Source organism: Haloplanus ruber (assembly GCF_024494725.1).
GTDB classification, from domain to species: domain Archaea; phylum Halobacteriota; class Halobacteria; order Halobacteriales; family Haloferacaceae; genus Haloplanus; species Haloplanus ruber.
Genome location: NZ_JANHDK010000001.1, coordinates 498,148 through 552,591, shown reverse-complemented (window position 1 = coordinate 552,591; position 54,444 = coordinate 498,148). Strand labels below are relative to the sequence as shown.

Genomic DNA, 54,444 nt, shown 5'->3' with positions numbered 1-54,444 from the left:
TCTGGGCGGCGACGATCTCGCTCGTCTGGAACGTGCCGGCGAAGATGATCACCGACGCCGCCGTGACGACTAGCGGAATCTCGTACGCGAGATTCTGTGCGATAGAACGCAGCGCGCCCAACAGCGAGTACTTGTTGTTCGAGGCGTAGCCGGCCATGACGAGGCTAAGCGACGCGATGGAGGCGGCGGCGAACGCGAAGACGATCCCCGTCTCGGGGTCGGCCAACTGCAGACCGCTCCCGAGGGGGATCACCGCGAAGCCGAGCAGCGCCGAGAACGGCAGGATGATCGGCGCGAGGTCCCAGGCCGGGCGGTCGACACCCTCCGGTACGATCAGCTCCTTCGAGAGCAGACGCACCGCGTCGGCGACGATGATCAGCAGGCCGAACGGGCCGATCCGGTTGACTGCGATCCGGTCGGTGAACGCGGCCGTGATCTTCCGTTTGGCCCACGGGCCGGCCAGCGCCGTCATGCCGAGCATGATGTTGGCGATGAGAAAGGCACCGAGTAGCCCGCCGACCACGTCACCGAGGGTCCCCGAGAGACCGAGCACACCGGAAATCGTCTCGGGGAGTGTCGCTATGGGACCACCAGCCGACGCGTTGGCTGTCGCGTTCGCCGTCGCGTTCGCGGTCCCGGTCGGCGTCCCCGACTGGAGGAAGACCCCGTCCATCAGCGATCCACCTCGCCGAGCACGATATCGAGGCTACCGAGCGACGCGATCAGGTCGGGGATGTACTCCCCGTTCGACATCTCCGGAAGCGTCTGGAGGTTCGAGAAACACGGGCTCCGGATCTTGAACCGGGCGGGCTTCTCGGTCCCGTCCGCTCGGACGTAGATGCCGAGTTCGCCTTTCGCGCCCTCGACGGCACGGTAGATTTCGGTGTCGTCGTCCGGCCGGATGGTCCGCGGGACGTTCGACTGAATCGTCCGCTCGTCCTCGGGCCAGTCTTCCAGCAGGTCGACGCACTGTTCGATGATCTTCGCGGACTCCTCCACCTCACGCAGGCGGACGAGCAGGCGGCTGTAGTTGTCACAGCCGTCCTCAACGGCGACGTTCCAGTCGAGTTCGTCGTAGTAGCCGTACGGATCGTCACGCCGCAGGTCGTAATCGACGCCCGACCCGCGAGCGACCGGCCCCGTGGCCCCGTAGCTCTTGGCCACCTCCGGTGGCAGGACGCCCGTGTCGACGGTGCGGACCTGCAGGATCTCGTTGGCCGAGATCATGTCGTGGTACTCCTCGAGGGCCTCCGGCAGGTCGTCGAGGAAGTCCCGGATCATCTCGAAGAAGTCCTCGCGAGGCTCGGGCAGGTCCCAGACGACCCCACCGAGCCGGAAGTAATTGAACATGAGCCGCTGGCCCGTGAGCTCTTCGAGGATGTTCTGGACCTTCTCGCGGTCCCGGACGGCGTACATGAAGATGGCGGTGAAGTCGCCGTAGACGTCCAGCGCGAAGGTGCCGACCGCGAGCATGTGGGCCGCGATCCGACAGAGTTCGGCCCCCATCGTCCGGATGACCTGTGCGTACTCGGGCACCTCGATGTCCGCGAGGTCCTCGGCGACGCGGGCGTAGGCCCACTCGTTCAGCAGGCCGGCGGAGATGTAGTCCCACCGGTCCGGATAGGGCATGATCTGGTAGCGGTAGGTGCCCTGCTGGCAGATCTGCTCCTCACACCGATGGAGATAGCCGATGTCCGACTCCACGTCGACCACCTGTTCGCCGTCGAGCACGGTCTTGAGGTGGAGCACGCCGTGGGTCGCCGGATGGTGCGGGCCGATGTTGAGGAACATCGTATCGTCCTCGTCGCCCTCGTGGTCCTCCTGGAGCGGGTTGGCGTGCTCTCGCAGGGGGACGACCTGTGGCCGATCCTGGTCGTAGTCCCGAGAGAGCGGGTGACCCTGCCACGTCTCGGGCAGGAGGATGCGACGGAGGTCCGGGTGGTCGTCGTAGTCGATGCCGACCAGATCGTAGGCCTCGCGTTCGTGCCACTCGGCGGTGCGATAGACCGGTTCCGCGGACTCGCTGACGGGGTTGTCGGTCGGCGTCGGGACGACGACGCTCACCTCGTCGGTGGGGTCGTCGTACTTCTTGAGGTGGTAGATGGACTCGTAGCGGTCCTCGTACTCCTGTGCGGTGACACAGGAGAGGTGATCGAACCCGGCCTCGTCGCGGAGACGAAAGAGGGTGTCCTGTACCTGGTCGGGACGGACGACGAATCCCGGCGCGTTGAGGTGGTCGTCTCGGTCGAGGACCAGATCACCCAGCAGAGCCTCGATTTCCTCGGCCGTCGTCACGCCCGTATCGACCGTGTCCGGGGTTGATTCTTCCAGACTCATGGCGAGTCAGCCCAGTTGTACCGCATGACGAGGTCGTCCTCGTCGATTTCGTCGGCGAGTTTGTCGACCACTTCGTCCTGGTCGAGGTCGCTGAACTGTTCGAGTTCGTAGGGCTTGACCGTCACCGGCGAACTCTCGCCGTTGGCGATCCGCTCCTGGAGTTTGGCGACGCCGTAGATCAGCGCCTCCGGCCGGGGCGGACAGCCGGGGACGTGGATGTCGACCGGAATGACTTCCTCGGCCCCCTTGACGACGTTGTACCCCTCCTGGAACGGTCCCCCGGAGATGGTACACGACCCCATGCCGACGACGAACTTGGGTTCGGGCATCTGGTCGTAGACGCGCTTCATCCGCGGGGCGAACTTCGAGACGATGGTCCCCGGGACGATGATCACGTCCGCCTGTCGCGGTGACGCGCGCGGCACACCGGCCCCGAAGCGGTCAAGGTCGTGTTTGACCGCGTAGGTGTGCATCATCTCGATGCTACAGCAGGCGATACCGAACTGTAGCATGAACATCGAGGAGCCCCGGACCCACTCCATGAACCGGTCGAACTTCGTGAGGATGAACGGCGACGAGCCGAACGCCTCCCGAAGCTTCGAGTTGAATCGGTTGTCAGTTCCCGACGCCCCGATGCGGGCGTCGCGGGTGTCGCTTCCTACCTGGCTCGTGTCGGTGACGAATCGTTCTTGTTCGCTACTCATGATTGTCTCTCGGTCTTACGGCGGGACGCACGCGGACTCTTGATCCATTCGACCGCACCGTTGCGCCAGGCCCAGCCAAGCCCGACGACGAGGACGCCGATAAACACCAGCATCGGTGCGAGAACCTGGCCGAGCGTGGCGCCCTGTTCCAGCGCGGACCGATAGATCAGCGTCCACGGGAAGATCAGGACGGTTTCCACGTCGAAGACGAGGAACAGCAGCGCGACCATGTAGTACTGGATGTTGAACTGGACGTGCGCCGTGCCCGTCGGCACCTCGCCGCTCTCGTATACTACGGTCTTTCCCTGTTCGGACACGCTCGGCCGCAGGAGTGCCGACACCACCATCATGGCGATGGGGATGCCGACGCCCATGACTCCGAGCGCACCGATTGCTATCCACTGATTCATACCTTGATTCCTGTCATCTCGGGGGTTAGGAGTGCTCCCCCATAAGCGTTGATTTATGCCGTCCGGTGTTGTCAGTCGGTTTTACGGCCGTATACGGGCGTTTCACGCCCTGTCGCGGCGGCCGCGTCGGCCTATTCGTGGCGATTCCGGAACCCGTCGATCCCCCGGTCGTGGAGGCCCCGCGAAACCTCGGCCACGCCCGACCGCAGGTCGTCGTGTTCGGTTTCGAGGCGTTCGATCAGGTCCGCGTGTTCGCGCGCGAGGATCTGAACCGCCGACAGCGCCGCGTTGTAGGACTTCCCGGCGTCGACGGCGACGATGGGCGCGCCCGTCGGCATCCCGATCACCGAATCCACCGACTTCTCCTGGACCGGCACGCCGATCACCGGCAGCGGGTACGCGATGGACGCGGTCATGTTCGGCAGGTCCGCGGACTTCCCGCCCGCGCCCGCGATGATCACGTCGAGACCGCGGTCGGCGGCCGTCTCGCCGTAGGCGTACATCAGGTCCGGTGTGCGGTGTGCGGAGACGACGTAGCTCTCGAAGGTAAAGCGGGCCTCTGGCGGGTCGTCGTAGTTGGTCTGCTCTGCGAATCCCAGTTCCTGCAGGGCATCGTAGGCCCCGGCCATGGTGTCGAGATCGGAGTCTGACCCCATGATAATCCCGACTTCGGGGGTCGTCTCGGAGTCGCGGTCGGCCGCGGCCTGTGCGTGCAGATCGTCGATGAGGTCGTCGATTCCGGTCATCGGAAGGTGAGGTCGTCGCGCAGTTCGCGTGCCGATGCGAGCAGATCGTCACGGGTCGTGTCGCCGCCCTCGTCGGTGAGTGTCACGTGGCCCATCTTTCGGAGCGGCCGCACCTGATCTTTGCCGTACCAGTGCAGGTGCGCCGCCTCGTGGGAGAGGACCGCCTCGACGTCCGCGAGTTCGGCGGGGCGCTCCTCGTCGGTGGTGCCGAGGACGTTCGCGCTCACGGTCGGGGCCCGCTGTCGGGTCGACCCCAGCGGCCACCCGAGCACCGCGCGGGCGTGCTGTTCGAACTGCGAGGTGACCGCGCCCTCGATGCTCCAGTGTCCGGAGTTGTGCGGGCGGGGCGCGATTTCGTTGACCAGGATCTCGCCGTCCGTCTCGAACAGTTCGATCCCGAACACGCCGCGACCGTCGAGGGCGTCGAGAACGTCGCGAGCGACGGCTTGGGCGCGCTCTTTCACCGCGTCGCTCGTGCGCGCGGGGACGACCGTCTCCCGCAGAATCTCCGCCTCGTGGACGTTCTCGCCGACGGGGAAGGTCCGCACCTCGCCGTCGCCCTGGACGCCGATCACGGAAACCTCGCGCTCGAAGTCGACGAGGGTCTCGGCGAGGGCGGCCGGGTTCTCGGCCGTTCCAACGGCCTCGCGGAGCGCATTCTCGGCGTCGTCGGCCGCGTGAACCGGGACGTTGCCGCGGCCGTCGTAGCCACCCTCACGGGCCTTCAGCATGACGCCGCCGAACTCCTCGACGGCAGCCTCCAGATCGGCCACAGAGTCGACCCGGCGGTAGGCGGGGACGGGGATGCCCGCCGCGCTCAGCATCTCCTTTTCGGCGAACTTGTCCTGAATCGTCCGTAGTGTCTCGGGCGCCGGCTGGACCGGGACGCCGGCCTCAGCGCTCGCGCTCGCCAGGTGATCCGGGTCAGCGAGTTCGATTTCGTAGGTCAGAGCGTCCGTCCGCTCGGCCAGTCGGCCAATCGCCTCGGGGTCGTCGAAGTCGCCGACGATCTGATCGCGCGCGACGGGCGCGGCCGGGCAGTCCGGCGTCGGATCGAGGACGACAGTCTCGACGCCGAGGGGCGCGGCCGCCTCGGCGAGCATCCGGCCGAGCTGGCCGCCGCCGACGACGCCCAGCGTCGGGCCTGGAACGGTGATCGACATGGCTAGCCGTGGTTCCGAGCCGCGCTTAAACGTTGTCACACCGGACGCGTGTCGGGTCGTCCCCGCTGCTCTCGGGTCGGTCGTCCCGAACGTTCCACCACTCCCGTCAGTCGTGTCTGAAACACCGCTTCCCGGTGAACGCCATCGCCATGTCGTGGTCGTCCGCGGCGGCGATCACGTCCTCGTCGTTGACCGAGCCACCGGGCTGGATCACGGCTTCGACCCCTGCCTCGGCGGCCTCCTCCACGCCGTCGGGGAACGGGAAGAAGGCGTCCGAAGCCATCACCGCGCCCTCGGCGTCCTTTCCCTCGGCGTGTTCGTCGGCCTTCATCGCCGCCAAGCGCACGGCGTCGACTCGGCTGACCTGCCCCATGCCGATGCCGACCGTCTCGGTCCCCGACGCAAAGAGAATCCCATTCGACTTGACGTGTTTCAGCGTGCGCCACGCGAACAGCATGGTCTCGACTTCCTCGTCGGTCGGGTCGCGGTCGGTGACCACCTCCAGATCCTCGCGGGTCGGTGCCCAGTCGTCGCGTTCCTGCACCAGTCGCCCACCGGTCAGTGGCTTTTCGGACAGCGCCGCCGTCCGGTCGCCGAGCGACCCCACGTCGAGCACTCGGAGATTCTCCGTTGCGGTCAGGACATCGAGAGCGCCGTCGGTGTAGCCGGGAGCGACGACGACTTCCTTGAACGACTCGACGATGGCGTCGGCGGTGGCGGCGTCACAGGGGCGGTTGAGTGCGACGATGCCGCCGAAGGCGCTCATGGCGTCCGTCGAAAGCGCGTCGTCGTAGGCCGCCGCGAGCGAGTCGGCGGTCGCACACCCCGCGGGGTTGGTGTGTTTGATGACCGCCGCCGCGGGGTCGTCGAACTCCCGGATCAGATCGAGGGCGGCGTCGGCGTCGTTGTAGTTGTTGTACGACAGCGCCTTGGCGCCCTCGTTCAACTGCGGGGCGCCGACGACGCTGGCCTCGTCGCTCGCGACGTCGGCGTAGAGGGCGGCGTCCTGATGCGGGTTCTCGCCGTAGCGCAGGGTTCGCCGTCGGTCGTCGGAGACGACACGGCGGGCCGGGAACTGCCCCGCCTCGTCGCCCTCGACGGTGACGCCGTCGTCGTCGTCGACAGTGACACGGCCCTCGGCGAACCACTCGACTGCGCGGGGGTAGGCCTTGAACTCCGCCTCGTGGAGAACTCGTCGTTTCAGGGCGTCGGCGTCGTCGCCCTCGTGGACCGGCACCGCCTCCTGGGTGACGATCGGGCCGGCGTCGAGTTCCGCGGTGGCGACGTGGACGGTACACCCGGTCGTGCGGACGCCCGCCGCGAGCGCCTGTTCGTGGGCGTCCTCGCCGCGGAAGGCGGGGAGAAGCGACGGGTGGACGTTGAGCGTCGTCGGCAGGTCGTCGAGCAGGTCCTCCGAGAGGACGCGCATGTAGCCGTCCATACAGACGAGGTCGAACTCGTAGTCGTCGAGGCGGGCGCGAAGCCGCGACTCGTGGTCCGCCCGCGACTCGTCGTCGCCGCGCTCGACCACCTCGGTCGGGATTCCCCGGTCGGCGGCCGACGACAGGACCGGCGCCGAGCCGTCGTCGGTGCAAACGACGGCCACCTCGCTATCGCCGGGCGCCAGATCCGCGATGTGCATCAGGTTCCGTCCGCGATTACCCGCGAGACCCGCGATTCGGAGCATAGTCGTGGGAGGCCCGCGCGTGGGAAAAACAGTTGCGACTCCTCAGGCAGGGGACCGGTACGCTTTTGCGTCACCCACGGGCAGTGCCGAACATGACCGATCTGCCACGGAGCGACCCGCTCGCGGCCGTCTCGCCCCTCGACGGGCGCTACGCGGGATACACCGAACCTCTCGTGCCGTACGCGAGCGAGTCGGCACTCATGCGGGCGCGGGTGCGCGTCGAAGTCGAGTATCTGCTCGCACTCGCCGACCTCGGCGCGACCCCTCTCGCCGTCGACGACGGAACCCGGGAGACGCTCCGGGACTGTTACGAGTCGTTCGACGCCGCGGACGCCCGATTGATCAAGCGCCTTGAGACCGAGGGTGCCGAGGGGTACGCCGCGACCAACCACGACGTGAAGGCCGTGGAGTATTTCCTCCGGACCCGCACCGACGAGTCGCTGCACCCCTGGATTCACTTCGGGCTGACCAGCGAAGACGTGAACAACCTCGCGAACCGACTGCTGGTGAAGCCGGCCATCGAGACGGTGCTGCTCCCCGCACTCGCAGACGTGCGCGAGGAGTTGACGACGATGGCTCACGACTACGGCGACACACCGATGCTCGCCCGAACCCATGGCCAGCCCGCGACGCCGACCACCTTCGGCAAGGAGATGGCGGTGTACGCCGCCCGTCTCGGGCAGACGGTGGGCCGCGTGCGAGCGGCGGCCGACGACCTCTCGGGCAAACTGGCCGGCGCCTCCGGCACCTACGCCGCCCACGTCGCTGCCTACCCGGACGTCGACTGGCAGGGGTTCGCCCGCGACTTTGTCACCAGCCTTGGCCTAGACCACACGCCGCTCGCGACGCAGGTCAACCCCTGTGACGACCTCGCGGCGCTGTTCGACGCGCTCCGCGGCGTCAACGACGTCCTTCTCGACCTGGATCGGGACGCGTGGCTCTACGTCTCCGACCGATATCTCGGTCAGGAGGCCGTCGCGGGCGAGACGGGGTCGTCGACGATGCCACATAAGGTGAACCCTATCGACTTCGAGAACAGCGAAGGAAACCTCTCGAAGGCCAACGCGGACCTGACCTTCCTCGCTGACTACGTGACCACCTCCCGCCTCCAGCGCGACCTCTCTGACTCGACGGTCAAGCGCAACGTGGGCGCGGCGCTCGCTCACTGTCTCATCGGCTACCGCAAGGCCGAGACCGGACTCGGGAAGGTCGTTCCGAACGAACAGGTGATGGCCGAGGAACTGGCGGCGACCCCCGAGATTATCGGCGAGGCAGTCCAGACGATTCTCCGGCGCGAGGGCGACACCGCGGCCTACGAACGGGTGAAGGAGTTGACCCGCGGCGAGCGCGTGACACTCGCGGACTTCCGGACACTGTTCGACGACCTCGAGGTCGAGGAGTCGGTCCGAGCGGAACTGCGGGCGCTCACACCCGCGGGGTACACGGGGCTGGCGGCGTCGCTCGCCGAGGAGTAGCCGCCCCGGTCACCGAGGCCCCAAGACTTATGTTAAATCTGACGTGATTTTTCGTCGGTATGCCCGAGTGCCAGAACTGTGGCGCCTTCGTCACTCGTGATTACGCCCGGGTGTTCACGCCGAACGGGGTCGAGGAACCACGCGTCTGTCCCCGCTGTGAGGATATGGTCCGTGACGGCGCCGACGTTCGCGACGCCCGCTCTCCCCGCAACTCCTAGTCCCCGGAGTGGAAGGGGCGGGAGTCGAACCACGCGAAGCCACGCGCCGACCGGATGGTCGACAACCCCGTCGACCGCCCTCGGCGGACGGCGACGGCGTGTGCTCTACCACTGAGCCACCCTTCCACGCTGGCGTACGCCGACGAGTCACTAATACGCACCGACACGGACGCCGCCGGTCGCATCCTCACGCCGCTCCGTCGGCAGTGCCGGACGGCAGCGTGAGGGTGACGACGCTCCCCTCGGTGTCGTCCCCGTCGAACGACACCTCGCCGCCCGCAGCGGTGACGATCCAGTGGACCAGCCAGAAGCCGAGGCCGCTTCCGTGTTCGAGGGGCGTCTCGCTCCCTCGCCGCAACACCGCCCGCTCGGCGTCGGGAATCCCGGAGCCGTTGTCCTTCACCCGGACGTGCGTGGCCTCGCCGGCGGCTTCCACGCACAAGCAGACCCACGGCTGTTCGGCGTCGTTGTGTTCGACGGCGTTTTGGAGTAGGTTCTCGACGGCGATGACGAGGAGTTTTGCGCTCGGAACGACTGCCGTCGTCGACGACGGGATGTCCGATTCGACGACGACATCGGGACGACACTGGCGCAGGCGGTCCAGTGCCGGTTCGAGGTGGTCCCGAAGGACGACCCGCTCGGTCGTGTCGCCGATGTCGTCGGCCGTCTCGACTAGCAGTCGGACCTGTGATCCCAGTTCGATCAGATCCTCGGCCGTCGCGCTGATCCGCTCGCTGGCGGCGATGACGTCCGGGTCGTCGTAGGTCCGAAGCTCCCTGGCCCACCCCGAGATGATGTTCATCCGGTTGCGGAGGTTGTGCCGCAACACCCGGTTGGCTATCGTCAGACGCTTCTCGTACCGGTGACGGTCCGTCACGTCCCGATACCGGAGGACGTAGCCGACCACACGGTCGTGAGAGTCCAACAGGGTCGAGCAGGTCACGTCGTAGACGTGTTGCTGTCGGTCGACGACGGCCGTCAGAGTCGTCCCGTCGAGCGCCGTGGGTGTCGCCACGTCGCTCCCTTCGGGGAGGTGGTCTTGCAGCGGTCGGCCCTCAACTGGGTCGTCGAGCAACCGCGCCACGGTTGGATTGAACATGACGATCCGTTCGTCCTCGTCGAGGACGACGAACCCGTCATCGGCGTCCTCGACAATCCGTCGTCTCGCGACCGGGACGCGTTCCAGCAGGTCGAACCGAAACAGCGCCAGCCCGAAACAGGGGCCCGTGATCACGAACGCGAACGGCGTAAAGTCGACCGGCGGGAGCGACCCCCACTGCAGTCCGAGCGAGAATGTCGCGTTCGCGACCAGCGGCGGAATCGCACCCACCACCAGTAATCCAGCCTGGGTGCGATACAGCGTCGACCGGAGCGTCGCAAGCGTGAGCACGCCGAACCCGACCGGCGTCACGACGTAGGAGTACGCGATGTGGAGCAGATAGCCCGGGCCGAACGTCAGATCGAGGGCGTGGAGCGTGCCAGCGGTGACGAGCGACGCCTCGTGCCAGACGAGGCTATGAGACGGGTTCGTGAGCGTCAACAGGCCGAAAAGCGCCGGCTCGAGGAGGAGAACCGCCAGCACCGGGCGGGTGAGCCAGGCGTCACGGTTGGCGTACTGAACCGCGAAGAGAAACCAGAGCGTCGGCACCGGCCCACCGACGGCCAAAGCAACACGCTGCCAGGCAAGTTGCGCGTCGAGGGTCGTGAACCCGAGTTGAACCGCGTAGACGAGTGTCCACGCACCGAGCGCCGCGATGAGGGTGAGAAACGCCTTAGCTCCGGGTTCGGGTCGGTGTCGCCATCCTACGGCGGCGATGACGAAAAATAGCGCCGCCGCGGCGATGCCGACGACGGTGTACAGCGTCGGATCCCAAGCCACGTTCAGAGAAACACGGGACGAGGGGATAAGCTTGCCGTGGCGATTACTGGAAGCCGATGCGACCGCCGCTTCCGCGCTCGGCGAAGCTCTCCCCGCCGCCGCCTTTGAACTGCTCTTCGATGCGCTCGTAGTAGTCCATGATCTCGTCGGTGATCGTCGGGCGGACGTTCTCCATTGCCTGTCGGAAGTGGCGCATGTCCACGTCCTCGGCTTCGTCGTCCTCGCGGAGCGCGACCATCGCCGCCTCGCGGGCGATACTCTCCAGGTCCGAGCCGACGTAGCCGTCGGTGATCTCCGCGACTTCGCGCAGGCTCACGTCGGGGGCGAGCGGCGAGTCCTGGGTGTGGATCTTCAGGATCTGCTCACGACCCTCCTGTTCAGGTTCGCCGATGAACACGAGGCGGTCGAACCGCCCCGAGCGGAGGAGCGCGGGGTCGATCATATCGGGTCGGTTGGTCGCGCCGATGACCATCACGTTGCCCATCTCCTCTAACCCGTCGAGTTCCGTCAGGAGTTGGTTGACGACACGCTCGGAGACGTTGTTGCCGACCTCGTTGCCCCGGGAGGGCGCCAGCGAGTCGAGTTCGTCGAAGAAGATGACCGTCGGCGCCACCTGCCGGGCCTTCCGGAAGGTCTGCCGGATCGCCTTCTCGCTTTCCCCGACCCACTTCGAGAGGAGTTGCGGGCCGCGCACGCTGATGAAGTTGGCGTTGGTCTCGTTGGCGACGGCCTTCGCCATCAGCGTCTTGCCCGTCCCCGGTGGCCCGTACAGGAGGACGCCCTTCGGGGGTTCGATCCCCATGCGGTCGAACTTCTCGGGCGAGGAGAGCGGCCACTCGACAGCCTCCTTGACGTTCTGTTTGGGCTCCTCTAACCCTCCCACGTCGTCCCACGTGATCTTCGGGAGTTCGACCAGCACCTCCCGCATCGCAGACGGTTCGACTTCGTTGAGTGCGCCGCCGAAGTCGTCGTCCTTGACGATCATGCGGTCGATGAGGCTCGGCGGAATGTCCTCCTCGTCTAAGTCAATCTCGGGGAGGTAGCGCCGCAGCGCCTTCATCGCGGCTTCCTTTGTGAGGCTCTCGATGTCGGCACCGACGAAGCCGTGGGTCTCGTCGGCGAGGTGATCGAGGCTCACGTCGTCCGAGAGCGGCATCCCGCGGGTGTGGATCTGGAGGATCTCCTTGCGCCCCGCTTCGTCGGGGACGCCGATCTCGATCTCGCGGTCGAACCGGCCGGGGCGACGGAGCGCGGGGTCGACGCTGTCGACGCGGTTGGTCGCCGCGATGACGATGACCTGGCCTCGCGTCTCCAGTCCGTCCATCATCGTCAGCAACTGCGCCACCACGCGGCGTTCGACCTCGCCGGTCACGTCCTCACGTTTCGGCGCGATGGAGTCGAGTTCGTCGATGAAGATGATCGACGGCGACTCGTCTTTGGCGTCCTCGAAGATTTCGCGCAACTGCTGTTCGGACTCACCGTAGTATTTCGAGATGATCTCCGGGCCCGCGATGGAGAAGAAACTCGCGGACGTCTCGTTGGCGACGGCCTTGGCGAGGAGGGTCTTCCCCGTCCCCGGCGGGCCGTGCAGAAGGACACCCTGCGGGGGTTCGATCCCCAACTTCTTGAAGATCTGCGGGTGTTTCATCGGGAGTTCGACCATCTCCCGGACCCGCTGGATCTCGCTTTGCAGGCCGCCGATGTCCTCGTACGTGATGCCGCCGCCGGTCTTCTCGAACCCCGAAATCGGCTCCTCGCGGAGTTCGACCTCGGTGTCCTCGGTGACCAAACAGACGCCGTCCGGCTCGGTTTCGACGGCGATCAGCGGGATGGCCTGCCCTGGCGACCGCATGAATGGGTGGTTCGTACTCGACATGACGGGGACGATGTCGCGTTCGACCACCGGTCGCTTGAGAATCTGCCGTTTGACCATCCCGGCGGCGTCCGAGCCGAACTGGACGCTCGCCTCCTCCGGCGGCGCGAGGACGAGTTTCTCGGCTTTCGTCGCCTCGGCCTTGCGGATGGTGACGCGTTCGCCGATCCCCACATCGGCGTTCTGGCGCGTGAACCCGTCGATCCGGACGGTGTCCGTGTTCCAGTCCTGTCTGTCGGCACGCCACACCTTCGCGGCCGTTGTCTCGGCCCCTTCGATTTCGATGATATCACCCGGCGACAGCTTCAGGTGAAGCAACGTATCGGGGTCCAGTCTGGCGATACCGCGTCCCGAGTCGTTCGGGTACGCTTTCGCCACTTCGAGTTGCACTTCGTTCATGATGTACCCGCGAGGATGGTCGTGACTGAGCGATGATGCGGGATAAGTTTGTTGTTACCCGGGGTCTCGGGCGCCGATTTCACGGCAGACTGTGACATATTGTAGCATACGTCGTGACGGTACAAACCCTTGCCGATCCCGGAACGGTCGCAAGCCGTTTGACCGTCGAACCCGAGCGAGCGGATATGCACACGCTCGCGTTCGACGGCCGTATGGGGGCGAGCGGCGACATGCTCCTCGGAGCCTTGATCGCCGCCGGCGCCGATCCGGCCGCGCTCGACCCCGTCGAGGCGGAACTCGGCATCCGCTATCGCGTGGGGTCGACGACGAAAGCCGGCATCGACGCGACGGCTGTCGACGTGTTCCTCGACGAGGGGAACGGTAGCCCGGAGCAAGAGGATCGGACTGATCACGACCACGACCACGACGCTCACAGCCACGACCACAGCCACGCACACACACACGCCGAGGGGGCCGGTCCCGCTCGCACGTATCCCGAAGTCGTCACTGTCGTCGAGGCGATGCACCTCCCGTCCGCCGTCGAGCGCGACGCTCTCGCGGTCTTTCGCCGCCTCGGCGAGGCGGAGGCAGCGGTCCACGGCACCGACCTCGACAACACCCACTTCCACGAGGTGGGGACCGACGACGCCATCGCGGACGTGGTGGGTGTCTGCCTCCTCGTCGCCGACCTCGGCGTCGAGCGAATCGTGACGACGCCCGTCGCGGTCGGCGGCGGGACCGTCTCCATGAGCCACGGCGTCTACCCGGTTCCGGTGCCCGCGGTGACGGAACTCGTCGCCGACGCCGACTGGACGATTCGCGGTGGTCCCGTCGACCGCGAACTCCTCACGCCGACCGGGGCGGCGATTCTCACGGAACTCGCCGACGGCGTTGAGCGACTCCCCGACCTCGCCGTCGACTCTCTGGGGTACGGTGCTGGGGATGCAGACGTGCCCGACCACCCGAACGTCCTCCGGGCACTCGTGGGCGATGGGGGCGGCGGCCTCCGCCAGGAGTCGATCACCGTCCTCGAAACCAGCCTCGACGACGCCACGCCGGAGGTTCTCGGCGGGCTTCAGGAGACACTCACCGAGGTGGGTGCCCTCGATGTGTCGATCCTGCCGGCGACGATGAAGAAGTCGCGACCGGGCCACCTGGTCAAGGTGGTCGTCGACCCGGCGGACGCCGAGCGGGTGGCCCGCCGCCTCGCCGAGGAGACGGGGACGCTCGGCGTCCGTGAGGGGAGCGCCGGGCACCGCTGGGTCGCCGACCGGACGTTCGAGACGGCGACCCTGCAGGTGGACGGCGACGCATACGACGTGGGTGTGAAGGTGGCGACCGACGCCGACGGGACCGTCTACGACGTGAGCGCCGAGTACGACGACGCGCTCGCGGTCGCCGGCACGGCCGATCTCCCGGTCCGCACCGTGTTGCGGCGGGCCGAAGCGGCGATCCGGGAGCGGTGAGCGACACCGGTTCGCGCCGCGTCGAGCACTCCGCACAGAACACGTGCCACTTCGGACACCGGGTGGTGGGCGGCCGGCCTCGCCCGCGCCGATGCCTTCGGTGCGACCGGTGCTGACGATGGGACAGGCAGGGTGACTGATCGACCCCGAGAGAGGCGGTAGCGCGTCTAGCCGCGGTGTTCGTCCAGCGCCTCCTCGACGGTCAAGTCGCCGACGGCGACCCGGCGGGCGAGCGCGTCGTCGATGGTCCGGTCGTCGGTCGAGATGCGGCGGGAGCGATCCTTGATCCGCTGGAGTTCGCCGGCCGTGGGTTCGATCTCTCGGGAGTCGACCCGTTCGCCCTCCAAGCGAGCGATGTTGACCGCGGCGAGGACGTCGCCCATCCCCCGAGCGCCGGTCCCGAGGTAGGGGGTCGTCCCCGTCTCGTCGACGAGTTCCACCGTCACCTCGTCGAGGTCGTCGACGAGTCGGGCGCCTTGGATGCGAGCGCCGTCGCCGATCCGGACCAGCGGATCGACCGCGTCCGCGACCTCCCGGCGGATCACGCTCACGGCGTCCGAGAGGGGGACGTGGAAGGCGGCGACGACCGTCTCGCCGGCGAGGACGGCGATGCCCGGACGGGTGCCGGGATCGACCCCGACGACCGTTCGGCCCTCGCCGCCGCGCAAGAGCGCGAGTGCCTCGTCGACGGCGCGTCTGGCCTCCTCGGCCGTCGCGGTGACGTGCTCGGCGTCGTCGCCGAGGTCGACCGTGTCGTCCGGCGCCGTGACGACGACCGACGCCGCGTCGGGGAGGTCGGCGTCGGGTTCGACCGTGGTGAACGCCACGCCGCGCTCCCGGAGGAGGTCGACGACCTCGTGGTACAGTTCGAAGTCCGCGGTGGCGACGACGATCACAACCGACCTTCGACGCCGCGGTGGTAAAACGTGTCGCGGTCCCACCCGCGCCGCGGTGTCGAGGGTTTATGCCACGGAACGACCCATGGGGAGTGTGTCCGAGTCAGCGCCAGCGCCAGTTCCGACCGGCTGCCCCCCGCTCGATGACCTCCTGGGCGGCGGCTTCGAGCGCGGCACCGTCACCCAGTTGTACGGGCCGCCGGCCGCCGGCAAGACGAACCTCTCGCTGTCGGCGGCCGTCCAGGCCGCTGCCACCGGCGGGACCGCGGTGTACATCGACACCGAGGGACTGTCGGTCGAGCGGTTCCGACAGCTCGCGGCGGGCGTGGCCGAGGACGACGCGGACCTGGAGGCGATCACCTCCCGCATCGTCGTCACCGAGGTCCACGACTTCGCCGAACAGGAGGAAGCCGTCCGCGACGCCGCCGACTTCGCACCGCGCGCGGAGTTGGTCGTCCTCGACAGCGCAACGGGATTTTACCGGCTCGAGCGCCGCGACGACGACAAGGGCGAGACGCTCCGGCGAGTGGGCCGGCAGGTGACCCACCTGCTGTCGCTCGCGAGAAAACACAACCTCGCTGTCGTCGTCACCAATCAGGTGTTCACCGACCCCGAGGCCGACCGAACGCGGGCGCTCGGCGGGCACACGCTCAACCACTGGACGGGGACGGTCGTCCGCCTAGATCGGTTCCGCGGCGGCAACCGTCGGGCGACGCTGGAGAAACACCGGTCGAAGCCCGCCGGCGAAACCGCAACCTTCCGCATCACCGGCGACGGACTGGCCGCGGGCGAGGAAAGCCTATAGCTCGCCGAGTTTCCGGAGCAACTGGCCGCGGTACTGCTCGTCGGCCCGGAGTCCCTTGAGTTCGAGGACGTTGCGCTCGAGCGTGTCGGCGGCGACGTGGAAGGCGTGGTCGGCGCCGTACCCCTCGCCGGAGCCGGCGATCTGCCCGTGATTGGTCCGCAGGCGGATCTGACACTGAATCAGCGGCGTCCCGCGGAGTTTCTCCTTGTGCTCGTGGAAGCGCACGTGCGCGTGGTGGACCTGCATCTTCTGGTACTTGTCCGCCACGTCGGTGATGCCCTCGACAATCTCCTCGCGGGTGATGGTGTCGAGCAGAGCGACGTTGGTGATCTGGACGTCCATCTGTCCCTCCTCGGTGAAGGTGAGCGCACGAAGCACGTCGGTCTTGGTGAGCACGCCCGCCACGGTCTCGTCGTCCGCCTCGGTCGGCGTGACCACCAGGCCGGACACGTCGTTGTCGAGCATCGTCCGCACGGCGTCTTCGACGGTTTCGTCGGCGGTCGTCGTCAGCACCGGACTGGTCATCAGGTCGTAGACGGGCAGATCGAGCATCCGGTCGAGGTCACCGCGGCGGTCACCGCGACCCTGCCGGTCGGCGTCGCGAACGACGAAATCGACGATGTCGTGCGTGGTCAACACGCCGGCGAGCGAGTTCTCGTCGTCGACGACGGGCAGGCGCGAGATGCCGTGTTCGCGCAGTCGGTTGATTGCTTGGCCGACGTGGGCCTTCTCGCCGATGGTCATCACGTCGTCGGTCTGAATCTGCTCGACGGTCAGCGCGTCGAGGCTGTCGAGGACCGCCTCCAGAATGGCGTCGGCCGTGATGATTCCCCAAAGCTTCTCGCCCTCGTAGACGGGCGCCACCTTGGTACCCCCCTCGACGAGCACCCGGGCGACCTCCCGGACGTCCTCCGTGCGGTCGACCTGCGGCGCGGACTTCATCAGCACGTCGGCTTTGGTGTCGTCCTCGATCCGGGAGCGGACCAAGTCGCGTTCGCCGATGACGCCGGCGTACTCGCCGTCCCGAGTGACGATGAGTCCCTTGGGGTTCTCGCGCTCGAAGATCGAACGGACCTTCCCTAGGCGTTCGCCCGCGTCGACTTCGATGTATTCGGGAGTGGCAATATCGGAGATATCCATAGCTACACGTGGATCATCCGGTGGCTTGAAAGTTGTTTCTTTAGTGTGAAACCCTGACAGACGGTGTCGTCACTCACGATGTCACTCGTATCGAGGCTATGAGGTCGTTCCCTACGCAACTAGTGTGTGGGCGACGGCGACCCGCCGGACTCGGCCATCCGCCAGACAGTGAGCGCACCCGTCACGCCGAGGCCGACCGCAAGAGCAAACAGGACGCCGTAGGTGCCGGTGGTGGCGACCAGTTCCCCGGCCAACACAGGTGCGAGAAACGACCCCAGCCACCCGGCAACACTCGCGAGTGAGACGGCCGTCCCGGCGGCGCTGGGCTCGACGAACTCCTGGATCGACTGGTACATGAGTCCGATCTGAAGTTGGATGAACACGCCGGCGAGAACCAGCATCGCGACCAGCGCCGCAATCGTCGTGCTGTAGAACATGGCGACCGCCAACACGGTTGCCCCGACGAACGAGGTGGCGAACACGGGCCGCCGTCGTCGGGCCAACAGTCGATCCGAGAGCCACCCGCCGGTGGGTCGAGCGAGGACCCCGACCGCGGGAAACAGCGCGACGAACGCCCCACTCTCCGCCAGCGAAACACCGAACCGACCCGTGATGTACGTCGGCATCCACGAGTTGAACACCATATACAGCGAGTAGCCGAGAATCGTCACGGCGACGACCATCCACACGTTCCGATTCCTTAGCACGCGCTTGAACCCGCTCACCGATATCGGGGCCGTCGACGCCCGGGACCGCGAGAACCGTCCGACCACGGCGTAGAGTGCGAGCGACAACAGCAGCGCCGCGCCGCCGAAGACGGGGAACACCCCCGGCCAGTCGATGACCCCGGCGAGCCGTGGCGCACCGAGTTGCCCGAGCGCGTATCCGGCAGGGTAGCCCGAGATGATCACTGACGTCGCCGTCGCTCGCCTGTCCGGCGGGAACGTGCTCGACGCGGTGTTGATACTGACCACCCACAGGACGAACATCCCGATACCGGCGAACAGCCGTGACGCGATCAACAGCGGCACGATTCTCTCGCTTGCGGCGAACCAGTCGCCGAGACTGCCGACGAAGAGGACGGCCGCGGCGGCCGGAACCGCCGCGCGCGTGTCGATACGGTCGAGATAGAGGCCGACGGGAATCCCGATCACCGTCGCGGTGACCTGTGGCATCGAGACGAGCGCAGCGGCCGTGGTCTCGGTGACACCGAGGTCGGCCATCACCACCGTGAGGAGACTGGCCGGAGTGATCAGATACGCACCGACGGCCAGGAGCAGCAACCAGGCAACCACGAGAGTCGTGACCCGCCAGACCGACCCCTCGGCGAGGCCACCGTCACCGACCAGTCCATCCAACACAGGACTACTTGCCCGAGTCCGAGAATAATCCTACCGGTTACCGCATGGGCACGGCACGTTCGTCGCTGTGCGTTGCTCAGAAGAGGGTATTGCACACTGGCGGCCTCCGGCGATGCAACTCGCCGGTAGAAAACGAAAGTGGGTTGGGGCGGAATTGAACCGCCGGCCTCCTCCATGTCAAGGAGGTGTCATAACCGGACTAGACCACCAACCCGGACAGTGCGTGCGTTTCGTCGCATCACTACGTACCGGTGGCCGGTAATTGAACCTTTCGGAACGCCAGCCGGCGGGGCGATTTCGAGGGAATTATACGCCGGCGTCGGGGCCGGCGCGGATCGACCGACTCACTCCGTGAGATTGCCTCTGTAGCTCCCTTCCGCCGGCAACCGCCGGACGATAGGTTTATGAAGATGTATAGATTTGTTCATCGTAACCCGAACTAATACACTGGTGTTCATCCATGCAGGACTATATTGAGCGCGTCACCGACGGCGAGGATCTGAGCGGCGAGGAGGCACGGGACGCAGCCCGGGCCGTCTTTGAGGAAGCGACGGACGCCCAAATCGGGGCGCTACTCGCGGCTCTCAGGGCGAAAGGCGAGACAGAAACGGAGATTGCGGGGTTCGCGAACGGGATGCGCGACGCCGCCCGGACCATCTCCCCCGACCGGTCGCCGCTGGTCGACACCTGCGGGACCGGCGGCGACGACTACGACACGATCAACGTCTCGACGACGAGCGCCATCGTCGCCGCAGGGGCCGGCGCCGCCGTCGCCAAGCACGGCAACTACTCCGTCTCCTCTACCTCCGGCAGCGCGGACGTCTTAGAGGTCGCGGGGGTGGACGTCGAAGCCGAACCGCCGGCGGTCGAAGACGCCATCGAGCGCGACGGTATCGGCTTCATGCTCGCACCGGTCTTCCACCCGGCGATGAAGGCCGTCATCGGCCCGCGGAAGGAACTCGGCATGCGGACGGTGTTCAACGTTCTCGGGCCGCTGACCAATCCCGCCGGCGCCGACGCGCAGGTGATCGGGGTCTACGATCCACAACTCGTGTCCATCCTCGCCCGCGCACTCGCCCACATGGACGTCGAACGAGCGATGGTGGTTCACGGCGCCGGGATGGACGAAATCGCCATCCACGACGCCACGACCGTCGCCGAAGTCGACGGCGACGCGGTGACGGAGTACACCCTGACGCCGGCCGACCTGGGTCTGGAGCGGGCACCCGTCGAGGCCGTCGCCGGCGGTGACCCGGAGGCCAACGCCGCCGATCTCCGTGGCATCGTCGCCGGTGACGTGACGGGGCCGAAACGTGATATCATCCTCGCGAACGCGGGCGCAGCCCTCTATGTCGCCGGCATCGCCGACGATCTGCCCAGGGGCGTCGACGCGGCCCGCGAAGCTATCGACTCCGGCGCCGCCACCGCCAAACTCGACGAGCTGCGGGGTGCGTGATGGTCCGGACGAAAATCTGTGGCGTCACCAACGAGGCGGATCTGCGGGCAGTCTCCGAGGCCGGCGCCGCCGCGGTGGGGTTCATCACTGAGGTGAGCGTCGACACACCCCGGGAGGTCGCCCCCGACCGCGCGGCCGATCTGGTCGCCGCCGCACCACCCTTCCTCTCGACCGTGCTGGTGTCGATGCCCGAGACGCCCGCCCGTGCGGTCGAACTCGCCGGCGCCGTCGCGCCCGACGCGATCCAACTCCACGGCGAGTTCGACGCCGCGGACGTTCGGTACGTCCGCCGAGAAGCCCGCGCCGACGTGATCATGACTGTCGATGCGGCCGAGACCGACCGCGCCCGCGAGTACGACGGCGTCGCCGACGCCGTGTTGGTCGACTCGACGACCGAGTCGGGCGCCGGTGGGACCGGGGAGACTCACGATTGGGACGCCGCCGCCGACCTGGTCGACGACCTCTCGACGCCGCTGGTTCTCGCGGGCGGGCTGACCCCCGAAAACGTCGCCGAGGCGGCGCGGACAGTCGGGCCGTACGCGGTCGACGTCTCCAGCGGTGTCGAACGCCGCGGTGGCGAGAAGAACCACGAGGCGGTCAAGGCCTTCGTTCGCAACGCCGACGTGGGGGTGTCGGTGTGACGCCCGAGACGGATCGGGCGAAGTTCGCCGACGCCCTCGCCGGCCGGACGGCCCCGGCCGTCGCCCGCCTCGCCCTCACGCTCGACGTCGAGACGACGCCGCTGTCGGCCTACGCTGCCCTCGACGACCGAAGTGACTACGGGTTTCTGCTGGAGAGCGCGGAGAAGACTCCCTCCAGCGACCCCGAAGACGCCTTCACCTCCGGCGAGGGGACCGACCGACACGCCCGGTACTCCTTCGTCGGCTACGACCCCGATGCCGTCGTCTCGGTCACCGGAACCGACGTGAGCGTCGAATCGCTCGGCGGGCCGGCGGCCGACCTACTCGCCAAGCGGGCGGGACTCGACGACGGTGGGGACGCCGACGTTCTCGACGCCCTCCGGACGGCGCTCCCGGATCTCGACCGCGTCGGCTTCCCGACCGCCGACCGCCAGCACCTCGACGGTGGGCTGGTCGGCTTTCTCGCATACGACGCCGTCTACGATCTCTGGCTGGATGAGGTGGGCGTCGAACGCCCCGACCCCGTCGTCCCCGACGCGGAGTTCGTCCTGACGACGCGAACCCTCGCCTTCGACCACGCCGAGGGGACGGTCGAACTCGTCTGTACCCCGGTCGTCGACCCGGAGGCCGATCCCGGTGCCGTCCACGACCGTCTCAGCGACGAGGCCGAGGCAGTCGAGCAGACCTTGGCGGCCCACGACGCACCCGAGACGGGCGGGTTCGCAAAGACCGGTGAGACGGCGGGGCCACGCGAGGCGTACGAGGACGCAGTGGCTCGCGCCAAGGAACACGTTCTCGACGGCGACATCTACCAGGGCGTTATCTCCCGGAAGCGCGAACTGACCGGCGAGGTCGACCCCCTGGGACTCTACGAGTCGCTCCGCGCGGTCAACCCCTCACCGTACATGTATCTCCTGGGCCACGGCGACCGCTCTATTGTCGGCGCCAGCCCCGAAACGCTGGTGTCGGTACAGGGCCGCCGAGTCGTCTCGAACCCCATCGCCGGCACCTGCCCCCGCGGATCGGGTCCGGTCGAGGACCGGCGCCTCGCCGGCGAGATGCTCGCCGACGGCAAGGAACGCGCCGAGCACACGATGCTCGTCGACCTAGCGCGCAACGACGTGCGCCGCGTCTCGGAGCCGGGAACGGTCCGTGTCGAGGAGTTCATGAACGTCCTCAAATACTCTCACGTCCAGCACATCGAGTCGACGGTGACGGGAACGCTCGCGACGGGCGACGACCCGGGGGCGGGCGGCGAGCGGTCGCCGCCGTTCGACGCCTTCGACGCCACGCGTGCGACGTTCCCCGCCGGGACGCTCACCGGCGCGCCGAAGGTGCGAGCCATGGAGATCATCGACGAACTCGAACGCGACGCCCGCGGCGTCTACGGCGGCGGTGTCGGCTACTACTCGTGGTCCGGCGACGCCGAGTTCGCCATCGTCATCCGGACCGCGACGGTCGAACACGGGACGGAAGATCGGATCACCGTCCAGGCGGGGGCGGGTATCGTCGCCGACAGCGATCCGGCAAGCGAGTACGAGGAGACCGAACAGAAGATGGGTGGCGTCCTCGACGCACTCGAACGCATCGAGACGACGGCACCGGGGGTGCGCCGATGAAGGTGCTCGTGATCGACAACTTCGACTCGTTTACCTACAACCTCGTCGAGTACATCTCCGATCACCCCGACCCGGCGACGGGCGAGCCGATCACCGTCGAGGTGTTGAAAAACACCGCCACCCTCGACGAGGTGCGCGCCGTCGCGCCCGACGCAATCGTCATCAGTCCCGGCCCCGGCCACCCGAAAAACGACCGCGACGTGGGCGTGACGAACGCGGTCCTCCGGGAGGTGAGCCCGGACGTGCCGACACTGGGTGTCTGTCTCGGCCTCGAAGCGGCAGTGTACGCCTACGGCGGGACGGTCGGGCACGCACCGGACCCAATCCACGGCAAGGCCTACCCCGTCGACCACGACGGGGAGGGCGTCTTCGCCGGCCTCGATCAGGGCTTTCGTGCCGGGCGCTATCACTCGCTTGTGGCGACGGCGATTCCCGACTGCTTCGCGGTGTCGGCGACGACGACCCACGCCGACGCCGAGGGCGTCGACCACGACCTCGTCATGGGAATTCGCCACCGCGAGCACCCCATCGAGTGTGTCCAGTTCCACCCCGAGAGCGTGCTGACCGCGGCCGGTCACGACGTGATCGATAACTTCCTTCGCGTGGCCGGGCGACCGGACGCGACGGCCTAAAGCAAGAACAGCGAGACGAGGAGAAGCACACCGACGACGACTGCGGCGATGGTCACCAGACGCCAGGCGACTTTCAACAGGACGCGACCGATCAGGACGACGACGCCGACGGCGACGATGGCCACGAGGAGTTGTCCGAGGGGTTCGCCGAGAACACCGCCCAGTTGAAGCGCTACCTGCGGGGTGATCGACATATTCGACACCGACTCACAGCGGGTGCATAAGTCTGTGGGCGTCGCTTCGTCCCGTCCGGCGATCTTCGATATCAAATTTCGGAGAGGTACGGCGCTCGTCGGTGCCGATAGTCGTCACGTGGGAGTGTCTAGCATGACAGTTGTGTATCACTCGACGGGGTTGTTTCCCCTCGCTGACCCCCCTCTCGTTCGACTGGATATCTCCGTGTTGTCGGCCGATTCGAGCCGTGTATTTTCACTTTCGCTCCGGTCTGCACATCGTTATATGCGTCGGGAGGCGATGAATGGACGTGTAGGTGACCTTTGGTCACCGGCCGACACCGTGAAGTAGACAGGAATCGGATAGTTCGGCGGACGAACCAACGCCTTTACACCCCCGATTCCACTTACAGCAACCGTCACGGTTGCACCGATTCGAACCAGCGACCGGAACACGCCCGGCGCCCGTTTGGGGTGGGGGAAGCCGCGACGCGATCAACACGACCGACACATGAGTACGCACGATATCGACACCGACGACGTGGAACTACCGATCAAACGAACCGACGGGGAGACACTCGAGGAACGTCTCACCGACAACGCCTATCACAACATCCTGCCCGCGCGGTACCTCCGGAAGGACGCCGACGGAGACCTGATCGAAGACCCCGAGGATCTCTTCCCGCGTGTCGCGAAGAACATCGCGCTCGCGGAAGCGGTGTTCGAAGCGCGCAAGCGGGACACGGAGATTACGGTCACGCCCGACCAACTGAAACCGGATCACCCGCGGCGAGACGAACTCGCCGCGGAGGTGTTCGGCGCCGGCGTCACCACCGACGCGGACGCCGAGACGGCCCTCTCGGCGCACAACGTCAACAAGTTCGCCTACGAGACGGTCGTCCCGGAGCTTCCCGACGAGATTCAGACGGTTGTCACGGAAACCCGCGAGGAGTTCGAGACGCTGATGGGCGACCTCTCTTTCATGCCCAACTCGCCGACGCTGATGAACGCGGGCGACGAACTCCAGCAGCTCTCGGCCTGTTTCGTCGACTCGCCCGAAGACGACATCGACGACATCCACCAGACCGCCAAGGAGGCCGCACAGGTCTTCCAGTCCGGCGGTGGCATGGGCTATGCCTTCTGGCGGCTCCGACCCTACGGCGACCCCGTCGGCTCGACGGGCGGCATCGCCTCCGGCCCCATCACGTTCATGCGGACCTTCGACCAGATGTGCGAGACTATCGCCCAGGGCGGCGCCCGACGCGGCGCCCAGATGGGCGTCATGCGCGTCTCCCATCCGGACGTCATCCAGTTCATCCACGCCAAGAACAAGGACGTCTCGCTGGCTCACACCCTCCGGCTGAACGACCCCGACGACTTCACGCACACGGCCTTCGCGGACGCCCTGGAGGAGGCCCGCGAACTCATCGACGACGAGGGGAAAGTTCCCAAGCACCTCCGTAACGCCGTCGAGGGTCACCTCTCGAATTTCAACATCTCGGTTGGGATCACCGACGACTTCATGGAGGCGCTGGAGGCGGGCGAGGAGTTCACCTTCACCAGCCCCCGCACCGGCGACCCCCACATCGCCACCCACGAGACGAAGGAACTGTACGACATGTTCGGCCTCGGCGAGTACGTCGAGGTGGGCGAGGAACTGTCGATGCCGGCCGAGGTGATCTGGGAGGATATTGTCGAGGGCGCCCACGAGAACGGCGAACCCGGCGTCATCTACCTCGAACGGGTGAACAAACAGCACTCCTTCGACGTGGAGGAACACCCGGACCACCGCATCCTCGCGACGAACCCCTGTGGCGAGCAGCCGCTAGAGGAGTACGAGGCCTGCAACCTCGGCCACATCAACCTCTCGACGCTCGCGTCCCAGGACGCGCCGGACTGGCGGGTATGGGCCGACGAGCACGCCGACGAGTACGACACCGAGACTGCGGCCGTCGAGGCGTTCCTCGACGATGCGATGGACTGGGCGGCCTTCGACCACCGCATCGAGTACGGCACCCGCTTCTTGGAGAACGTCGTCACGATGTCGGACTTCCCGGTCGACGAGATCGAGGAGAAGGTCCGGCAGATGCGCAAGATCGGCCTGGGTGTCATGGGGCTGGCACAGCTGTACGTCCAGCTCGGCATCCGCTACGGGAGCGATACCGGTAACGAAGTGGCCCGACAGCTGATGACCCACATCGACCACGGGTCGAAGTGGGCTTCCCACGAGCTTGCCGAGGAGCGCGGCACCTTCGAGGACTGGGACGATTCGAAGTACGCCGACCCCGTCGGCTACCGTGAGTGGTTCGAACACCACACCGGTCTCGACGCCGACGAGTGGGCCGATGGCTTCCCGATCCGCAACCACAACACGACGACCATCGCCCCGACGGGCACCACCTCGATGGTCGGGAACACGACCGGCGGCTGTGAGCCCATCTACAACGTCGCCTACTACAAGAACGTCTCCGACGACGTGCAGGGCGACGAGATGCTCGTCGAGTTCGACGACTACTTCCTGCGGACGCTCGAGGCAAACGACCTCGACATCGACGCGGTCAAGCGAGAGGCCCAAGAGCAGATGGCCGCAAACGGGTTCGACGGCGTCGAGGGACTCGACACCGTCCCGGACCCCATCGGCGAACTGTTCGTGGTCACCGGCGACCTCTCCGGAAAACAGCACGCGGCGGTGCAGTGTGCGTGTCAGCAGGGCGTCGACTCCGCCATCTCGAAGACCTGTAACTTCCCCAACTCGGCTACGGTCGAGGACATGGACGAGGTGTACCGCTACATCTACGACCACGGCGGCAAGGGCGTCACCGTCTACCGCGACGGGACGCGCTCGAAGCAGGTGCTCACCACCCGCGCGAAGAACACGGAGTTCGCCGACGAGAGCGAGGCCGCCGCGGCGCTGGTCGATCAGATCGAGGAGGTGTTCGGCGGCATCGAGGGCTTCCTCGACAACGAAGACGTGCAGGCGGCGCTCGACACTCAGCTGTCGGAACTGCTCGCGGCCGCCGACGGCGAGCGGGAACTCGGGACCAAGCGCCCGCGCCCGGACGTTCTCCACGGCGTCACCCAGCGCATCGACACCGGCTACGGCAAGCTCTACGTCAATATCAACGAGGACGACGATGGGCGGCCGTTCGAGTTGTTCGCCAACATCGGCAACTCCGGTGGGTTCACCGCTTCCTTCACCGAGGCGCTGGCGAAGACCATCTCGACCGCGCTGCGCTCCGGCGTCGACCCCCGCGAAATCGCCTCGGAACTCCAGGGGATTCGCTCGCCGAAGGTCGCCTGGGACAAGGGCGAACAGATCAACTCGATCCCCGACGCCATCGGGACGGCGATGCGGCGCTACCTCGACGACGAAATCGACCGACCGTACCCCAAACAGCAGAATCTCACAGAACTCGAGAAAGCCGAGGCACAGGCGATGGACGAGTCGCCCGAGGCCGACGGCGGCGCCGCGTCGGTGGCCAGCGACGACACTGCGGACCTCCTCGCTGCGGGCGAGAGTCCCGAGTGTCCGGAGTGTGGCTCGATGAGCCTCTACTACTCCGAGGGCTGCAAGACCTGCGAGTCGTGTGGCTGGTCGGAGTGCTGAGCTGATAGCCGGCCGACCCCGGTGTCGAAACGCCTGACCATCCGCCGCGGGACGTTCCGAATCCGCCAGCCGTACCGACGGCGGCGGAACAGTCATGTCGGTGTGGCCCCGAACAGGTGACATGCCTGCGTCAGGTGGGCGGCCCTGCCCGCGATGCGAGACGGCAATGAACCGCCGTCACTGCAAGTATGTCTGCCCGAACCACGGGGTCGTCTACGATTGCAGCGATACGTTTTGGTGACATGACGAGTCGTGACTCACTACGGACCTCGGACGACCCGACCGACGGAACGCACGCCACCCGTGGCCCGCCGCCGGCCGTACCGACGGGAGCGGACAGATGGTGAGCGACGACGGCGTCGCTCGCGGGAAGGCGATTCAGCGGCGGACCGGCAAGACGTTCCACCTAGCGACTCGCCTCCTCCCCGAGCGGGTCCGAGAGTCGACGTACGTCCTCTATGCCTTCTTCCGGGTGGCCGACGAGGTGGTCGACGACGCCGAGGGCGTGCCTCCCGCCGAACAGCGCGCCGAACTGGAGCGGTTGCGGGCGGCAGCCCTCGGCACGGAACCGACTGACGACCCCGTGCTCGCCGCCTTCGCGGACCTCCGAGAGCGACACGACATCGACGACGCCGACGTGAACACGTTCGTCGACGCGATGCTGACCGACGTGACCAAGGATCGCTACGAGACGTTCGCGGAACTCAGAGCGTACATGGACGGGTCGGCGGCCGCCGTCGGCCGCATGATGACGGCGGTGATGGATCCGGCCGACCCTGGGCGGGCCCGCCCCCACGCCACGGCGCTCGGCGAGGCGTTTCAGCTCTCGAACTTCCTCCGAGACGTGCGCGAAGATATCGTCGAGCGTGACCGAATCTATCTTCCCCGCGAAACGCTCGACGAGTACGGTATCTCGGAGGCTGAGATCCGGCGCTTCGAGGTGAGCGACGACTTCCGACGGGCGATGGAGCGAGAACTCCAGCGGACCGAGGCCCTCTACCGCGAGGGCGTCGCCGGAATCCAGTATCTCCCCGCGGACTGCCAGTTTTCGGTGGTGGTCGCCGCCGTGCTCTACGCCGACCACCACCGGCTGATCCGCGAGCGAGACTACGACGTTCTCTCCGAGACGCCGAGTCTCGGCACGCTCCGCAAACTGACGCTGGTAGCGCGGACCCGCTGGCACTGGCTGTGGAGCAAGGACCCCGAAACCGTGTTCCGGCGGGTGAGCGCCGTGCCGGACGTGCCGGCGGACGACGACACGGATCCCGACCCCGACCACGACCGGACACACCCCCCGAATCGCGGCGTCGGCCGGCGACTCCTGCACGGGGCGGTCGAGGGGCTTCGCCGGCTAACCTGACTCACCGTCCCACGGGCACGTCGAAGCGGTCCGCACGGACCAACCCGAGGGCAAACAAGCCGGCGACAGCGGCCGCCCCCCAGTTGCCGAAGTAGACGTTGACCGCCCCCCAGAGCAGGACGAAACTCACCAGGTCGTCGAGGGCGAACTCGCAGGTATCCAGTCGCTCTAGCAGCGCCGCCCGGTCGAGGACGACGTCGAGGACGAGAACGGTCACCGTCGCGGACAGCACCCACCCCGCGAAGTTCGACAGCGGCACGCCGTAGACGGCGCCGCCGCCAGGGTAGGTCCAGAACCCGAGAGCAACGGCCCCCGGGTCGAGGACTAGATCCATGGCGATCACCGTCCCGATCACGGCGGGGAGGCGAATCCGGGCCGCCCGCGCACGTCTTCCGAGCAGGAGCGAACAGAGGAGGTACGCGTTGCCCACCAACGGCAGGAAAAAGACAGGGAGGCCGATGGGGACACCGGCGACGGTCGGGCCGAGGTCGATAGCGTAGTGGAACTCGCCGTATGGCCATCCGGTTCGCAGCCCGGCAAACTCGATGGCGTAGGCGTACCCGGCGAGGACGGTGACGCCGACGGCCGCCCGGCGGTCGATCAGCGGTGCCATCCCGATCAGTAGCGGCGAGCGCATGACGAGCGTCCCGAGGAGGAGCAAAAAGGGCTCGAAGGCCAGCGGCGGCGGGAGATGCCCCTCGGCGCTTGCGACCAGGAGAATCGCCCCGACAGTCGGGAACACCACCGCGACGGTGACGCGGTGCTCGCGGAGCAGGCTGTCGAGGCGGGCCTGCATCTCGGGTCGGGTCGGCCGGGCCGTCGCCCGGGCCGTCGCGCCGGCGGGACCGTCTCCGCCCTCGCTACCCATGGACCAGCCCCCAGAGTCCGCCCATCGTGAGAAGGGCGCCGACGACGGTGTTCAGGGCCGGATACCACCAGTACGCCTGCGAGACGTCGATCCCCGAGACGGCAATCCCCACGACGGCGACAGGGTACAGACCGAGGAGGAGTCCCAGTCGGGGATCGAGCAAGCCGAAGGCGACGGCGGCGAGCGCCCAGCAGAGGGCACAGTAAGCGTAAGTTCGCCGCTCACCGAGCCGCGTCGCCGTCGTCTCGATACCCGCGCGACGGTCCGGGTCGATGTCCGGGACCGCAGAGAAGGTGTGCATCGCCATCGACCAGAGCCACCCACCGAGGACGGCGAGCGGTGGTGGGTGGCCCCCGGCGACCGCGGCGTACGCGGCGGCTCCGGGGAGCACGTACAGGCCGTTCGAGACGGAGTCGAGCGGCGGCCGGGTCTTCAGGCGGAACGGGGGCGCGCTGTACGCGGCTCCCAAGAGGAGGAAGCCGGCGACCCAAGGCCAAGCGATGCGGGGGGTCAGCCCGAGAGGGGCGAGCGCGAGCAGGGCACTCAGACCGACGGCCGCGGGGACGAGTCGGTCGCCCCCGTACCGGACCTCGCGTTGCTCTTTCTTCGGATTCTCCGCGTCGATGTCGGCGTCGAAGACGTCGTTGACGCCGTACAGGAGGACGTTCGCGGGCACGAGGAAGTACGCGAACAGGGTGAGCGTCGCCGGCGTAAACAGGTCACCGGTGTCACTCGCGGCGTAGGCGACGCCGACGGCGACCGGGCCGGCGAGATAGAGCCAGAACCGGGGGCGCGAGGTCCGGAACAGGTAGGCGGCCGCGCCCAGCATCGTCATCGGATCGTCGTCATCTGTTCGGCCGTCAGGCGGCCGCTAATGAGACACATGGGGACGCCGATGCCGGGGGTGGTGTAGGAGCCGGTGAAATACAGCCCGTCCACCTCGGTCGAGGCGTGGGGCGGCCGGAGCAACGAGGTCTGTCGGAGCGTGTGTGCCAGGCCGAGGGCCGTGCCCCGGAAGCTGTTGTAGCGCTCCGCGAACTCGGAGACCGAGAAGCGTTCCTCGACGACGATGCGGTCGCGGAGGTCGACGCCGGTGTGTTCGGCGATGTCCGCAAGCAACAGATCACGGAAGGCCTCGCGGCGCTCCGGGTCGTCGTCGAGGCCGGCGGCGACCGGGGCGAGGACGAACAGGTTGCTGTGGCCGTCGGGGGCGACCGTGTCGTCGGTCTCCGAGGGAACACAGAGGTAGTACGCGGGGTCCTCGGGCCACGCGGGGTCGTCGAAGATGGTCGCGAAGTGATCGTCCCAGTCGGTCGGGAGGACGAGCGTGTGGTGTTCGAGGGGGTCGACATCGCCCTCGACGCCGAGATACAGGAGGAACGCGGAGGGCGCGTAGGTGCGCGAGTCCCAGTAGTCGGCGTCGTACTGGCGGTCTTCGGGGACGAGAAGCTCCTGTTCGGTGTGGGCGTAGTCGGCGTCCGAAACCACCTCGTCGGGGAAGAACTCCCGGCCGTCCTCGGTACGGACGGCGAAGGCGCCCTCCTGGCCTCTGATCTCCGAGACTGGGTGATCGACCCGGAAGTCGACGCCCAACTCCTCGGCCACGTCGACGATGCCGTCGACGACGCCACCCATCCCGCCCTCGGGGTAGTAGACGCCGAGGTTGAAGTCGACGTGGCTCATCAGGTTGTAGAGCGCGGGCGTGTTGTTCGGCGCGCCGCCGAGGAAGACCAGCGAGTACTGGACGATCTGTTGGAGTTTGGGGTGATCGAAATACTCCTCGACGTGGTCCTGCATCGTCCCTAGCAGCGACAGGCCGTGTGCGTGCCGAAGCACGTCCGGGTCGACGAAATCGCGCAGACGGGAGCGATCCTCGTAGACGAAATGCTCCATCCCCACGTCGTAGGTGTAGGCAGCCTGGTCGAGGTAATCCTCGAGTGCGTCACCGGCGCCGGGTTCGTAGGCCTCGAAGGTCTCGATGTTGGCCTCGCGGTCCGGGAGGAGGTCGACCTGATCGCCGTCCTTGAAGAAGATGCGGTAGTGGGGGTCGAGGCGTTCGAGGCCGTAATACCCCTCGGGTCGCCGCCCGAAGTCCGCGAAGAAGTCCGCGAACACGTCGGGCATGAGATACCAAGAGGGCCCCATGTCGAACCGGAAGCCGTCCGTGTGGAGGCGACTCGCCCGGCCGCCAAGCTGTTCGTTTTTCTCGAGGACGGTCACGTCCGCTCCCGCGTCGGCGAGATAGCAGGCCGTCGAGAGGCCGCCGAAGCCGCTGCCGACGACGACGACCGACTGACCGTCGGCGTCGCCGACCGGCGAGCTATCGTTCATGCCCGGCCGTTGGGACGTGATCCGTATATACTACCCGCCCCCGGCGGGAGGGGTGATCGCCCGCCCACGCCGTGGCCGACGGATCGTTCACCCGTCCACGCGGCCGCCGAGGACCTTGGCGGCGACCAACACCGGGTCCCACACCGGGCTGAACGGGGGCGCGTACGCCAGGTCGAGACGTTCGAGTTCGGCGACGGTCAGTTCGGCCTCGATGGCGGTCGCCAGCGTGTCGATGCGAATCGCCGCCCGGTCGCGGCCGGCGATGGCGCCACCAAGCACCCGGCCGGTCGACCGGTCGGCCACCAGCGTGACCGTCGTCTCGTCGCCGCCGGGATAGTAGCCCGAGCGCGACCCCGCGGTGATCGTCTCGCTCACGGGATCGAATCCCGCGTTCTCGGCCGCCTCGGCGTCGGTGAGGCCGACCCGCCCACACTCCACGTCGAAGGCTTTCACCACCGCGGTGCCGGCCACGCCGCCGACCGGCGTGGGGTCGCCGGCGACTGTCGACCCGACGGCCCGGCCAGCGCGGTTCGCGGTCAGCCCCAGCGGCACCCACGCCTCCGCGCCGGTCACCGCGTGTCGTGCCGTCGCCACGTCGCCGGCGGCGTAGACGGCTGGGAGTGTCGTCCGGCCGTAGGCGTCGGTGCGGACGGCACCGCCCGGACCCAGCGCCGCGTCGGTCCCCGAAAGCGGCGCCGTGTTCGGCGTCACCCCGACCCCGATCACCGCCATCCCGACCGGGAGGCGCTCCCCGTCGTATCGCACCGCCTCGATCCGGTCCCCGCCGACGAGTTCGGCGACCGGCGTCCCGGTGTGGACCGTCACCCCCTGATCGCCGAGGTGGTCGGCGGCGCGCTCACCGACCGCCTCACCGAACGGCGGGAGGAGGTGTGTCGACCGCTGGAACAAGTGGACGTCGACACCGCGGGCGACGAGAGCTTCGGCCATCTCGACGCCGACGTAGCCACCGCCGACGATGGCCGCCCGTTCGGGTGGGTCGAGCGCCGCGTTGTGGTCGACCCGCGACTCGTCGACGGGGCCGTCGCCGAGGCGGTCCCGGTCGTACTCGTCGGATGGGGTGAGGTAGGCGTCGGCGGCCGCCGCGGCATCGAGGCCGTGGATCGTAAAGACGCCGTCGAGTGTGGTGTCGAACGGTCCCGTCGTCGCACTCGCGCCGGTTGCCACCAACAACTCGGCGTACGACTGGTCGAACCGGTCGCCGTCCGCCTCGACGGTGACGGTTCGCTCCCCGGGGGAGACCGAGACGACCTCGTGGCTGCGCCGCAAGTCGATGCCACGATCCGCGGCATCCTCCGGGGACAACGAGAGGAGGTCGGTCAGTCGCTCGACTGTCCCCTTCACGAAGTAGGGTTCGCCGCAGTGGGCGTAGGATATCCACCGCCCCCGCTCGAAGACGACGACATCCCGGTCGGACTCGCGCCGGAACTTGCTCGCCGCGCTCAGACCGGCCGCGTCGCCGCCGATGACGACGAACGGATCGCGTGCCATAGGCACCGTTCGCCGCCGCCGGATCAAAAGTGTATGCCGCGGCCGCGTGATCCGTGCCCGAACGGCCGAGCAGCGGTCGTCGTAGCGGTAGTCGAGCGGTCCGTCTGGTGGCGGGTTCTAACCCCGTTCGCGAACTCGACGGCCGGTGTCAGAAACGGCCGCGGCGGCGGAACAGCCGCCTGAGAACCCGTTCAAGCGGGCCGGCTTCGGTCGAACTGATCGATGCGCCGGGGAGGTAGTAATCGACGTCGGTACGCTCGTCGGAGTCGGTGTGTCGGCTCATACACCCTGTTCGGGACGGGAGAAATTAAGAATTCTGAAAATAAGTTGGTCGATAGCAAATACACGATAGGTGTTGACAAACACCGGCTGAGGAGACGGCCCGCCTTTCATGCTCGTCGCCGCCCAACGACGCGTATGGACGGAACGAGTGCGGTGGTCACGGGTGCCAGTCGTGGAATCGGTGCGAGCGTCGCCGAGCGATTCGCCGCCGAAGGAGCCCACGTCACCTGCTGTGCGCGGAGTCGAGAGGCGCTGACGTCGGTCGTGGACGGCATCGTCGATGCGGGCGGCGCGGCGACGGCAGTTCGGGCCGACGTACGCGACGAGTTCGACGTCGAGCGGCTGATGGAACAGGCCGCCAAGGCGGGCGACGGCATCGACGTCGTGGTGGCTAACGCCGCCGTCAACCACGGCGACCCCGGGGAAAGCCCCCTCCACGAGGAATCGTACTCCCGATTCGACGACACGGTGCGGACCAACCTCCGTGGCGCCTTCACGACGGTGCGGGAGGCACTTCCCCACCTCGCGGACGACGGACGGATCCTCGTCCCTTCGGGGGCCGTCGCCCGCGAGTCGACGGCGGGAATGGGGACCTACGCCGTCTCCAAGGCTGGAGCCGAGGCGCTGGTTCGGGGCTTCGCCGCCGACATCGATCCGGCCGTCGGTGTCGTCGACCCCGGCTACGTCGCCACGGATCTGAGCGGCGACAAGGGCCGTGACCCCGAGGACGTGGCGCCGATGTTCGTCTGGGCTGCCCGCGACGCCGACGACGAAACCGTCGACGGAGAGATCCTCGACCTGCGAACCTGGAAGTCGGCGACGCGGTAGCGTCCTCACGAACCGAACGCGTTATTAATATCGGTTTTTTCGTTGTTAATGTGACTCGACGCTCACTCGTTGGTCCCGCCGCCACCGCGACGCTCGTGGGGCTGTCATTGTTCGCCGCGACTGGAGGGGCCTGGAAACTGCTGGGTATCTCGTGGGTCGCCTTCGCCGCGATGGCGGTCGGAATCCCGCTCGGTCGCCGTTCGCTCAACGGGCGACCGTGGACGCTGGTCTGGGGGTACGGTCTCGCGAGCGGGGCGATGGTGACCAGCGCCGCCGTCTTTCTCGTGCCACAGGCCATCGCCCACGACGCGACGTTCGGCGGGTTCGGCGTCGCGCTCGGTCTCCTGATCGGCTTCGCGAGCCATACCGTCGGGCACCGACTCGCACACCTCGACGTCCCCTTCGACCGGACCGCCACGGAGTTGACGGCCCACGCCCTCTCGGCGGGACTCATCATCGGTATCGTCTACGGAAATATGCCCGACCTCGGACCGATTCTCGGCCTCGCTATCGTCTCGCACAAGGGTCCGGCGGGCTACGCGGCCGCTCGCCGGCTGGTGACGAACGAGCGTGACCCGACGGTGTTGCTTCTGCCTGCGGCCGGTGTCGGCATCGCGGCCATCGTCGCCAGTCTGGTCGCCCTGCCCGCCGCGCCGACGGTGCGGGGTGTCGTCTTCGGCTTCGCCGCCGGTATCTTCCTCCACATCGCGATGGATTTCCTGCCGCGGTGTGAACTCGGGAGCGACGTCCACGACCTCCTGACGGTGACCGGCGACGCCCACGCACTACTCGACCGCCTCCGGGTCCACGCCGTCCTCAGCACGGGCGTCGGCGGTGTCTCCGTCTTCGTCGCGTGGCTGCTCGTCTCGTAGGCTACCCGTAGAGCCGGCGAAGCTGGTACGAGATGCCGATCCCTGCCGCCAACAGCACGATGAGGTTGAACGCCGCCTGGAACAGCGAACGGTACTCGCTGGTGATCCACGTTCCGATGGCGTTCGAGACGCTGAGATACAGTTGGACGACGGCGACGAACGCAAGCAGACCGAGGACCATGAGGATGGCGTAGTTGGCGTACCGACGGACGCGGGCGCCCGTCTGCTTGTCGGTGTCGCTCGCGTTCGCTCCGTCGACGGTGTCGGTGCTCGGATCGGTGTCGGTGTGTGTATCGCTCATGTGGTCCACCTCCGGGCGAACAGCGCGGCGGCGACGACGGCGACGACGGCGACGGCGACGCCAAATCCGGGGCCGCCGCCGGCAGTCGGCATTCCGGTCGCCTCGGGCCGGGGCCGGTCGCCGTCCCGCCCGTCGCCGCGGGTGAAGTCGCCGACCTCCAGTTCCACCTCGCGTCGCGTCTCGTTGACGCTGATCGTCTCCGAGGGGTCGAGATTCGCGGCGCCTCGGGCGCTGTCGATGACGACGCCGTCCTTCCAGAGCACCGCGTCGACGTAGTAGTTGTATCCCGCCGGGACGCTCAGCCGCGTCTCCACGGTCGCCGTACGGCCGGGACGGATCGACCCCACGTCGACCGCCGTGCGGTTGGCGACGATGTTCGAATCGGCCTGCCGGAGTGTCACCGTAACCCGGAGATCCGAGGGCTGTTCGTCGCCGCCGTTGGTCAGCGCCATCTGCATGTCGAGTGTCGTCTGGCCCTCGCCGGCCTCGGCGACCGAGAAGGCGACCGGTGGGAGGGCGTCGGCGGCGGCGAACCGCACGCCGCTCCGGGCGTACGCCGGCTGGAGCGCCTCTAGACCGCGGAGTTCGCGTGCCCCGCTGTCGATACGCTCGCCGTCGCGGTAGACGACCGCTCGGATCCGGTACCCGCCCTCGCGCTCGACGGTCAGGTTCGTCGGGACCGCCACCTCCCGTTCCTCGCTGAGATTTCCGACGGCCACGCTCCGGGTCGACTCGACCAGCCCCGACTCCGTGTCGACGGCTTGGACCCGGAGGCTGACGTTTCGGGCCGGCGGCCCGCGGTGTGACAGCCGCGTGCCGACGTCTAGGGTGACAGTGTCACCGGTCACGTCGCCCGCCGAAATCTCCATGTCTGTGATCGTGACCGGGCCGGAGCGGACCGGTCGGTCCTCGCTGGGGTCCGCAAGGGCACCGGGGACCAGAACCGCCGCGACGACAGCTAAGACGACGACGCCGACCGCACCCGCGGCCAGCACTGATTCGCGGCGCATAGGCGTCGAGACTCCCGGACTGTGCAAATGCTTTGGGGAGGGTAAAAGCGAATTTTATCCCTCCGGGCGACGGTGACTCACCCATGCGCACCTACGTACTCGGCACCGATACGGTCGAAACGAGCGCAGCGCTGTGTGACTATCTCGACGACCGACTCGAATCCGGGGATACGGTCCACGCCGTCAACTCCCTGTGGGGCGGGTCGCGAACGGACGCCGAGACGGCCCGCGACGGCGAGGACGCCGTCAACGTGGTGCGGTCGCGACTCGGCGCCCAGGCGACCGTCGAGACACACCAGTTCGTCCGCGGCAACGACCCCGACGAGGACCTCCTCGCACACGCCGACGCGGTGGACGCGGACGAACTCGTCCTCGGCGTCCGCAAGCGCAATCCAACGGGAAAGGTCGTTTTCGGAAGCACCGTCCAGTCGGTCCTACTGGCGTCCTCGCGCCCCGCCGCCGTCGTCCCACTGGAGACGGCCGACTGACGCCGGCGCCGACGGCTACCGAGCGTCGACCACGCTCTCCAGGAAGGCGAGTTGATGCGCTACGGCCGTCTCGAAGGCGTCGCCGAGCGGATCGACGTGACCGACCGGCAGTCGGAGGAAGGTGGCGTCGTCGATACAGTCGGCGGCCGCCGCGGCCGTCTCGGGCGAGACGAGGTCGTCCCGTCCGGCCGCAATCACCAGCGTCGGGCAGTCGACGTCGGCGGCGTCCGCCAGCGGCCGGTAGCGAAACAGGGAGAGAAGGCCGCGAGCGGGCGTCTCGTTGTGCCAGTCGCTCGCCGGCGGGATGCAGTCGAGATACGCCTCGCCGGCCGGCGTTCGCGGGAGGAGGCCGAACTCGCCGGGACCGCCGACGACGGGGACCGACTGCGACCGGCCCAGCGGGGCGCCCAGACGGTCACGGACCCCCGCGGTGACGGCCCGCGCGAGGTAGCCCGGCGACCGGCCGCGGGCGAACGCCCGGCCGTCCAGCGGCGAGACGGCCACCGTGGCCGCGACGCGTCGACGCTCGGCCGCCACGCGGATCACGTGCCCGCCGCCGAGACCGAACCCCCACAGGACGACCCGGCGACGCTCGCCGTCGAGGCGCCGGACCCGGTCGACCGCGGCACGCCAGTCGGCCACCTGAGCGGCCGGGTCGACGAAGGTGCGAGGGCCATCGTCGCCGACCGGCCGGTGATCGAAGACGAACGCGGCGTAGCCGGCGCGGGCGAACCGCTCGGCGTACCGCGGGTAGCCGAACGTCGACTCGGCGGCGACCGTCGGCCCCAGGACGACCACCGGCGACGACGACGGGCGATCCGGGCGATAGAGTCGGCCGCGACGGGCGCCGGCCTCGCTCTCGAACGTCAGCGTCGTCGTTGCGAACTCGAAGCGGTCGGCGGCCGACCGAGTGTCCGTCGCGGCGGGCATCTTACTGGAGGTCCTCGTCGAGGGTTTCGAGGACGTTCGTCGAGAACTCGGTCTCCGAAATCCGGTACTGCAACAAGTCCTCGAACCACTCGGTCTCGACGTACCACCGGTTCATCACTTCGTCCTCGAACCGGAGGACCGTCGCCTCGACCCGCGTCGGCTCCCACCTGTCGTCTCGTGCCAGGTCGAGCAGTCCGTTCAACATCTGTCCCATCTCCATGTGATTGACCTCCTCACCCGGATAGGCCGTCACGTACGACAGCGACACGGGATCGACGGCTTCGACGTCGTGTACGTCGATGCCGAACTTGCGAAACTCCGCCTCCAGTTCGGATTCGTCCATCGTACCCGATCATACACCCCGGCGATCAAAACCCTTGCCGGAAGCCGGCGACACCGCTGGCCGGTGCTGAAAAACGGGGAACAGGTGGGGGGTGACCGCTCAGTTCGTGCCGGGCTTGGGTCCGAGGCCGCCGTCGTCGATCATCGGGATCGTGGTCGTCGTCGGCTCGGGATCGTCCGTCGGTTCGGGTTGGTCTCGCCGGCCGTCGGTCGTCGGACCGGTTCCGGATCGCGGCTGGAGCGGGATGACGGGGTCGATGGTGATCGTCGAACGGTTCTTCCGTGTCGTGCGTCGGGACGTGCTCATTGGGGTGTGTCGTATGCTGGGGTCGGTTACCGGGCGTCACTGCCTCGTCGGACCGAGGTCAGCATACGAGTGCGACGCGTTGCATCGTGAATCCACCATAGCAGTCATCCATAATAAACCTTCATGATTGTTACTGGGAGTGGGCGGCGTCACGTGGTATTAGTTGTCATACGACTTGGTCACACACGGAGTGTCACGGTCCGAATAGGTGCCGTGTCGATCTTAGACGAGTCCCCATATCGACGCGATACCGACGGTGGTCACGACGGCGAGCAACAGTTGGAGCGGACCCCCGACCCGCAGGAAGTCGACGAACCGGTAGCCGCCGGGGCCGTACACCATGAGGTTCGTCTGGTAGCCCACGGGCGTCATGAACGACGTCGCCGAGGCGAACATGACCGCCAAGAGAAACGAGAAGGGATCGGCGCCCATCTGCCCGGCGGCGTCCACCGCGACAGGGATCATGAGTACGGTCGTGGCTACCGGAGTGATGATATTCGAGAGGAGACCGGTCAACACGACGAACAGGAGCATGACGGCGATCAACGGCAGATAGGCCTCTGTCGCGACCAACCCCTCGGCGATCAGGGCCGCACCACCGGTCGTCTCCATCGCGAGGCCGAGCGGGATGACTCCGGCCAGCAGGAAGATGATGTTCCACGAGACGGCGTCGTAGGCGTCCGAGGGCGACAGACAGCCGGTGACGACCATCGCGAAGACGCCGGCCAGTGCCGCGATGACTATCGAGAGCAGGTCCAACGCCGCCGCCCCCACGACGCCACACATGATCCCCACCGCGAGCGGTGTCTTCGACGAGAGCGGGGCGAGGTCCGCCACGTCGACCTCGTCGAGACGGTCGTACGCCCGCTCGTCGGCCACGATCAGGTCACCGGACTCGGCGTGGTACGCCATCGCCTCGGGCGGCAGGCGGATCAACAACAGATCACCGGCCGCGAGCGTCTCCGCGTCGAGGTCTGACCGGAGCAACTGGTCGCCACGGCGGATCGCGAGTACGGTCGTTCGGTGGTACGATTCGAGGCGTGTCTCCGCGAGCGTTTCGCCGACGTACGCCGAGTGCTCCGGAATCACCGCCTTGGCGAGTGTGTTGTCCGTCGGCACCGCGTCGAACGTCTCCTCGGTCACCGTCTCGCGGACGAGGTGTTTGAGGCCGTGATCGCTCCGAATCCGATTGATCGCCCGCAGGTGGCCGTTGACGATGAGAACGTCCTCGGCTGCGATCCGCTGGTCGGTGTCGGGGGCCGCGTAAACCTCCTCGCCCCGACGAACTTGGAGAACGTCGACGGCCCCGTCGAGCCGTGCGTCCAGTTCGTCGACCGTGAGTCCCACGAGCGGGGATGCCGCCCGGACCTGCATCTGTGCGAGGTGATTCTCGAGGTCGAACTCCTCGACGAGGTCGATCCCGGCCGGGATGCGGGCGGGCGTGAGCCGGCGGCCGACCGTCAGCAGATACGCGATGCCGACGACGAGGATGATACCCCCCAGTGGCGTGAACTCGAACATGCCGATGCCGTCCCGGCCCGGGATGAGTTGACGCGCGAGGTCGCTGGCCAGGATGTTCGTCGACGTTCCGATCAGCGTCAGCGTTCCGCCGAGAATGGCGGCATAGGACAGCGGGAGGAGCAACCTCGACGGCGAGACGTCGCTCTGTTCGGCGAGGTCCGTGATCATCGGGATGAAGACGGCGACGACCGGCGTGTTGTTGACGAACCCCGCGATTGGTCCCGTCGTTCCGACGGTCGCCACGAGCGCGCGCGCCTCGCTGCCTCGCGTGAAGTCCGCGAGGTAGATGCCGAGTCGCTGGACGATACCCGTGTTCTGAATCCCCGCGCTCAACATGTACATGGCGACGATTGTGATCGTCGCGCTGCTGGCGAACCCGGAGATGGCATCCCGCGGTGTGAACCCGATCTGCGGACCGAGCGCCGCCAGCGTGACCATGATCCCGATGGCCGTCGTGTCGTTGGGGATCACCTCCGAGACGAAAAGCAGGAGAGCTACCGCGATGAGAAGGAAGATCAGTAACGCCTCGGTCGGCATCCCCGCGACAGTCATACGATACGGATGTCGGCGAGCCGAAAAAAGCTAGCCGTCCGCCGAGGATGAGGCCGTGGCGCCGACACGGTCGCCCCGCGCCCGTGACGGCTGACAGGTCGAAGCCCACGAACGGCACACACGACGAGACGGGGCACTCAAGACGCCGCTCGGCGTACGCGGAGGTAGTGATCCGGGACTTGGTGTCGATGCTGTTTAGCGATCCGTTTACCGTCGTGAACACGACCGGGTTGATCGCGTTCGCGCTCGTCGGCGCGGCCAAGGCGATCCGCGAGGAGTTCGACCTGTTCGGCGTCGTGGTCGTCGGACTGGCGACAGCCTTCGTCGGCGGCGTCACGCGCGACCTTCTCGTCAACCGGGTGCCGCTCGTCCTTCGGTCGCCGGCCGAGATTGGCCTGGGTCTACTGGGCGTCGGGCTGGCGGTCGTGTTGAGCCTCCGTCTGCAAGCCCCCGATCAACACGCCGTCACCGTCGTCTCGGACGCGGTCGGTCTCGCCGCGTTCGCGACGACCGGCGCCATCGTCGCGAGCAACGTCGGCACCTCGGCGTTCGGCGTTGTCGCCATCGCAACGATCAACGCGGTCGGCGGCGGTGCGTTCGCGGACATCCTCCTCGACCGATCCCCCTTCATCCTGTTCGACGACTTCTACGCGAGCTGTGCGGTGGTGGGTGGAGGCACATACTGGCTCGTGGACGGTCTCGGCGTGATCGACGGCGGTGCCGCGATTGCGTGTGCGACGGTGACCGCGGCGGTACGCCTGATCGCGGTCACACGAAACTGGGAGGTGCCGACGGTACAGGACCTGCGACCCACGGACGAGTAACACGACCCCAGTGAGAAGGCGACCGAGCCACGCCGGGAGGGACCCGTCTACGCCGTGTCCGTCCTCCTCGTCGTCCAGGCGTGGCTCGCTCCGGAGCCGCGGCCCCCGCGGGCGGAGGTAGGCGGCGATTCGACGGGCGAGTCAGCGGCCCGAGCGAGGTGCCTCTCGGGGTCGATCCCCACCGTTTAACCCCTTCGGCGTCCGATAGCACACGATGCCAACAGCGCAGCCGACCGTCCTTCTCGTCGACGACGAAGCGGATATCGTCGACGTCTACGCTCTCGCGTTCTCCGAGGACTACGATGTCCTGAAAGCCTACGGCGGGGAGGAGGCCCTCCAGAAAGTAAGTGACGCCGACGTGGTCTTACTCGACCGTCGAATGCCGGGCTTGTCCGGACAGGAGGTTCTCTCGACCATCAGGGAACGGGGGTCCGAGGTTCGGGTCGCGATGGTGACGGCCGTCGATCCCGACTTCGATATCGCCGAGATGCCGTTCGACGCCTACCTGACGAAACCCGTCGAAGAGGCGGAACTCCGGGAAACCGTCGACGGCCTGCTAACGCTTGCCGACTACGACGAGCAGGTGCGTGAGCGGTTCGCCATCGCGGAGAAGATGGCGGCCCTAGAGGCCGAAAAATCGCGGAGCGAACTCGCCGAGAGCGAGGAGTACCAGGGGCTGAGCGAGCGGGCGGCGGAACTCGACGCCAGGACATCGGAGACGGTCGGCGAGATGGATCCCGAGGCCTTCGAGCAGGCGGTCACGGGAATCACCGAGATAGAGGACGAGTGAACGGCCGCCGAGCGGGTGGCGCGGTCAGGCGTACTTCGCCACGACGTTCAGAATCTCGTCGAGTTCGTCGCCGTCGAGCGAGTAGCGGCCGTGGGCGAACACCGACCGGAGTTCGTCGCGGTCCTGCGGGAGAAGGTCAGCGACTTTGAACGCCGCCTCCGCGTCGACCTGGTCGAGTTCGAGGAGGTCCTCGACGAGTTCGCGGGACTCCTCGGCACCGAGGACGGCGAAGGTGTTGGCGTGCTCGATGGCGCGGGCGAGTTCGTACCGCATCTCGCGGTCGACGTCCGCGGCACGCTCGGCTTCGACGTCGGCGAGGAGGTCCTTGACCTCCGAGACGGTGACGTACTCCTCGTCGATTTGTTCTTTGAAGATACTCATCGGGCGACTCTACTGCTGGGCCTTGAGGTGGGCCGGGCGTACGATGACCGTCTTGTCCTTCCCGCCGTCGTTGATCTCGACTTTGAAGGCGCTGCCCTGCGTCCCGACCACGGTTCCGGTGTGGCCGTTGAACCGGGGGTGGAATCGGCCCTCGGGGACGCTCGGGTCGATGTTGAGGTGGACTTTCTGACCGTCGTCGTACTCCTGAATCGCGCGCTGAGGGGGGGACGCACCGCGGTCCCGCGGGTCGTTCGAGAGCTTACCGCGCGTCCCGTTCAGCGGACCGTTTGAACTCGGCATTGTCGTGAAGGTGAATACTGCGGTGGCGATTATAAATGGTGCGTTCCGCGGCTCAGATGCGGCCGACGTTCTCGACGCCGACGCTCTCGACGCCGTCGACGCCGGAGAACGACTCCTCGACGGCCTCGGTTCCGCCTGCGTCGTCGGGAACGATCACGGTCGGGAGCAGTGCGACCAGTCCGAACGCAACTTCGTCGCGCTCGAAGCCGTTGATCTTCGCGCCCTCCGGAAGCGACGCTTCGAGTCGCTCCTGCAGGTCGTCCAGGTCGATGTCGGGACTCTCCGGCATGACCTTCATCTTCGCAGCGACCTTGCCCATCCTTACGGCCCCCTGAACCCGCAGTCCGGGCACTCGTAGAGGTTGCTCTGTTTGCGACATTTCGCACAGCGGTAGATCTGCTGCCCGCAGTCCGGGCATTTGAACGAGGCGGCGCTCATCCCGGAGATGTTGATGCCACAGGAGACACATTGGCGCTCCTGCTTTCCTTCCGTCTGACTCATACAGTGACGAACCCGCTCGCGGGTTTTAATCGTTGTCTTTCGGGTTTCGGGCCACGAACCGGCGGAGACGGCGACGCTACCCGCTCACCCGGGCGCCCTGAACGCCTTGAGTCTGAACCGCAACACCACCGCTTCGACGGCCGCGGGAGTTCCCTCCCAGGTGACGAGCACCTCCGTCAGTCGGTACGCGCCGACGGGTATCGTCCGGGTGTCGAGCGTCGCCGTCCACCCCGGCCCCTCGACCGTCCGCTCGTCCACCTGGTCGCCGCCGAGCGACTCCAGGTATCCGACCGCCTGCGACGGCGAGAGCCCGCGAAAGCCGCGGGTGACGCGGAGCCGTCCGTCGGATTCCAACCGCTCTATCGGCGGGAGCGCATCGAGTGCCGCCTGACGTTTCCGGTCGGCGGCGGTCAGCGGCTGTGTGGCCATACGGGATCACCCACGTGTCTCTCGTACCTATAACCGAATAAACACGAACGTCGATTCCTCGGACGTGGGAACCGGCGACGGGCGGTCGACCTACGGTGCGACGATTGCGGGTGCGAGCACCGCCATCAGGTGAACCCGCCGGACGCCGAGCGCCACCGGAAGCAGGCCCACGAGCGCCGCGAGCGCGAACACTGCCAGCCCCGGAACGCCCGCGAACAGGTAGGCGACAGCGACCAGCAGACACCCGGTTCCGAGCGACACGCGGGTGTAATCGAGGCGGCCGACCGTCCGGAGGTACGTGTCGCCGACGGAGACGACGAGGGCAAAGCCAGCGGCGGCCGCGAGACAGGTCGCCCCGACGAGTGGGAGCAAGGGCCCAGTGGCCGAGATTCGATCCATCGCGACCATCACCCCGGTACGGGGCGACCCGAGTGCGACGAGCGCGAAGAGGGCAAACACCGTATTGGCCGTGGTAGCTCCGCTGGAGGCGACGAGAAACCCGCGTGCGCCGGAGCGACCGGGCACGGTCGGTAAGACGAGAACCGTCCCGACGGCGGCGGAGACACCCGGGAGGTAGCCGACAAGCGCGCCTGCACCGGCGCCGGCGCTCGCCGTTCCGAGGACGGTCAGCCTGTCGAGGGTGACCGTCGGATCGGCCTGCGGCGGGACGCCGTCACCGTCGAGCGCTTCGATCAACACGGGCGCCCCGAACAGGCCGGCAAATAGCGGCGCGAGGACGCCTCCGGCCGCGACGGGACCGGTCGGGTCGAGATCGAGCGTCGCCCACCCGAGGCCGGCGGCGACGACGACGGTCCCAGTCGCAGCGAGGCGGCGCCGCCAGGTGGGTTCGGTGGCGACGACGACGAGTGCCACGCCGGCCAGCACGAGGGGAAGGTGGCGCCGGAGCGTCGGATAGACGGCCTCGACGGCGTGAGTCAAGGGGACGGCGACCGGCAGTGCGACGAGGACGGCCAGCCCGCTCCCGAGCGCAGAGAGGCGAAGCGCCTCGCGGCCCCGTCCGTCCAGCACCAGCCGATGTCCCGGGAGCGTGACCGCCGCCGTGGCGGGGTCCGGTACCCCGAGGGCCAGCGCCGGCACCACGTCGAGGAAGGTGTGGACCACGCCGGCCACGAGCATGGCCGCTCCGAGGGCCAGCGGCGGGCCGGGAAGGGCGGGCACGACGGAGGCGAGCAACAGCGCGAAGTTGTTCGCGTGTAAGCCGGGCGTTAGCCCGCTACACGTCCCGAGGGCAACGCCGACGAGGACGTAGCCGAGCGTGGTGACGCCGACTGGCGTGACGACCCCCATCCCGCGGCGGTGGCCGCGGCATCGGGTTTCAATCCCCGGAGCGACACGCGACCGACGGCCGCGGCGCTCGCGAGAGTGGTGCCCTGAAAGAATCGAAGGTTCGTGGCTGAGTCCGCCGAAGCGGTCGTGGCCGAATTAGCCGAAGAGTTCGCCGAGGCCCTCGCCGCTGGCCTCTTCGTCCTCTTCTTCTTCGTCGGCGGCGGCGTCCTCTTCCTCGGCCTCGTCGGCGGCTTCGTCGCCGTCGTCCTCGTCGTCGTCGTCGCTACCTGCGGCGCCACCAGCGGCACCGCCGGCGGCGGGCGCGGCAGCGGCCGTATCGATAGCGTCCTCGATGTCGACGTCCTCGAGGGCGGCGACCAGCGCCTTCACGCGGGACTGCTCCACGTCGACGCCGGCGGCTTCCAGGACCGCGGTCACGTTGTCTTCGTTGATCTCTTCGTCGTTCTCGTTCAGGATGAGTGCTGCGTAAACGTATTCCATTGTTTGTCTCCGTAGTTAGCCGAACATCGCGCCGAGACCCTCACCGGCGTCGCCGCCGTCGTCGTCGTCGTCGTCCGTGTCGGGGTCGGTGTCGGCGTCCGCGTCGTCTTCGTCGCTCGATTCCTCGTCAGCGTCGGTCTCCTCGTCGGCCTCCGGCGTCGCCGCGGGCGCGTCCACGCCGCGCAGTTCCTCCGGGAGTGCCTCGTCGTCGTCGATGTGCGCCGCGAGAGCGCGCACCTGGCTGTCGGCCTGTGCCACGAGGTCCGGCATCAGCTCGGGGTCCTCGATGGCGGCGTAGAGACCCACCGACTTGGCTTCGCCGGCCGCCGTGGCCAGCAGCGTGCCCGCGGTGCGGGCGGTCGGGTAGGCCGCGTTGACCGAGAGGTTGCGCGCGGCGGCCGCGGCCGACTCCACGTCGGCACGGTACTCGTCGACGTCGATAGCGAGTTCTTCGGGTTCGAACAGGACGCCCTCGGAGAAGACCGCCCGGAGGTCGAGCCCGACTTCCTTGGGTTCGATCCCCAGTTCGCCGAGGACGTTCGCGAGTTCGTCGCTGACCTCCTCGCCGGTCTCGAGGACCGTCGAGTCGGCGGTCACCTTGATCGAGCCGTCCATGATGCGGGCTTCCGCGCCCACCTGTTGGAGTTCGCCGACGAAGGGACCGGGGTCGACGCCCGTGTCGCCCTCCGGGATCACGATGTCGTTGGGGGCAACCTCGCCCGCGTTGATCGGTGCGGGCGTCTTCGAGGCTTCCAGTTGCTGGAAGAGACCGAACGGGTTGTCGTTGGTGCCGATGAGGGCGACCTGCCCCGAGACGTACCCGGAGAGGTCCTCGTAGCCCTCGTCGACCTCGTTGAGCGCGCGACGGAGGAGCGTGTTTCGGCTCATCCGAACGTCCGCACTCCCGTGCAGGTCGCGGCGCATGTTCTGGAGCTGTCGGCTCGGGATGCCGGCGACGCCGACGATGCCCACACTGGCGTAGGACTCGACGAAGTCGACGAGTTCGTCGACCTCCTCGCGTTTCCACTGCGGGATCGTCTCAGTCTGCCGGGCGGCCTCGCTCTCGCTCATGCTTCGACCTCCACGGACGGCCCCATGGTCGTCTTGACGAAGATGGAGTCGATGTTGAGCGGTCCTTTCTCCAGGGCCGCCTCGAGGCGGCGGACGATGACGTCGATGTTGTCCGCAATCTCCTCGGCGGACATGTTCTCCGCGCCGACGCGCGTGTGGAACGTGCGACGGTCGCGGCTCCGGAGCTGAACCGTGTTTTTCATGCGTTCGACCGTCTCGACGACGTCGTCGTCGGGCTGGAGCGGCGTCGGCATCTTGCCGCGCGGCCCGAGGACGGTCCCGAGATAGCGACCGATATCCTGCATCATCGGCGCTTCCGCGACGAAGAAGTCGGTCTCGTCGGCGAGGTCCTTCGCGGCGTCGTCGTCGTCCCCGAGGTCTTCGAGTTCGTCGGGGCTGAGGACGTCGTCCGCAACCTCCTCCGCACGGAGGGCGGTCTCACCGGTAGCAAAGACGACGATGCGCGTTTCCTGGCCGGTACCGGCCGGCAGGACGACGCTCTCGTCGACGCGATTCGACGGGTCGTTGAGATCCAAGTCGCGCAGATTCACGGCGAGGTCGACCGTCTCGCGGAAGTTCCGCGGGGGTGCCTCGTCGAGTGCGCGAGAGACTGCTTGCTCTATTGTATCTGCCATCTTTCACCTCCGTAGTACGCTTGCGCTCCTACGGGTCAGTGAAACAGGCGTGGGCCTGTCTCATCGGAGAGTGGAGAATGGCGGACTTAAGTCCGTCGAAGGCCGGGCGCCGACGCCCCCGAAGACGGGCGTTTCGAGGCCGTCTCGTGACCGTTGGGTCAGACCGCTGCCGCTTGCCGACAGACGTGAATGTCGCTCTCGGGGAGTGTGAGCCACACCTCGTCGCCGACAGCGGGTGTTTGCTCGGTGAAGGTCTCGATGGTCACGCGGTCGACGGCGACGGTCACGCGGTTGGTCGCGTCCTCGCGGACGACACGCTCGACGGTTCCGCGCACGTCGCCGTCGTCACCGAAGGCGACCGACTCGGGCCGGATCGTCACCACGTCGTCGCTCTCCACGTCGAACGCCGCACGGAGCGACGGTGCGTCGTCGAGGTCGATCACGTTCGACCCGGTGAAGCGGGCGACCATCGGCGACTCCGGCCGGTAGAAAATCTCCTCGGGGGTGCCACTCTGCACGACGTTCCCCTCGTTCATGATGACGATGCGGTCGGCCAGCGCGCGGGCGGTCGTCCGGTTGTGCGTGACGTAGACGGCCGTCGCATCCGCCAGCACGTCCGCCAGGTCGTCACGGAGGGACTGCCGGGTCGGCACGTCGAGCGCCGCGAGGGGTTCGTCGAGGAGCATGACCGCGGGGCGAACCGCCAGCGCCCGCGCCAAGGCCACACGCTGTTTCTCGCCGCCCGAGAGCGTGGGCGGATACCGGTCGGTTAACCCGGCTACACCCAGCTCCGCGAGCAGGTCGTCCGGGTCGCGGGTGTCGCCGTGGTAGCGACTCCCGAAGTCGACGTTCTCGCGGACGGTCATATGCGGGAACAGCGCGTAGTCCTGGAAGACAAAGCCGAAGTCGCGCTCTTCGGGTGGCGTGTCGCTCACGCGCCGGCCGTCGAGCGTGACGGGACCGTCGTGGGGATGAAAGCCTGCAACGGTTTCTAACAGGAGCGTCTTCCCGCTCCCGCTGGGGCCGAGGATGACGAGACTCTCGCCGTGTTCCACCTCGATTTCGGCGTCGACGTGGAACGACTCCGCGCCGTCCGCGGAGAACGTCGCCGACACGTCGGCGTGGAGGCTCATACGACACCCCCAGTCGTCGTGGTATCGGTCGTGAGATAGCGCACGATGAGGAAGATAATCCCCGAAACCGAAAGCAGGAGGAAGGCGACGGCACCGCTCTGTTCGAGGCCGCCCTGCAGGTAGGTGTTGTAGACGAACACGGGGGCGTGCTGGGCCGTCACCTCCCCACCCTCGAACGGGTAGAAAAAGGAGACGGAGTAGGCGACGACGGCGACGGCGCCGAACTCGGAGACGGCACGCGCCCACGCGAGAACGCCGCCCGTGACCATCCCTCGAACCGCGAGCGGGCCGGTGATCCGGCGGAACGTCTCCCAGCGGCTCGCACCGTGGATGCGAGAGGCGTATTCGAGGCGGTCGTCGATTGATTCGAACGCTTCACGCGCCGCGTTGACCGCGTACGGAGCGCTCACGAACGCCATCGCCAACACCATGCCGATCATGGACCCGAGGACGGAGATACTCGGGAAGGCGCCACCCTTCCCGAAGCCAAAGAGGATGATGATGCCGGCGACGCTGTGTGGAACGACCAGCGGCAGATCGACCAGACTCTCGACGAGGGGCTGTCCCGGAAACCCCTTCGAGAGGAGATGCGCCAGCGGTACGCCGAAGACGAGGCTCGCGAGAGCGGCGAGTAGGGGACCGTAGACGCCGAGATAGAGCACACGGTGGACGCCCGGATCGAGCGCCTGTTCGATGACCAGCGACGGGACCTGCCGCGAGACGAACAGAAACAGCGGGAGCGCAAGCGCGACCATCAACACGCTCCCCATCGTCGCCAGCGCGACGGTGAACCGGTCGCCGTCGAGAGCGAAGGCCGTGACCGCCGTACTGGCGATCATGAAAAACGCGTACCACGTTGGTCGACCGACCGTGTAGGTACCGGCGAACACGAGCGCCTGTACGGCGACAAACACCACGACGAGCGAGTTTCGCTTGACCCCGCTCAGTGAAAATCGAGTCTCTGCACTAGTTGCCATTGTTCTCGTTATTCCGAGTCAGAAATATAGCTGTGTCGGACGGAACTGCCCGTTACAGTTCGAGGGGTCCGAGGTTACTCTGTGCCGACGCGACGTTCATGACGCGGTCCGGCACGGCGTCCTGGCCGCTCTGGGGGACGACGATGGGGTCGACGGGCACGAGGCCGAGGTCCTCGAGGACCGTCCGGCCGGCGTCGGAGCCGAAGTACTCGACCCACGCGGCGCCGGCTTCGGGGTTGTTGGCGACGCTCGGCACCGTCAGCCCGTAGGCGATGGGCGCGCCGACGAACGTCCCGCTGTCCGTCTCGACTTCCGCCTGTGCGTAGTGCTCGGCGTACTCGCTGGTCGCCTGCGAGAGGTCGACCTCCGGCTGCAGGTCGATGTAGGGCAGGCCCGAGGAGGCGGAGATGGACTGGTAGTAGAAGACGTAGTCCAGCTCGCCGGATTCGAGCTGTCCTTCCAGGTTCGTCTCGGTGCCCGTCGGGACGACCGAGTTCTCGCGAAGCTGGTTGTAGGTCTCCTCGTCGTAGAGGCTCGACCCGTCGAAGTCCATCATGCCGAGCTGCTGGGACATGACCGCGCGGTAGCCACCGGGGTCGACCGCGGGGTCGGAGTGGCCGATGGTCACGTCGTCGCGGGTCAGGATCTCCCACCAGTTGTCCGCCGAGATCTCGTCCGCGCCGGGCGAGTCCTCGCGGTACTGGATCGACATCGAGTTCGTCGTGAAGATGCAGTACCAGTCACCGAAGTCGGGGACGACGCGGTCACGGATGAGCCGGAAGTCCGAGGTGCCGAGCACGTCAGCCGAGCGACCCTGCTGGGTGATCTTCTGTGTCGACGCGACCGATCCCTGGGCCTCACGGGTGACGTCGACGCCGTACTCCTCTTCGAACGCCGGTTCGGCCTCGCTGAACGGCGGTGCGAGGCTACCCGCGTGGAAGATGGTCATCGAGCCGCTAACTTCCGGCTCCGGCGTGCTGGTCTCCGTCGGCGTGTCCGTCGCCTCGCCGCCCGAATCCATCGACTCCTCCGTCTCCGTAGCCGTCGCAGTGGCCGTCGCCTCGTCGCCACCGCCGCCACCGGAACAGCCGGCAAGCCCCGCCATCCCAGCCGCGCCGAGTCCTTTCAGCACGTCACGACGCGAGCGTCCGCGAACGACCTGCGCCCAGTGTTCTTTCTGCTCTTGCAACCAATCTGCATTTTCTTCTCGTTGTGTCATTGGTAGCACAACGGGATTACTTACTATAAGACATAATGGCTTTGGATTACTCGTGTCGGGCCCTGGGAGGGTGTTTGGGTTTGTCCCACACACTGGCGGTCCGGGTGTGACCGGCGGTCAGACCACCGATTCGCCCCGAGGGGGCGGCCGTGAACGGGTGCGTATTGCCTAACGGCCGGGGTGGCGACAACGCATTTAACCCGCCGCCCCGAATCAGCGGGCATGGAGTTCTCGACCGAGTTCGACGCCCGGATCGGTCGGGGCGACGTGACACTCACCGAGCGCGATGTTGCGCTCCTGCGGGCCATCGACGACCACGGGTCGATCAACGCCGCCACAGCGACCCTCGGCCGCTCGTACTCGCGGGGCCAACAGCGGATCGTCGAACTGGAGGAGGGCTTCGGTGACCTAGTGGCGCGCAAGCGCGGTGGCTCGGGCGGCGGCGGCAGTCACCTGACCGACCTCGCTCGGGAGCTGTTGAATCGGTACGACCAGCTCAGCGCCGAATTCAGTGGCATCGCCGAAACCGAGGAGACCGTCCTCTCGGGACAGGTCGTCGACCACGACGGCGAACTGGCGACCGTGGAGACGGCGGCGGGCACCGTTCGGGCGCTCGTCCACGACGACGGGACCGACACCGGGGCCCGGCTCACCCTCCGCGCCGACGCCGTGACCTTACAGAGTCCCTCACGGTCGCCAGAGGGTGACCGAACCAGCGCCCGCAACCGTCTGGAGGGAACCGTCCGCACCGTCGACCGAGGCGAGCCCGTCGCTCTCGTCACTGTCGACGTGGCCGACGAGGTGTCGCTCGCGGCGCTCGTTACCGTCACCAGCGTCGAGAAGTTGGGCCTCGACCGCGGGACGCCCGTCGTCGCCTCGTTCAAGGCCACCGCCACTCGGGGCGTCCCGGTCGAGTAGCGGGGCGACACCCAACGCGCGGAGCGCTCGTGCCTCGTTCACACGGCGCTAACCGCTGTACGCTGCCGGTTCCGACACGTGTATCGGCGTCGGCGTCGAACGCCGATCCGTGACAGCAGACCTCTTCACTCCTCTTGAGCTACGCGGCACCGAGATTCCGAACCGTGTGATGGTCTCGCCCATGTGCCAATACTCCTGTGAGGGCCGGGACGGACTCCCGACGGACTGGCACCACACCCACCTCGCCAGCCGGGCGGTCGGCGGCGCCGGCCTCGTGATGACCGAGGCGACGGCCGTCGAGGCCCGCGGGCGGATCACGCCCCACGACCTCGGTATCTGGAGCGACGACCACGCCGACGCGCTCGCCGACATCACCGCCTCGATCCGGGACCAAGGAAGCGTCCCCGGTATCCAACTGGCCCACGCCGGCCGCAAGGCCTCAAAGACCCGCCCGTGGGAGGGAAGCAACCCGCTGACCGGCGACGACGGCTGGGAGACCATCGCGCCTTCCGCCGACCCGTGGCCCTACGAGGACAGCGAGACGGCGACCCGGCGGATGAGCGCCGCTGACATCGAGGACGTGATCGACGCCTTCCGCGCCGCCGCCGAACGCGCACGCGATGCCGGGTTCGGGGTCGCCGAGATTCACGCCGCCCACGGCTACCTCCTCCACGAGTTCCTCTCGCCGGTCACCAACGACCGCGACGACGACTACGGCGGCAGTTTCGAGGATCGCACCCGACTCCTCCGCGAGGTGACGAACGCCGTTCGCGAGGTGTGGCCCGACGACGCCCCGCTGTTCGTCCGGATTTCCGCGACCGACTGGCTCGACGACCGCGAGGCTTGGACCGTCGCGGACTCGGTCCGACTGGCCGACGAACTCGCGCCCCTCGGCGTCGACCTGATCGACGTGAGCGCCGGCGGGATTCACCCCGACCAGTCGATTCCGTCGACCGGCCCCGGGTATCAGGAGCGCTACGCACGACGGGTCAGACAGGAGTCCGAGACGGATATCGCGGTTGGTGCCGTCGGCGGCATCACGACCGCCGAACAGGCCGACGCCCTGATTCGGAACGGCCGCGGCGACCTGGCTATCGTGGGCCGTGAACACCTCCGCGATCCGTACTTCGCGCTGCACGCAGCCAAAGAACTCGACCGCCTCGACGCCGGCGGCATCGAGGTGCCGTCCCAGTACGACCGCGCCTTCTAGTCGCCGTCCGGCGTCGGCGCCACGAACTCGCCGTCATCGAACGAAAGCTCCTCTGGCTCGGCGATCACCCGCAGGTCGTCGCGGTCCCGCGCCGCCTCGATCAGCGGTTCGGAGGCGTAACACCGCTCCAGTCGCATCGTGTCCGTGACCCGCAGGACACGCGCCTCGTCGCCGGCGACGGGACCGATGGTGCCGAGGGTCCCCCGAAGCCCCGCGCGGTCGTTCTCGACGACCGGTGGCAGTCTGACGCCGCGGACGGTACTCGCCGTGATGGCGTTGATCAGCGACTTCGAGGTGTCGACGCCGTCGAGGATTTCGCGGTGGACGAAATCGGCCTGGCCCATCCCCATCGCGTTACCCTTCGTCTTCCCGGTGAACCCCCGGAGGAAGATCCGCTTGATCGTCGGCGATTCCGGTTCCGGTTCGTTGATCGTGAAATGCCGCCGGCCGGTGACGTTCGTGTCCATCCCCTGCCCGCTTACGTCCTTGCCGGTCCGGTCGACGACCAAGACATCGAGGTCGTCGAACGGCAGTGTCGGCATGCGGTCGTAGGCGGTCTCTAGGAGTTCGCGTTCACGCTCCAGAAAGCCCGAGGCAGGGACGCCCTCTATCAGTGTCGTATCGTCGTGTTCGTCTTCGACGACCGCGACGCCGCCCGCGACGGGGAGGGCATCGAGCAGTTGGCTCGCGATCTCGGGGAGCATGTTCCGAAGGCTCCAGTCGACCGCCCAGTCGTGGGCCATCTTCGCGCCCTTCTGTTTGCCCATCCCGATGACGAGCATCTTCGAGAGGCCGCTTTCCACCTCGCCGCCGAAGTCCGTGTGGGGTTTGATCCGATTGACCATCACGATCCCGTCGGCGGCGACGGCGTTGGCGTCGGCGTACACCGGCACGCCACGTTCGGGCGTCTTGCCCACTGTCTCGACGTCCATGGTCGCCCGAATCTTACAGCCGACGGACTCCTCGCTCACGCCCAAGGTGTCGAGTTTCTCTCGTTGTCCCGCGGCGGTCGCCCCGCCGTGGCTCCCCATGGCGGGGAAGACGAAGGGTTCGTATCCTCGTTCGCGGACACCGTCGACGACCCCGCGAACGATGGCCCCGAGGTTGGCGATGCCGCGACTGCCGGCGCCGATGGCGACCTCACCGCCCTCGGGAACCGTCGAAAAATCGAGGTCGGCAACGGCGGCCGCGGCCCGTTCCTCGATGTCCGTGGGCGGGATGGGATCGGTCTCCCAGACCTGTTCGATCACGCCCATGCGCGGGAACGTCGTCTCGCCGACGGCGTCTGCGACGGTGTCCTCCGGGACGACGAGGGAGTCGGTCATACCGGAGATAGCGTGGACGTCGAAAAGAAACCCGCGGTGTCCACCCGGGGTCGGGAGGCGTTACGCGGCCGCTTCGTCGACGAACTGGTCGTCGTACTCGCCCTCGTCGATGCGTTCCTTGAACTGTCGGGGGTCGTTCCCCTCGATGGTGACACCGAGCGTGACGCAGGTACCGACGACTTCCTTCGCGGCGTTTTTCAGATCGTAGGAGAGCAGGTCCGACTGCTTCTGCTCGGCGATCTTCTGTACCTGTTCGACGGACAGGTCGGCGACGAAGGTCTCCTGGGGTTCGCCGCTTCCCGTCTCGAAGCCGGCCTCGTCTTTGATGAGTTCGGCCGTCGGCGGGACGCCCACCTCGATAGTGAACGAGCCGTCGTCGTCGTACTCGACGGTGACGGGCACTTCCATGCCGTCGAACGCGTCGGTTTCGTCGTTGATCTCCTGGACGACGGCCTGCACGTCGACCGGCGTCGGACCGAGTTCCGGTCCGAGCGGCGGGCCGGGGGTGGCCTCGCCGCCGGGAACGAGCACTTCGATAGTTCCAGCCATATCGAACCAAACCCGGGGCCGACTTTTAACGGTTTTCTTTCGGCTCACGGCCGTGTCCCCCGCTCACGTGGCGGTCAGACGTCGACCGCGAAGTCCGCGATGTCACCCGCTCGCTCGGCCATCGCGCCGAGGACGGCCCCCATGTCACGGAGGTCCGTCTCGTCGATCACCTCGACCGGCGTGTGCATATAGCGGTTCGGCAGGCC

General features: G+C 67.4%; 57 protein-coding genes and 2 tRNA genes (2 of these 59 cut by a window edge). 18 read left to right on the top strand and 41 right to left on the bottom strand.

From position 1 onward, the window contains the following. From NO878_RS02965 to purN, 7 genes are all read right to left on the bottom strand, one after another. Window positions 1-673, bottom strand: partial view of a complex I subunit 1/NuoH family protein gene (locus tag NO878_RS02965; protein WP_256404467.1) — the 5' portion only. The gene continues 458 nt to the left of window position 1, outside the view; the window shows 673 of its 1,131 coding nt (coding positions 1-673); the start codon lies at window positions 671-673; the stop codon falls past the left edge of the window. Beyond that, a complete protein-coding gene (locus NO878_RS02960; protein WP_256404466.1) occupies window positions 673-2,337 on the bottom strand; it encodes an NADH-quinone oxidoreductase subunit D in 1,665 nt (554 codons plus the stop codon). Before NO878_RS02960 ends, NO878_RS02965 begins: the two co-directional genes overlap by 1 nt. Next, window positions 2,334-3,041 (bottom strand): NADH-quinone oxidoreductase subunit B, encoded by a 708-nt coding sequence (locus tag NO878_RS02955; RefSeq protein WP_256404465.1) that lies wholly within the window; start codon window positions 3,039-3,041, stop codon window positions 2,334-2,336. The genes NO878_RS02960 and NO878_RS02955 overlap by 4 nt, the downstream gene beginning before the upstream one ends. Beyond that, window positions 3,038-3,451, bottom strand: coding sequence for an NADH-quinone oxidoreductase subunit A (locus tag NO878_RS02950; protein ID WP_256404464.1), 414 nt, complete (start codon window positions 3,449-3,451; stop codon window positions 3,038-3,040). Before NO878_RS02950 ends, NO878_RS02955 begins: the two co-directional genes overlap by 4 nt. A gap of 131 nt (window positions 3,452-3,582) precedes the next feature. Continuing rightward, window positions 3,583-4,197 carry a 5-(carboxyamino)imidazole ribonucleotide mutase gene (gene purE, locus NO878_RS02945; protein WP_256404463.1) on the bottom strand — a complete coding sequence of 205 codons (615 nt, stop codon included), beginning with the start codon at window positions 4,195-4,197 and terminating at the stop codon, window positions 3,583-3,585. Further along, window positions 4,194-5,360 (bottom strand): 5-(carboxyamino)imidazole ribonucleotide synthase, encoded by a 1,167-nt coding sequence (locus NO878_RS02940; protein ID WP_256404462.1) that lies wholly within the window; start codon window positions 5,358-5,360, stop codon window positions 4,194-4,196. The genes purE and NO878_RS02940 overlap by 4 nt, the downstream gene beginning before the upstream one ends. 106 nt (window positions 5,361-5,466) lie before the next feature. After that, window positions 5,467-7,047, bottom strand: a complete 1,581-nt coding sequence (gene purN / locus NO878_RS02935) for a phosphoribosylglycinamide formyltransferase (protein WP_256404461.1) — start codon at window positions 7,045-7,047, stop codon at window positions 5,467-5,469. 92 nt (window positions 7,048-7,139) lie between these two features. On the opposite strand from purN, the gene purB reads away from it, so the two are divergent. Both purB and NO878_RS02925 read left to right on the top strand, forming a co-directional pair. Then, window positions 7,140-8,522 carry an adenylosuccinate lyase gene (gene purB / locus NO878_RS02930; protein WP_256404460.1) on the top strand — a complete coding sequence of 461 codons (1,383 nt, stop codon included), beginning with the start codon at window positions 7,140-7,142 and terminating at the stop codon, window positions 8,520-8,522. Window positions 8,523-8,581: 59 nt separating this feature from the next. Next, window positions 8,582-8,740 (top strand): DUF7563 family protein, encoded by a 159-nt coding sequence (locus NO878_RS02925; protein WP_256404459.1) that lies wholly within the window; start codon window positions 8,582-8,584, stop codon window positions 8,738-8,740. Window positions 8,741-8,749: 9 nt separating this feature from the next. Here NO878_RS02925 and NO878_RS02920 read toward each other — a convergent pair. The 3 genes from NO878_RS02920 to NO878_RS02910 all read right to left on the bottom strand — a co-directional run bounded on the left by NO878_RS02920 (window position 8,750) and on the right by NO878_RS02910 (window position 12,891). Continuing rightward, window positions 8,750-8,866: transfer RNA gene (locus tag NO878_RS02920), tRNA-OTHER, on the bottom strand. A 61-nt stretch (window positions 8,867-8,927) separates the two neighbouring features. Next, on the bottom strand, window positions 8,928-10,619 hold the full coding sequence (locus NO878_RS02915; protein ID WP_256404458.1) for a histidine kinase N-terminal 7TM domain-containing protein: 1,692 nt from the start codon (window positions 10,617-10,619) through the stop codon (window positions 8,928-8,930). Window positions 10,620-10,662: 43 nt separating this feature from the next. Further along, window positions 10,663-12,891 carry a CDC48 family AAA ATPase gene (locus tag NO878_RS02910; protein ID WP_256404457.1) on the bottom strand — a complete coding sequence of 743 codons (2,229 nt, stop codon included), beginning with the start codon at window positions 12,889-12,891 and terminating at the stop codon, window positions 10,663-10,665. Between the two features lie 185 nt (window positions 12,892-13,076). Between NO878_RS02910 and larC the strand changes: the two genes are divergently transcribed. Next, entirely contained in the window at window positions 13,077-14,357 is a 1,281-nt protein-coding gene (larC, locus tag NO878_RS02905) for a nickel pincer cofactor biosynthesis protein LarC (protein WP_256404456.1), read from the top strand. A gap of 167 nt (window positions 14,358-14,524) precedes the next feature. On the opposite strand, the gene NO878_RS02900 is transcribed toward larC, so the two are convergent. Next, entirely contained in the window at window positions 14,525-15,253 is a 729-nt protein-coding gene (locus tag NO878_RS02900; RefSeq protein WP_256404455.1) for a hypothetical protein, read from the bottom strand. 85 nt (window positions 15,254-15,338) lie between these two features. Between NO878_RS02900 and radB the strand changes: the two genes are divergently transcribed. Continuing rightward, window positions 15,339-16,058 (top strand): DNA repair and recombination protein RadB, encoded by a 720-nt coding sequence (gene radB / locus NO878_RS02895; protein WP_379823834.1) that lies wholly within the window; start codon window positions 15,339-15,341, stop codon window positions 16,056-16,058. On the opposite strand, the gene NO878_RS02890 is transcribed toward radB, so the two are convergent. The 3 genes from NO878_RS02890 to NO878_RS02880 form a co-directional block, all read right to left on the bottom strand. After that, entirely contained in the window at window positions 16,053-17,198 is a 1,146-nt protein-coding gene (locus NO878_RS02890) for a CBS domain-containing protein (RefSeq protein WP_256404453.1), read from the bottom strand. The genes radB and NO878_RS02890 overlap by 6 nt on opposite strands. Before the next feature lie 119 nt (window positions 17,199-17,317). Continuing rightward, entirely contained in the window at window positions 17,318-18,559 is a 1,242-nt protein-coding gene (locus NO878_RS02885) for an MFS transporter (RefSeq protein WP_256404452.1), read from the bottom strand. Between the two features lie 139 nt (window positions 18,560-18,698). Further along, window positions 18,699-18,773 (bottom strand) — tRNA-Val (locus NO878_RS02880). Between the two features lie 246 nt (window positions 18,774-19,019). On the opposite strand from NO878_RS02880, the gene trpD reads away from it, so the two are divergent. The 4 genes from trpD to trpG are packed head-to-tail and all read left to right on the top strand — an operon-like array spanning window position 19,020 to window position 22,907. Beyond that, entirely contained in the window at window positions 19,020-20,015 is a 996-nt protein-coding gene (gene trpD, locus NO878_RS02875; protein WP_256404451.1) for an anthranilate phosphoribosyltransferase, read from the top strand. Next, the gene (locus NO878_RS02870) at window positions 20,015-20,656 is read left to right on the top strand and encodes a phosphoribosylanthranilate isomerase (protein ID WP_256404450.1); all 642 of its coding nucleotides are present in this window, start codon (window positions 20,015-20,017) and stop codon (window positions 20,654-20,656) included. The genes trpD and NO878_RS02870 overlap by 1 nt, the downstream gene beginning before the upstream one ends. Next, the gene (trpE, locus tag NO878_RS02865) at window positions 20,653-22,275 is read left to right on the top strand and encodes an anthranilate synthase component I (RefSeq protein WP_256404449.1); all 1,623 of its coding nucleotides are present in this window, start codon (window positions 20,653-20,655) and stop codon (window positions 22,273-22,275) included. The genes NO878_RS02870 and trpE overlap by 4 nt, the downstream gene beginning before the upstream one ends. After that, entirely contained in the window at window positions 22,272-22,907 is a 636-nt protein-coding gene (gene trpG / locus NO878_RS02860) for an anthranilate synthase component II (RefSeq protein ID WP_256404448.1), read from the top strand. Before trpE ends, trpG begins: the two co-directional genes overlap by 4 nt. Here the strand turns inward: trpG and NO878_RS02855 are convergent. Further along, window positions 22,904-23,101 carry a DUF8029 family protein gene (locus NO878_RS02855; protein ID WP_256404447.1) on the bottom strand — a complete coding sequence of 66 codons (198 nt, stop codon included), beginning with the start codon at window positions 23,099-23,101 and terminating at the stop codon, window positions 22,904-22,906. The genes trpG and NO878_RS02855 overlap by 4 nt on opposite strands. Window positions 23,102-23,591: 490 nt before the next feature. Between NO878_RS02855 and NO878_RS02850 the strand changes: the two genes are divergently transcribed. From NO878_RS02850 to NO878_RS02845, 3 genes are all read left to right on the top strand, one after another. Then, window positions 23,592-26,687 (top strand): adenosylcobalamin-dependent ribonucleoside-diphosphate reductase, encoded by a 3,096-nt coding sequence (locus tag NO878_RS02850; RefSeq protein WP_256404446.1) that lies wholly within the window; start codon window positions 23,592-23,594, stop codon window positions 26,685-26,687. Window positions 26,688-26,808: 121 nt separating this feature from the next. Continuing rightward, entirely contained in the window at window positions 26,809-26,928 is a 120-nt protein-coding gene (locus NO878_RS17055; RefSeq protein WP_305882150.1) for an HVO_2523 family zinc finger protein, read from the top strand. A gap of 99 nt (window positions 26,929-27,027) precedes the next feature. Continuing rightward, window positions 27,028-28,047, top strand: a complete 1,020-nt coding sequence (locus tag NO878_RS02845) for a phytoene/squalene synthase family protein (RefSeq protein ID WP_256404445.1) — start codon at window positions 27,028-27,030, stop codon at window positions 28,045-28,047. Window position 28,048: 1 nt separating this feature from the next. Here NO878_RS02845 and cruF read toward each other — a convergent pair whose 3' ends face one another. The 5 genes from cruF to NO878_RS02820 form a co-directional block, all read right to left on the bottom strand. Beyond that, the gene (gene cruF / locus NO878_RS02840; protein WP_256404444.1) at window positions 28,049-28,915 is read right to left on the bottom strand and encodes a bisanhydrobacterioruberin hydratase; all 867 of its coding nucleotides are present in this window, start codon (window positions 28,913-28,915) and stop codon (window positions 28,049-28,051) included. Then, window positions 28,908-29,750 carry a prenyltransferase gene (locus tag NO878_RS02835; RefSeq protein WP_256404443.1) on the bottom strand — a complete coding sequence of 281 codons (843 nt, stop codon included), beginning with the start codon at window positions 29,748-29,750 and terminating at the stop codon, window positions 28,908-28,910. The genes cruF and NO878_RS02835 overlap by 8 nt, the downstream gene beginning before the upstream one ends. Then, on the bottom strand, window positions 29,747-31,246 hold the full coding sequence (locus NO878_RS02830) for a phytoene desaturase family protein (protein WP_256404442.1): 1,500 nt from the start codon (window positions 31,244-31,246) through the stop codon (window positions 29,747-29,749). The genes NO878_RS02835 and NO878_RS02830 overlap by 4 nt, the downstream gene beginning before the upstream one ends. Window positions 31,247-31,333: 87 nt before the next feature. After that, on the bottom strand, window positions 31,334-32,755 hold the full coding sequence (locus NO878_RS02825; protein ID WP_256404441.1) for an FAD-dependent oxidoreductase: 1,422 nt from the start codon (window positions 32,753-32,755) through the stop codon (window positions 31,334-31,336). A 148-nt stretch (window positions 32,756-32,903) separates the two neighbouring features. After that, complete coding sequence (locus tag NO878_RS02820) at window positions 32,904-33,038, bottom strand: hypothetical protein (RefSeq protein WP_256404440.1); 135 nt, start codon at window positions 33,036-33,038, stop codon at window positions 32,904-32,906. Window positions 33,039-33,172: 134 nt separating this feature from the next. Between NO878_RS02820 and NO878_RS02815 the strand changes: the two genes are divergently transcribed. Further along, window positions 33,173-33,865 (top strand): SDR family NAD(P)-dependent oxidoreductase, encoded by a 693-nt coding sequence (locus NO878_RS02815; RefSeq protein ID WP_256404439.1) that lies wholly within the window; start codon window positions 33,173-33,175, stop codon window positions 33,863-33,865. Between the two features lie 50 nt (window positions 33,866-33,915). Then, window positions 33,916-34,737 (top strand): ZIP family metal transporter, encoded by an 822-nt coding sequence (locus NO878_RS02810; protein ID WP_256404438.1) that lies wholly within the window; start codon window positions 33,916-33,918, stop codon window positions 34,735-34,737. Between the two features lies 1 nt (window position 34,738). On the opposite strand, the gene NO878_RS02805 is transcribed toward NO878_RS02810, so the two are convergent. Continuing rightward, complete coding sequence (locus NO878_RS02805) at window positions 34,739-35,038, bottom strand: DUF8060 family membrane protein (RefSeq protein ID WP_256404437.1); 300 nt, start codon at window positions 35,036-35,038, stop codon at window positions 34,739-34,741. Next, on the bottom strand, window positions 35,035-36,048 hold the full coding sequence (locus tag NO878_RS02800; protein WP_256404436.1) for a DUF7490 domain-containing protein: 1,014 nt from the start codon (window positions 36,046-36,048) through the stop codon (window positions 35,035-35,037). The genes NO878_RS02805 and NO878_RS02800 overlap by 4 nt, the downstream gene beginning before the upstream one ends. An 83-nt stretch (window positions 36,049-36,131) precedes the next feature. Here NO878_RS02800 and NO878_RS02795 point away from each other — a divergent pair, with 83 nt between their 5' ends. Then, window positions 36,132-36,536: a universal stress protein gene (locus tag NO878_RS02795; RefSeq protein WP_256404435.1), complete on the top strand. Its 405-nt coding sequence runs from the start codon at window positions 36,132-36,134 to the stop codon at window positions 36,534-36,536. Window positions 36,537-36,551: 15 nt separating this feature from the next. On the opposite strand, the gene NO878_RS02790 is transcribed toward NO878_RS02795, so the two are convergent. The 4 genes from NO878_RS02790 to NO878_RS02775 all read right to left on the bottom strand — a co-directional run bounded on the left by NO878_RS02790 (window position 36,552) and on the right by NO878_RS02775 (window position 40,188). After that, complete coding sequence (locus tag NO878_RS02790) at window positions 36,552-37,466, bottom strand: alpha/beta hydrolase (protein WP_256404434.1); 915 nt, start codon at window positions 37,464-37,466, stop codon at window positions 36,552-36,554. A 1-nt stretch (window position 37,467) separates the two neighbouring features. Next, the gene (locus NO878_RS02785; protein ID WP_256404433.1) at window positions 37,468-37,809 is read right to left on the bottom strand and encodes a DUF8159 domain-containing protein; all 342 of its coding nucleotides are present in this window, start codon (window positions 37,807-37,809) and stop codon (window positions 37,468-37,470) included. A 99-nt stretch (window positions 37,810-37,908) separates the two neighbouring features. Then, complete coding sequence (locus NO878_RS02780) at window positions 37,909-38,115, bottom strand: hypothetical protein (RefSeq protein ID WP_256404432.1); 207 nt, start codon at window positions 38,113-38,115, stop codon at window positions 37,909-37,911. Between the two features lie 222 nt (window positions 38,116-38,337). Continuing rightward, window positions 38,338-40,188 (bottom strand): SLC13 family permease, encoded by a 1,851-nt coding sequence (locus NO878_RS02775; protein WP_256404431.1) that lies wholly within the window; start codon window positions 40,186-40,188, stop codon window positions 38,338-38,340. A gap of 188 nt (window positions 40,189-40,376) precedes the next feature. Between NO878_RS02775 and NO878_RS02770 the strand changes: the two genes are divergently transcribed. Continuing rightward, a complete protein-coding gene (locus NO878_RS02770) occupies window positions 40,377-41,012 on the top strand; it encodes a trimeric intracellular cation channel family protein (RefSeq protein WP_305882599.1) in 636 nt (211 codons plus the stop codon). Window positions 41,013-41,226: 214 nt separating this feature from the next. After that, the gene (locus NO878_RS02765; protein WP_256404430.1) at window positions 41,227-41,802 is read left to right on the top strand and encodes a HalX domain-containing protein; all 576 of its coding nucleotides are present in this window, start codon (window positions 41,227-41,229) and stop codon (window positions 41,800-41,802) included. A gap of 24 nt (window positions 41,803-41,826) precedes the next feature. On the opposite strand, the gene NO878_RS02760 is transcribed toward NO878_RS02765, so the two are convergent. The 12 genes from NO878_RS02760 to NO878_RS02705 form a co-directional block, all read right to left on the bottom strand. Beyond that, window positions 41,827-42,183 carry an RNA polymerase Rpb4 family protein gene (locus NO878_RS02760; RefSeq protein WP_256404429.1) on the bottom strand — a complete coding sequence of 119 codons (357 nt, stop codon included), beginning with the start codon at window positions 42,181-42,183 and terminating at the stop codon, window positions 41,827-41,829. 9 nt (window positions 42,184-42,192) lie between these two features. Then, the gene (locus NO878_RS02755; RefSeq protein WP_256404428.1) at window positions 42,193-42,483 is read right to left on the bottom strand and encodes a 50S ribosomal protein L21e; all 291 of its coding nucleotides are present in this window, start codon (window positions 42,481-42,483) and stop codon (window positions 42,193-42,195) included. A gap of 52 nt (window positions 42,484-42,535) precedes the next feature. Beyond that, entirely contained in the window at window positions 42,536-42,802 is a 267-nt protein-coding gene (locus tag NO878_RS02750) for an elongation factor 1-beta (RefSeq protein WP_256404427.1), read from the bottom strand. 2 nt (window positions 42,803-42,804) lie between these two features. Next, window positions 42,805-42,984, bottom strand: a complete 180-nt coding sequence (locus NO878_RS02745) for an HVO_2753 family zinc finger protein (protein ID WP_157687919.1) — start codon at window positions 42,982-42,984, stop codon at window positions 42,805-42,807. Window positions 42,985-43,068: 84 nt separating this feature from the next. Further along, complete coding sequence (locus NO878_RS02740; RefSeq protein WP_256404426.1) at window positions 43,069-43,413, bottom strand: MoaD-like domain-containing protein; 345 nt, start codon at window positions 43,411-43,413, stop codon at window positions 43,069-43,071. Window positions 43,414-43,503: 90 nt separating this feature from the next. Beyond that, window positions 43,504-44,721, bottom strand: a complete 1,218-nt coding sequence (locus NO878_RS02735; protein ID WP_256404425.1) for a tripartite tricarboxylate transporter permease — start codon at window positions 44,719-44,721, stop codon at window positions 43,504-43,506. A gap of 135 nt (window positions 44,722-44,856) precedes the next feature. Then, window positions 44,857-45,201, bottom strand: a complete 345-nt coding sequence (rpl12p, locus tag NO878_RS02730) for a 50S ribosomal protein P1 (protein WP_256404424.1) — start codon at window positions 45,199-45,201, stop codon at window positions 44,857-44,859. A 15-nt stretch (window positions 45,202-45,216) separates the two neighbouring features. Next, window positions 45,217-46,272, bottom strand: coding sequence for a 50S ribosomal protein L10 (locus NO878_RS02725; protein WP_256404423.1), 1,056 nt, complete (start codon window positions 46,270-46,272; stop codon window positions 45,217-45,219). After that, entirely contained in the window at window positions 46,269-46,907 is a 639-nt protein-coding gene (locus tag NO878_RS02720; protein WP_256404422.1) for a 50S ribosomal protein L1, read from the bottom strand. The genes NO878_RS02725 and NO878_RS02720 overlap by 4 nt, the downstream gene beginning before the upstream one ends. A 158-nt stretch (window positions 46,908-47,065) precedes the next feature. Then, a complete protein-coding gene (locus NO878_RS02715) occupies window positions 47,066-48,040 on the bottom strand; it encodes an ABC transporter ATP-binding protein (protein ID WP_256404421.1) in 975 nt (324 codons plus the stop codon). Next, on the bottom strand, window positions 48,037-49,017 hold the full coding sequence (locus NO878_RS02710) for an ABC transporter permease (RefSeq protein ID WP_256404420.1): 981 nt from the start codon (window positions 49,015-49,017) through the stop codon (window positions 48,037-48,039). The genes NO878_RS02715 and NO878_RS02710 overlap by 4 nt, the downstream gene beginning before the upstream one ends. A 52-nt stretch (window positions 49,018-49,069) precedes the next feature. Further along, the gene (locus NO878_RS02705) at window positions 49,070-50,236 is read right to left on the bottom strand and encodes an extracellular solute-binding protein (RefSeq protein WP_256404419.1); all 1,167 of its coding nucleotides are present in this window, start codon (window positions 50,234-50,236) and stop codon (window positions 49,070-49,072) included. A gap of 222 nt (window positions 50,237-50,458) precedes the next feature. On the opposite strand from NO878_RS02705, the gene NO878_RS02700 reads away from it, so the two are divergent. Further along, complete coding sequence (locus tag NO878_RS02700; protein ID WP_256404418.1) at window positions 50,459-51,154, top strand: TOBE domain-containing protein; 696 nt, start codon at window positions 50,459-50,461, stop codon at window positions 51,152-51,154. Between the two features lie 109 nt (window positions 51,155-51,263). Continuing rightward, window positions 51,264-52,364 carry an NADH:flavin oxidoreductase/NADH oxidase gene (locus NO878_RS02695; protein WP_256404417.1) on the top strand — a complete coding sequence of 367 codons (1,101 nt, stop codon included), beginning with the start codon at window positions 51,264-51,266 and terminating at the stop codon, window positions 52,362-52,364. Here the strand turns inward: NO878_RS02695 and NO878_RS02690 are convergent. The 3 genes from NO878_RS02690 to NO878_RS02680 form a co-directional block, all read right to left on the bottom strand. Further along, on the bottom strand, window positions 52,361-53,689 hold the full coding sequence (locus tag NO878_RS02690) for a nickel pincer cofactor-dependent isomerase, group 22 (protein WP_256404416.1): 1,329 nt from the start codon (window positions 53,687-53,689) through the stop codon (window positions 52,361-52,363). The two genes, NO878_RS02695 and NO878_RS02690, sit on opposite strands and share 4 nt — an antisense overlap. Window positions 53,690-53,749: 60 nt before the next feature. Beyond that, window positions 53,750-54,238 carry a 50S ribosomal protein L11 gene (locus NO878_RS02685; RefSeq protein WP_256404415.1) on the bottom strand — a complete coding sequence of 163 codons (489 nt, stop codon included), beginning with the start codon at window positions 54,236-54,238 and terminating at the stop codon, window positions 53,750-53,752. A gap of 74 nt (window positions 54,239-54,312) precedes the next feature. Continuing rightward, window positions 54,313-54,444, bottom strand: partial view of a M20/M25/M40 family metallo-hydrolase gene (locus NO878_RS02680; protein WP_256404414.1) — the 3' portion only. The gene runs 939 nt beyond the window's last position; only the last 132 of its 1,071 coding nucleotides appear in the window; the start codon falls outside the window, past its right edge; its stop codon occupies window positions 54,313-54,315.

Excerpts from the sequence above, each read along its gene's own strand:
- NO878_RS02960 (WP_256404466.1), bottom strand. The coding sequence starts at position 2,337 with ATGAGTCTGGAAGAATCAACCCCGGACACGGTCGATACGGGCGTGACG.
- NO878_RS02955 (WP_256404465.1), bottom strand. The coding sequence starts at position 3,041 with ATGAGTAGCGAACAAGAACGATTCGTCACCGACACGAGCCAGGTAGGA.
- NO878_RS02950 (WP_256404464.1), bottom strand. The coding sequence starts at position 3,451 with ATGAATCAGTGGATAGCAATCGGTGCGCTCGGAGTCATGGGCGTCGGC.
- purE (WP_256404463.1), bottom strand. The coding sequence starts at position 4,197 with ATGACCGGAATCGACGACCTCATCGACGATCTGCACGCACAGGCCGCG.
- NO878_RS02940 (WP_256404462.1), bottom strand. The coding sequence starts at position 5,360 with ATGTCGATCACCGTTCCAGGCCCGACGCTGGGCGTCGTCGGCGGCGGC.
- purN (WP_256404461.1), bottom strand. The coding sequence starts at position 7,047 with ATGCTCCGAATCGCGGGTCTCGCGGGTAATCGCGGACGGAACCTGATG.
- purB (WP_256404460.1), top strand. The coding sequence starts at position 7,140 with ATGACCGATCTGCCACGGAGCGACCCGCTCGCGGCCGTCTCGCCCCTC.
- NO878_RS02925 (WP_256404459.1), top strand. The coding sequence starts at position 8,582 with ATGCCCGAGTGCCAGAACTGTGGCGCCTTCGTCACTCGTGATTACGCC.
- NO878_RS02910 (WP_256404457.1), bottom strand. The coding sequence starts at position 12,891 with ATGAACGAAGTGCAACTCGAAGTGGCGAAAGCGTACCCGAACGACTCG.
- larC (WP_256404456.1), top strand. The coding sequence starts at position 13,077 with ATGCACACGCTCGCGTTCGACGGCCGTATGGGGGCGAGCGGCGACATG.
- radB (WP_379823834.1), top strand. The coding sequence starts at position 15,339 with ATGGGGAGTGTGTCCGAGTCAGCGCCAGCGCCAGTTCCGACCGGCTGC.
- NO878_RS02890 (WP_256404453.1), bottom strand. The coding sequence starts at position 17,198 with ATGGATATCTCCGATATTGCCACTCCCGAATACATCGAAGTCGACGCG.
- trpD (WP_256404451.1), top strand. The coding sequence starts at position 19,020 with ATGCAGGACTATATTGAGCGCGTCACCGACGGCGAGGATCTGAGCGGC.
- NO878_RS02870 (WP_256404450.1), top strand. The coding sequence starts at position 20,015 with ATGGTCCGGACGAAAATCTGTGGCGTCACCAACGAGGCGGATCTGCGG.
- trpG (WP_256404448.1), top strand. The coding sequence starts at position 22,272 with ATGAAGGTGCTCGTGATCGACAACTTCGACTCGTTTACCTACAACCTC.
- NO878_RS02855 (WP_256404447.1), bottom strand. The coding sequence starts at position 23,101 with ATGTCGATCACCCCGCAGGTAGCGCTTCAACTGGGCGGTGTTCTCGGC.
- NO878_RS02850 (WP_256404446.1), top strand. The coding sequence starts at position 23,592 with ATGAGTACGCACGATATCGACACCGACGACGTGGAACTACCGATCAAA.
- NO878_RS17055 (WP_305882150.1), top strand. The coding sequence starts at position 26,809 with ATGCCTGCGTCAGGTGGGCGGCCCTGCCCGCGATGCGAGACGGCAATG.
- NO878_RS02845 (WP_256404445.1), top strand. The coding sequence starts at position 27,028 with ATGGTGAGCGACGACGGCGTCGCTCGCGGGAAGGCGATTCAGCGGCGG.
- cruF (WP_256404444.1), bottom strand. The coding sequence starts at position 28,915 with ATGGGTAGCGAGGGCGGAGACGGTCCCGCCGGCGCGACGGCCCGGGCG.
- NO878_RS02835 (WP_256404443.1), bottom strand. The coding sequence starts at position 29,750 with ATGACGATGCTGGGCGCGGCCGCCTACCTGTTCCGGACCTCGCGCCCC.
- NO878_RS02830 (WP_256404442.1), bottom strand. The coding sequence starts at position 31,246 with ATGAACGATAGCTCGCCGGTCGGCGACGCCGACGGTCAGTCGGTCGTC.
- NO878_RS02825 (WP_256404441.1), bottom strand. The coding sequence starts at position 32,755 with ATGGCACGCGATCCGTTCGTCGTCATCGGCGGCGACGCGGCCGGTCTG.
- NO878_RS02820 (WP_256404440.1), bottom strand. The coding sequence starts at position 33,038 with ATGAGCCGACACACCGACTCCGACGAGCGTACCGACGTCGATTACTAC.
- NO878_RS02815 (WP_256404439.1), top strand. The coding sequence starts at position 33,173 with ATGGACGGAACGAGTGCGGTGGTCACGGGTGCCAGTCGTGGAATCGGT.
- NO878_RS02805 (WP_256404437.1), bottom strand. The coding sequence starts at position 35,038 with ATGAGCGATACACACACCGACACCGATCCGAGCACCGACACCGTCGAC.
- NO878_RS02800 (WP_256404436.1), bottom strand. The coding sequence starts at position 36,048 with ATGCGCCGCGAATCAGTGCTGGCCGCGGGTGCGGTCGGCGTCGTCGTC.
- NO878_RS02795 (WP_256404435.1), top strand. The coding sequence starts at position 36,132 with ATGCGCACCTACGTACTCGGCACCGATACGGTCGAAACGAGCGCAGCG.
- NO878_RS02790 (WP_256404434.1), bottom strand. The coding sequence starts at position 37,466 with ATGCCCGCCGCGACGGACACTCGGTCGGCCGCCGACCGCTTCGAGTTC.
- NO878_RS02785 (WP_256404433.1), bottom strand. The coding sequence starts at position 37,809 with ATGGACGAATCCGAACTGGAGGCGGAGTTTCGCAAGTTCGGCATCGAC.
- NO878_RS02780 (WP_256404432.1), bottom strand. The coding sequence starts at position 38,115 with ATGAGCACGTCCCGACGCACGACACGGAAGAACCGTTCGACGATCACC.
- NO878_RS02775 (WP_256404431.1), bottom strand. The coding sequence starts at position 40,188 with ATGACTGTCGCGGGGATGCCGACCGAGGCGTTACTGATCTTCCTTCTC.
- NO878_RS02770 (WP_305882599.1), top strand. The coding sequence starts at position 40,377 with ATGCTGTTTAGCGATCCGTTTACCGTCGTGAACACGACCGGGTTGATC.
- NO878_RS02765 (WP_256404430.1), top strand. The coding sequence starts at position 41,227 with ATGCCAACAGCGCAGCCGACCGTCCTTCTCGTCGACGACGAAGCGGAT.
- NO878_RS02760 (WP_256404429.1), bottom strand. The coding sequence starts at position 42,183 with ATGAGTATCTTCAAAGAACAAATCGACGAGGAGTACGTCACCGTCTCG.
- NO878_RS02755 (WP_256404428.1), bottom strand. The coding sequence starts at position 42,483 with ATGCCGAGTTCAAACGGTCCGCTGAACGGGACGCGCGGTAAGCTCTCG.
- NO878_RS02750 (WP_256404427.1), bottom strand. The coding sequence starts at position 42,802 with ATGGGCAAGGTCGCTGCGAAGATGAAGGTCATGCCGGAGAGTCCCGAC.
- NO878_RS02745 (WP_157687919.1), bottom strand. The coding sequence starts at position 42,984 with ATGAGTCAGACGGAAGGAAAGCAGGAGCGCCAATGTGTCTCCTGTGGC.
- NO878_RS02740 (WP_256404426.1), bottom strand. The coding sequence starts at position 43,413 with ATGGCCACACAGCCGCTGACCGCCGCCGACCGGAAACGTCAGGCGGCA.
- NO878_RS02735 (WP_256404425.1), bottom strand. The coding sequence starts at position 44,721 with ATGGGGGTCGTCACGCCAGTCGGCGTCACCACGCTCGGCTACGTCCTC.
- rpl12p (WP_256404424.1), bottom strand. The coding sequence starts at position 45,201 with ATGGAATACGTTTACGCAGCACTCATCCTGAACGAGAACGACGAAGAG.
- NO878_RS02725 (WP_256404423.1), bottom strand. The coding sequence starts at position 46,272 with ATGAGCGAGAGCGAGGCCGCCCGGCAGACTGAGACGATCCCGCAGTGG.
- NO878_RS02720 (WP_256404422.1), bottom strand. The coding sequence starts at position 46,907 with ATGGCAGATACAATAGAGCAAGCAGTCTCTCGCGCACTCGACGAGGCA.
- NO878_RS02715 (WP_256404421.1), bottom strand. The coding sequence starts at position 48,040 with ATGAGCCTCCACGCCGACGTGTCGGCGACGTTCTCCGCGGACGGCGCG.
- NO878_RS02710 (WP_256404420.1), bottom strand. The coding sequence starts at position 49,017 with ATGGCAACTAGTGCAGAGACTCGATTTTCACTGAGCGGGGTCAAGCGA.
- NO878_RS02705 (WP_256404419.1), bottom strand. The coding sequence starts at position 50,236 with ATGACACAACGAGAAGAAAATGCAGATTGGTTGCAAGAGCAGAAAGAA.
- NO878_RS02700 (WP_256404418.1), top strand. The coding sequence starts at position 50,459 with ATGGAGTTCTCGACCGAGTTCGACGCCCGGATCGGTCGGGGCGACGTG.
- NO878_RS02690 (WP_256404416.1), bottom strand. The coding sequence starts at position 53,689 with ATGACCGACTCCCTCGTCGTCCCGGAGGACACCGTCGCAGACGCCGTC.
- NO878_RS02685 (WP_256404415.1), bottom strand. The coding sequence starts at position 54,238 with ATGGCTGGAACTATCGAAGTGCTCGTTCCCGGCGGCGAGGCCACCCCC.